The sequence below is a fragment of the Pseudoalteromonas sp. NCCP-2140 genome (assembly GCF_023708065.1).
In the GTDB taxonomy this organism is placed as follows: domain Bacteria; phylum Pseudomonadota; class Gammaproteobacteria; order Enterobacterales; family Alteromonadaceae; genus Pseudoalteromonas.
In genome coordinates this window covers 57,672-115,057 of sequence record NZ_BRCZ01000001.1, presented here as the reverse complement: position 1 = coordinate 115,057, position 57,386 = coordinate 57,672, and the positions used below count along the sequence as shown (strand labels likewise).

At 41.1% G+C, this 57,386-nt stretch carries 59 protein-coding genes (2 of these 59 cut by a window edge); 26 read left to right on the top strand and 33 right to left on the bottom strand.

All coding sequences use genetic code 11. The features are described from left to right. From NFU46_RS00575 to NFU46_RS00555, 5 genes are all read right to left on the bottom strand, one after another. A protein-coding gene (locus tag NFU46_RS00575; protein WP_251598747.1) for a hypothetical protein crosses the window boundary here: on the bottom strand, positions 1–64 show its start. 605 nt of this gene lie to the left of the window's left edge; the window shows 64 of its 669 coding nt (coding positions 1–64); it begins with the start codon at positions 62–64; its stop codon lies beyond the left edge, outside the window. A 342-nt stretch (positions 65–406) separates the two neighbouring features. Then, on the bottom strand, positions 407–1,114 hold the full coding sequence (locus NFU46_RS00570; protein ID WP_251598744.1) for a hypothetical protein: 708 nt from the start codon (positions 1,112–1,114) through the stop codon (positions 407–409). 158 nt (positions 1,115–1,272) lie between these two features. Beyond that, complete coding sequence (locus tag NFU46_RS00565) at positions 1,273–1,746, bottom strand: hypothetical protein (RefSeq protein ID WP_251598741.1); 474 nt, start codon at positions 1,744–1,746, stop codon at positions 1,273–1,275. An 89-nt stretch (positions 1,747–1,835) separates the two neighbouring features. Further along, positions 1,836–2,072, bottom strand: a complete 237-nt coding sequence (locus NFU46_RS00560; protein ID WP_063704702.1) for a helix-turn-helix domain-containing protein — start codon at positions 2,070–2,072, stop codon at positions 1,836–1,838. Between the two features lie 264 nt (positions 2,073–2,336). Then, positions 2,337–2,561, bottom strand: coding sequence for a hypothetical protein (locus tag NFU46_RS00555; RefSeq protein ID WP_063704699.1), 225 nt, complete (start codon positions 2,559–2,561; stop codon positions 2,337–2,339). A gap of 629 nt (positions 2,562–3,190) precedes the next feature. Here NFU46_RS00555 and NFU46_RS00550 point away from each other — a divergent pair. From NFU46_RS00550 to NFU46_RS00530, 5 genes are all read left to right on the top strand, one after another. Beyond that, positions 3,191–3,412 (top strand): hypothetical protein, encoded by a 222-nt coding sequence (locus NFU46_RS00550; RefSeq protein ID WP_063704697.1) that lies wholly within the window; start codon positions 3,191–3,193, stop codon positions 3,410–3,412. Further along, the gene (locus tag NFU46_RS00545) at positions 3,405–4,286 is read left to right on the top strand and encodes a site-specific integrase (protein ID WP_063704696.1); all 882 of its coding nucleotides are present in this window, start codon (positions 3,405–3,407) and stop codon (positions 4,284–4,286) included. Before NFU46_RS00550 ends, NFU46_RS00545 begins: the two co-directional genes overlap by 8 nt. Positions 4,287–4,396: 110 nt before the next feature. Further along, positions 4,397–4,873, top strand: a complete 477-nt coding sequence (locus NFU46_RS00540) for a hypothetical protein (protein WP_251598738.1) — start codon at positions 4,397–4,399, stop codon at positions 4,871–4,873. A gap of 95 nt (positions 4,874–4,968) precedes the next feature. Continuing rightward, entirely contained in the window at positions 4,969–5,280 is a 312-nt protein-coding gene (locus NFU46_RS00535) for a hypothetical protein (RefSeq protein WP_063704692.1), read from the top strand. A gap of 2 nt (positions 5,281–5,282) precedes the next feature. After that, complete coding sequence (locus NFU46_RS00530) at positions 5,283–5,684, top strand: protein-export chaperone SecB (RefSeq protein WP_063704691.1); 402 nt, start codon at positions 5,283–5,285, stop codon at positions 5,682–5,684. A 330-nt stretch (positions 5,685–6,014) separates the two neighbouring features. Here the strand turns inward: NFU46_RS00530 and NFU46_RS00525 are convergent, their stop codons facing one another. The 10 genes from NFU46_RS00525 to lrp form a co-directional block, all read right to left on the bottom strand. Then, on the bottom strand, positions 6,015–6,743 hold the full coding sequence (locus NFU46_RS00525; RefSeq protein ID WP_251598736.1) for a retron Ec48 family effector membrane protein: 729 nt from the start codon (positions 6,741–6,743) through the stop codon (positions 6,015–6,017). Further along, positions 6,743–7,948, bottom strand: coding sequence for a reverse transcriptase family protein (locus NFU46_RS00520; RefSeq protein ID WP_063704687.1), 1,206 nt, complete (start codon positions 7,946–7,948; stop codon positions 6,743–6,745). The genes NFU46_RS00525 and NFU46_RS00520 overlap by 1 nt, the downstream gene beginning before the upstream one ends. Positions 7,949–8,775: 827 nt before the next feature. Further along, on the bottom strand, positions 8,776–10,098 hold the full coding sequence (locus tag NFU46_RS00515; protein WP_251598733.1) for an AarF/ABC1/UbiB kinase family protein: 1,323 nt from the start codon (positions 10,096–10,098) through the stop codon (positions 8,776–8,778). A gap of 169 nt (positions 10,099–10,267) precedes the next feature. Further along, complete coding sequence (locus NFU46_RS00510) at positions 10,268–11,812, bottom strand: arylsulfatase (protein WP_251598731.1); 1,545 nt, start codon at positions 11,810–11,812, stop codon at positions 10,268–10,270. 174 nt (positions 11,813–11,986) lie between these two features. Then, a complete protein-coding gene (gene serS, locus NFU46_RS00505; RefSeq protein ID WP_054552975.1) occupies positions 11,987–13,291 on the bottom strand; it encodes a serine--tRNA ligase in 1,305 nt (434 codons plus the stop codon). 9 nt (positions 13,292–13,300) lie between these two features. Further along, on the bottom strand, positions 13,301–13,687 hold the full coding sequence (crcB, locus tag NFU46_RS00500; protein WP_082389253.1) for a fluoride efflux transporter CrcB: 387 nt from the start codon (positions 13,685–13,687) through the stop codon (positions 13,301–13,303). Beyond that, on the bottom strand, positions 13,680–15,017 hold the full coding sequence (locus tag NFU46_RS00495) for a replication-associated recombination protein A (protein ID WP_199529927.1): 1,338 nt from the start codon (positions 15,015–15,017) through the stop codon (positions 13,680–13,682). The genes crcB and NFU46_RS00495 overlap by 8 nt, the downstream gene beginning before the upstream one ends. Positions 15,018–15,020: 3 nt before the next feature. Next, positions 15,021–15,647, bottom strand: a complete 627-nt coding sequence (gene lolA, locus NFU46_RS00490; RefSeq protein WP_130051719.1) for an outer membrane lipoprotein chaperone LolA — start codon at positions 15,645–15,647, stop codon at positions 15,021–15,023. After that, a complete protein-coding gene (locus NFU46_RS00485; protein WP_251598727.1) occupies positions 15,647–18,139 on the bottom strand; it encodes a DNA translocase FtsK in 2,493 nt (830 codons plus the stop codon). Before NFU46_RS00485 ends, lolA begins: the two co-directional genes overlap by 1 nt. A 141-nt stretch (positions 18,140–18,280) precedes the next feature. After that, positions 18,281–18,760 (bottom strand): leucine-responsive transcriptional regulator Lrp, encoded by a 480-nt coding sequence (gene lrp / locus NFU46_RS00480; RefSeq protein WP_130051721.1) that lies wholly within the window; start codon positions 18,758–18,760, stop codon positions 18,281–18,283. 142 nt (positions 18,761–18,902) lie between these two features. On the opposite strand from lrp, the gene ald reads away from it, so the two are divergent. After that, positions 18,903–20,024, top strand: coding sequence for an alanine dehydrogenase (ald, locus tag NFU46_RS00475; protein ID WP_054561274.1), 1,122 nt, complete (start codon positions 18,903–18,905; stop codon positions 20,022–20,024). A gap of 95 nt (positions 20,025–20,119) precedes the next feature. Here the strand turns inward: ald and rluB are convergent, their stop codons facing one another. The 4 genes from rluB to NFU46_RS00455 all read right to left on the bottom strand — a co-directional run bounded on the left by rluB (position 20,120) and on the right by NFU46_RS00455 (position 22,870). Then, on the bottom strand, positions 20,120–20,992 hold the full coding sequence (gene rluB, locus NFU46_RS00470) for a 23S rRNA pseudouridine(2605) synthase RluB (protein ID WP_055198703.1): 873 nt from the start codon (positions 20,990–20,992) through the stop codon (positions 20,120–20,122). After that, positions 20,989–21,579, bottom strand: a complete 591-nt coding sequence (gene scpB, locus NFU46_RS00465; protein WP_251598724.1) for an SMC-Scp complex subunit ScpB — start codon at positions 21,577–21,579, stop codon at positions 20,989–20,991. Before scpB ends, rluB begins: the two co-directional genes overlap by 4 nt. Positions 21,580–21,709: 130 nt before the next feature. Further along, positions 21,710–22,231 (bottom strand): EF-hand domain-containing protein, encoded by a 522-nt coding sequence (locus NFU46_RS00460; RefSeq protein ID WP_175081778.1) that lies wholly within the window; start codon positions 22,229–22,231, stop codon positions 21,710–21,712. 207 nt (positions 22,232–22,438) lie between these two features. Beyond that, positions 22,439–22,870 carry a hypothetical protein gene (locus tag NFU46_RS00455; RefSeq protein WP_054561271.1) on the bottom strand — a complete coding sequence of 144 codons (432 nt, stop codon included), beginning with the start codon at positions 22,868–22,870 and terminating at the stop codon, positions 22,439–22,441. Positions 22,871–23,113: 243 nt separating this feature from the next. On the opposite strand from NFU46_RS00455, the gene xthA reads away from it, so the two are divergent. Genes xthA through NFU46_RS00440 form a run of 3 tightly spaced genes read left to right on the top strand, consistent with a single transcriptional unit; the run spans position 23,114 to position 25,364 of the window. Further along, positions 23,114–23,923, top strand: a complete 810-nt coding sequence (xthA, locus tag NFU46_RS00450) for an exodeoxyribonuclease III (protein ID WP_054552965.1) — start codon at positions 23,114–23,116, stop codon at positions 23,921–23,923. Continuing rightward, positions 23,920–24,570 (top strand): energy-coupling factor ABC transporter permease, encoded by a 651-nt coding sequence (locus NFU46_RS00445; RefSeq protein ID WP_251598722.1) that lies wholly within the window; start codon positions 23,920–23,922, stop codon positions 24,568–24,570. The genes xthA and NFU46_RS00445 overlap by 4 nt, the downstream gene beginning before the upstream one ends. Continuing rightward, a complete protein-coding gene (locus tag NFU46_RS00440; RefSeq protein WP_138600088.1) occupies positions 24,567–25,364 on the top strand; it encodes a putative RNA methyltransferase in 798 nt (265 codons plus the stop codon). The genes NFU46_RS00445 and NFU46_RS00440 overlap by 4 nt, the downstream gene beginning before the upstream one ends. Here the strand turns inward: NFU46_RS00440 and yfbV are convergent. Beyond that, on the bottom strand, positions 25,361–25,807 hold the full coding sequence (gene yfbV / locus NFU46_RS00435) for a terminus macrodomain insulation protein YfbV (protein ID WP_130166284.1): 447 nt from the start codon (positions 25,805–25,807) through the stop codon (positions 25,361–25,363). The two genes, NFU46_RS00440 and yfbV, sit on opposite strands and share 4 nt — an antisense overlap. Before the next feature lie 290 nt (positions 25,808–26,097). Between yfbV and NFU46_RS00430 the strand changes: the two genes are divergently transcribed. The 7 genes from NFU46_RS00430 to NFU46_RS00400 all read left to right on the top strand — a co-directional run bounded on the left by NFU46_RS00430 (position 26,098) and on the right by NFU46_RS00400 (position 32,733). After that, entirely contained in the window at positions 26,098–27,312 is a 1,215-nt protein-coding gene (locus NFU46_RS00430) for an acetate kinase (protein WP_251598719.1), read from the top strand. 4 nt (positions 27,313–27,316) lie between these two features. Beyond that, on the top strand, positions 27,317–29,473 hold the full coding sequence (pta, locus tag NFU46_RS00425; RefSeq protein ID WP_251598716.1) for a phosphate acetyltransferase: 2,157 nt from the start codon (positions 27,317–27,319) through the stop codon (positions 29,471–29,473). Positions 29,474–29,682: 209 nt separating this feature from the next. After that, positions 29,683–30,075, top strand: a complete 393-nt coding sequence (locus NFU46_RS00420) for an ACT domain-containing protein (RefSeq protein ID WP_054552960.1) — start codon at positions 29,683–29,685, stop codon at positions 30,073–30,075. A gap of 3 nt (positions 30,076–30,078) precedes the next feature. Beyond that, entirely contained in the window at positions 30,079–30,576 is a 498-nt protein-coding gene (locus NFU46_RS00415; protein ID WP_062565157.1) for a PTS glucose transporter subunit IIA, read from the top strand. Positions 30,577–30,581: 5 nt separating this feature from the next. Further along, positions 30,582–30,926, top strand: coding sequence for an ArsC family reductase (locus NFU46_RS00410; RefSeq protein WP_054561266.1), 345 nt, complete (start codon positions 30,582–30,584; stop codon positions 30,924–30,926). Next, positions 30,926–32,056, top strand: coding sequence for a succinyl-diaminopimelate desuccinylase (gene dapE / locus NFU46_RS00405; RefSeq protein ID WP_251598713.1), 1,131 nt, complete (start codon positions 30,926–30,928; stop codon positions 32,054–32,056). Before NFU46_RS00410 ends, dapE begins: the two co-directional genes overlap by 1 nt. Then, complete coding sequence (locus NFU46_RS00400) at positions 32,053–32,733, top strand: M15 family metallopeptidase (protein ID WP_251598711.1); 681 nt, start codon at positions 32,053–32,055, stop codon at positions 32,731–32,733. Before dapE ends, NFU46_RS00400 begins: the two co-directional genes overlap by 4 nt. Here the strand turns inward: NFU46_RS00400 and NFU46_RS00395 are convergent. Continuing rightward, positions 32,720–33,589, bottom strand: coding sequence for a DMT family transporter (locus NFU46_RS00395; RefSeq protein ID WP_175081770.1), 870 nt, complete (start codon positions 33,587–33,589; stop codon positions 32,720–32,722). The two genes, NFU46_RS00400 and NFU46_RS00395, sit on opposite strands and share 14 nt — an antisense overlap. 137 nt (positions 33,590–33,726) lie before the next feature. On the opposite strand from NFU46_RS00395, the gene NFU46_RS00390 reads away from it, so the two are divergent. The 4 genes from NFU46_RS00390 to NFU46_RS00375 are packed head-to-tail and all read left to right on the top strand — an operon-like array spanning position 33,727 to position 36,627. Further along, on the top strand, positions 33,727–35,091 hold the full coding sequence (locus tag NFU46_RS00390; RefSeq protein WP_251598709.1) for a COG3014 family protein: 1,365 nt from the start codon (positions 33,727–33,729) through the stop codon (positions 35,089–35,091). Positions 35,092–35,099: 8 nt separating this feature from the next. Continuing rightward, positions 35,100–35,525, top strand: a complete 426-nt coding sequence (locus NFU46_RS00385) for a YcfL family protein (protein ID WP_251598707.1) — start codon at positions 35,100–35,102, stop codon at positions 35,523–35,525. A gap of 10 nt (positions 35,526–35,535) precedes the next feature. Next, complete coding sequence (gene lpoB / locus NFU46_RS00380) at positions 35,536–36,147, top strand: penicillin-binding protein activator LpoB (protein WP_054561262.1); 612 nt, start codon at positions 35,536–35,538, stop codon at positions 36,145–36,147. 12 nt (positions 36,148–36,159) lie between these two features. After that, positions 36,160–36,627: a glycine zipper 2TM domain-containing protein gene (locus tag NFU46_RS00375; RefSeq protein ID WP_251598705.1), complete on the top strand. Its 468-nt coding sequence runs from the start codon at positions 36,160–36,162 to the stop codon at positions 36,625–36,627. Between the two features lie 25 nt (positions 36,628–36,652). Here the strand turns inward: NFU46_RS00375 and NFU46_RS00370 are convergent, their stop codons facing one another. Further along, positions 36,653–37,870, bottom strand: a complete 1,218-nt coding sequence (locus tag NFU46_RS00370; protein ID WP_251598703.1) for a pyridoxal phosphate-dependent aminotransferase — start codon at positions 37,868–37,870, stop codon at positions 36,653–36,655. 93 nt (positions 37,871–37,963) lie between these two features. Continuing rightward, positions 37,964–38,308 carry an Hpt domain-containing protein gene (locus NFU46_RS00365; RefSeq protein WP_251598701.1) on the bottom strand — a complete coding sequence of 115 codons (345 nt, stop codon included), beginning with the start codon at positions 38,306–38,308 and terminating at the stop codon, positions 37,964–37,966. 129 nt (positions 38,309–38,437) lie between these two features. Here NFU46_RS00365 and NFU46_RS00360 point away from each other — a divergent pair, with 129 nt between their 5' ends. Beyond that, on the top strand, positions 38,438–39,037 hold the full coding sequence (locus NFU46_RS00360) for a tRNA-uridine aminocarboxypropyltransferase (protein WP_175078152.1): 600 nt from the start codon (positions 38,438–38,440) through the stop codon (positions 39,035–39,037). Then, positions 39,037–39,813: a CLCA_X family protein gene (locus tag NFU46_RS00355; RefSeq protein WP_251598699.1), complete on the top strand. Its 777-nt coding sequence runs from the start codon at positions 39,037–39,039 to the stop codon at positions 39,811–39,813. Before NFU46_RS00360 ends, NFU46_RS00355 begins: the two co-directional genes overlap by 1 nt. Here NFU46_RS00355 and NFU46_RS00350 read toward each other — a convergent pair. Both NFU46_RS00350 and dcd read right to left on the bottom strand, forming a co-directional pair. Beyond that, positions 39,779–42,274, bottom strand: a complete 2,496-nt coding sequence (locus NFU46_RS00350) for an EAL domain-containing protein (RefSeq protein ID WP_251598697.1) — start codon at positions 42,272–42,274, stop codon at positions 39,779–39,781. The two genes, NFU46_RS00355 and NFU46_RS00350, sit on opposite strands and share 35 nt — an antisense overlap. 130 nt (positions 42,275–42,404) lie before the next feature. Beyond that, complete coding sequence (dcd, locus tag NFU46_RS00345; RefSeq protein ID WP_055021131.1) at positions 42,405–42,992, bottom strand: dCTP deaminase; 588 nt, start codon at positions 42,990–42,992, stop codon at positions 42,405–42,407. Positions 42,993–43,273: 281 nt separating this feature from the next. Between dcd and NFU46_RS00340 the strand changes: the two genes are divergently transcribed. After that, the gene (locus tag NFU46_RS00340; RefSeq protein WP_251598695.1) at positions 43,274–43,600 is read left to right on the top strand and encodes a hypothetical protein; all 327 of its coding nucleotides are present in this window, start codon (positions 43,274–43,276) and stop codon (positions 43,598–43,600) included. A gap of 74 nt (positions 43,601–43,674) precedes the next feature. Here the strand turns inward: NFU46_RS00340 and NFU46_RS00335 are convergent, their stop codons facing one another. The 3 genes from NFU46_RS00335 to apbC form a co-directional block, all read right to left on the bottom strand. Next, positions 43,675–46,626 carry a TonB-dependent receptor gene (locus NFU46_RS00335; protein WP_251598693.1) on the bottom strand — a complete coding sequence of 984 codons (2,952 nt, stop codon included), beginning with the start codon at positions 46,624–46,626 and terminating at the stop codon, positions 43,675–43,677. A gap of 78 nt (positions 46,627–46,704) precedes the next feature. Further along, positions 46,705–49,356, bottom strand: a complete 2,652-nt coding sequence (locus NFU46_RS00330) for a glycoside hydrolase family 16 protein (protein WP_251598691.1) — start codon at positions 49,354–49,356, stop codon at positions 46,705–46,707. 315 nt (positions 49,357–49,671) lie between these two features. Then, on the bottom strand, positions 49,672–50,751 hold the full coding sequence (gene apbC / locus NFU46_RS00325) for an iron-sulfur cluster carrier protein ApbC (RefSeq protein ID WP_251598689.1): 1,080 nt from the start codon (positions 50,749–50,751) through the stop codon (positions 49,672–49,674). A gap of 178 nt (positions 50,752–50,929) precedes the next feature. On the opposite strand from apbC, the gene metG reads away from it, so the two are divergent. Continuing rightward, positions 50,930–52,954, top strand: coding sequence for a methionine--tRNA ligase (gene metG, locus NFU46_RS00320; RefSeq protein WP_251598687.1), 2,025 nt, complete (start codon positions 50,930–50,932; stop codon positions 52,952–52,954). Between the two features lie 63 nt (positions 52,955–53,017). Here metG and lepB read toward each other — a convergent pair whose 3' ends face one another. Further along, the gene (gene lepB, locus NFU46_RS00315) at positions 53,018–53,677 is read right to left on the bottom strand and encodes a signal peptidase I (RefSeq protein ID WP_251598676.1); all 660 of its coding nucleotides are present in this window, start codon (positions 53,675–53,677) and stop codon (positions 53,018–53,020) included. Positions 53,678–53,863: 186 nt separating this feature from the next. Here lepB and NFU46_RS00310 point away from each other — a divergent pair, with 186 nt between their 5' ends. After that, positions 53,864–54,322 (top strand): hypothetical protein, encoded by a 459-nt coding sequence (locus NFU46_RS00310; protein WP_251598674.1) that lies wholly within the window; start codon positions 53,864–53,866, stop codon positions 54,320–54,322. After that, positions 54,323–54,529 carry a helix-turn-helix transcriptional regulator gene (locus NFU46_RS00305; RefSeq protein WP_054552938.1) on the top strand — a complete coding sequence of 69 codons (207 nt, stop codon included), beginning with the start codon at positions 54,323–54,325 and terminating at the stop codon, positions 54,527–54,529. Between the two features lie 56 nt (positions 54,530–54,585). Here NFU46_RS00305 and NFU46_RS00300 read toward each other — a convergent pair whose 3' ends face one another. The 4 genes in view from NFU46_RS00300 to aceK are tightly spaced (at most 53 nt apart) and all read right to left on the bottom strand, a layout consistent with a single transcriptional unit that may run on beyond the window. Continuing rightward, entirely contained in the window at positions 54,586–54,846 is a 261-nt protein-coding gene (locus NFU46_RS00300; RefSeq protein WP_054561248.1) for a DUF2999 family protein, read from the bottom strand. A 53-nt stretch (positions 54,847–54,899) separates the two neighbouring features. Further along, on the bottom strand, positions 54,900–55,862 hold the full coding sequence (locus tag NFU46_RS00295; protein ID WP_251598672.1) for a zinc-binding dehydrogenase: 963 nt from the start codon (positions 55,860–55,862) through the stop codon (positions 54,900–54,902). A gap of 8 nt (positions 55,863–55,870) precedes the next feature. Further along, on the bottom strand, positions 55,871–56,263 hold the full coding sequence (locus NFU46_RS00290) for a hypothetical protein (protein ID WP_058584827.1): 393 nt from the start codon (positions 56,261–56,263) through the stop codon (positions 55,871–55,873). A 51-nt stretch (positions 56,264–56,314) separates the two neighbouring features. Next, positions 56,315–57,386: the 3' portion of a bifunctional isocitrate dehydrogenase kinase/phosphatase gene (aceK, locus tag NFU46_RS00285; RefSeq protein ID WP_251598670.1), read on the bottom strand. It continues 758 nt past the right edge of the window; only the last 1,072 of its 1,830 coding nucleotides appear in the window; the start codon falls outside the window, past its right edge; its stop codon occupies positions 56,315–56,317.

Genomic DNA, 57,386 nt, shown 5'->3' with positions numbered 1-57,386 from the left:
TCATAAACAGGGTCAAAAAAAGTGAGAACAGTGCCAAAACGGCAGACGAGATTGCAATTATCAAATTTTTTCCTTCGAATAATAAATAAATTGTGCAGGTATCATCGGGTATTTTAGATTTCCATAATACTGGAAACAATAAAAATACGGTTAACTTACAGAAGTAACCTGTCTGGATGCAGAGTCGATTTCTTGTATGCGCGTTCAAGTTTAAGGTTGGTTAAGACCATAATGGTCGAGATTTTTTATCAGCTCATTTTGGGGCAAAGTGAGTTACGCCTTAAGTTCCGCTCATGAAATTTCGCGACTTTCAAATTTGATTAAGTTCTATTAATCTCTTCTGGCAAACCAAGTTAAAACTTCCTTAAATTAATTACATTTTTCGTTGAATTGAAAATGCCGGTACTCACACTTGGCAAAACCAATACCTCTTTACAGTTCGTAACCCTACCCCTGCTCTTTCCGCAACTTGTCTCTGAGTGGGCTTTCTGCCGGTTTCTTTTGTTAGCTGTTTAATGGCTTTCGCTACAATCTCCTGAGAGTTGTTTCGTTTTTTAGCAGCCGTACATTTAGCAGCTTCACTCTGCCTTTGTCTTATTTCATCGCTTGATAGCTTAATTTTAGGTTTCGTACATAAATACTCTGGACAGTAACCAAGCAACTCTTCTAAGTACTCAGCTAAAGTTTCTTTTCTGTAGTTATAAGTCGTTATTTTGGCGGTTTTTGTCAAACCTTCTAACTCTTCGAGTGAGAAGCCAATAAGTTCATCATTTATCTTTGTTAGCTTTTCAAAAGCAGTCTCTTTATTTAAATGCTGAAAAGCAACAAATAGGATGAAAGCTGTTTTGTCACGTTTGCCTTTAGGCACCTTACCTAACTTTCTAAAATGAATTTGAACTGTGTTAATACACTTGAACCACCAATCCTTGATGTTGTGACCATATCGCCTTTGAATTTTTTGACGAGGTTTACTGCTTGTGGGTTTATGTGGCAGCCTAACAACTGTCGATTCTTCTTTTATTTTTAATTTATCTCTTAGTGAGCCCAAGTTTAGATAATTTATTAACTCTTCGAATTCATATTTAGGGCCACCAGCTAAAAACCTTGCTTGCAAACCTGTCGTTCCATGCACAGAGCCTGGTATTCGAAGGTTTCCACTAAGTCTTTTTGATGCTGTAGAATCAACTTCCCATTGGGAACTTATACCATTTAAACTATCAATATAAATTTGGGCTATGCTCTTCCACAGCTCCTTATTCGTTAGTGAAGCATCTACTGGCTCGTAAACCCAGTATAAATGTAACCCTCCAGAACCAGAGAAAACGTAACCTGTAAATGGCGGTATTTTCTCTCTTTTAAAATTTGCACGACCTCACCAATTAAGACTTTCTCAACCTCTCTGACTTTTTTTCCATAGACAGCTTTTTTGATATCTATATCTATCCAATTGGCTCTTAAAAGGGCTAAATTTGATACTTTAGGCCATTCATAAAACTCATTCGGACTAAAGTAAATATTTACTGCTTCGCTTTTACAATTCAATACACCCTGAACATACCTACTTGTTTTTCGCTTGAAGGTTTTTAAGTCTGTGACGCTTTTCGAGTTTCGATTTCCTAGCAAAAAAGTCCTGTGGCCTGATTCGTGGTTTTTACTAAAAAGTGCTCTTACATATTTTGGTGAATGAAAATCTATTAAATCGTAAAAGTCCTTTGGCGAGGCAATAGCGTACTCTGGCCACGACAAAGGTGGCCTTTCTTTTAAGGCAAGCATATAATTTGAAGATGCAAAGTGCGGTTGGGGTATCGCCGGTCAAGCTGCCCCTTTCGCCTTCCTTACATCTTCACCCCTTCAAAACGAGCTAGCCATTGCTCAACCGTTTCCCTAATGAACAAACGAGATTTGCCTAACTTTATTGAAGGTGGCGCTAAACGCTGTATTTGATAGCTTTCTGGATTTTCACCAGCTTCTATTGCTTTAAATTGAGCACTAATTCGGTTGTGGATTGTGCGAGGTGATAATTGTAGTAGCTCAGCTAAGTCTTTAACTGAGATAGTTTGAGATGATGACATGACAGCCCTCCAATACGTTTAATGGAGCGAAGGGCATTGTTCATGCACGTATGCACGACGCTGCATATGCAGCCATGTCTTTCCTCTTTACGTATTGAAGGCAGCCATAAAGGCGCCTGTTTTCAGTCACCGAAGTGACTCCCTTCGCAGGAACGCAGCAAATGTGCGCATGTATGAATATAAGTGATGAAACGTGAACTATCAAGAGCTGTATTTAAAGAGTTGCTTTACCTCATAGGGCTCCCACACTTAAGCATTAACTTACTATTTCTCTCCAATCAATTTAACCCAATGCTCTAATGCAGCTAACTTAATATTTTTATCTTTATGCTCCCATATCAATTTTTCTAAGAACGCCAATGCAATGTATTTCTCTACAGGAGATTCTGTTAACTCTCTTGCAAGCTTTCTTAGTCTGCTATTTGAAACATGCCTAATTTTGCTAGCAACCGTTTCTGATTCACTACGCATAGAGCTATGATGATTCATTTATTTCCTCTTCCCTTTAACTAAGACTCGTCTGTTTTTATAAAATAAGACTGCGAAAAATATAACCAAGCTTATGATCATTATATTACTAGCGATCAATGCGCCCATATTAACCTCCAAAGCTTTCAAAATTAGCCGCACAGAGTATATGCCATAAGCCTATATTCATAAAACCAACCCCTTTTTATTGAGGCATCATGAGCAATATCCTCCTCTTTTAAAAGGGGCTACGCCCCCCGCTATGTCGAAGCGATAAATCGCTCGCTTCATAGCCGGGAGCTTGGTTTTTCGCGGCTTACACGCAGATTTTTATTTGCAGATTGCACATAGGCAACTTTAACGCTAACCTAATATTGAAATAGCCCAATGGGCATTTACAAAAAACGGCGCTGTTCAGCTGCCGACAACACGTAGTGAGGACCCTCACTCTTTTCAATTTAATAGTCATGTCTCACGCCACATTTAAGGCGTTATACCGGCGCTGTCTGCTGCCGCTTTCACGTAAAGAGGAAATAAATTAAGGCGAGATCGGTCCGAGCCTTTTGCATGTGCGAAAAACAGGGGCGAATAGGCTTCAGTGTCGCTGAGCAACCAAGTTGCCAGTTAATCTTACAACCTAGGAGAATGCCATGACTTTTAATGCAAATACTGAAGTCGCTTTGTTAAAAGCGCATACTAAACTACGTGCCCGTAAACGTCACAAATCATCCAAACTGGACAAATACCGCACTCACCTTTGCAAACTCTACGAAGCTGGTGCAAGCAAAGCTGAATTACAACGTTGGCTTGCAATGAGAGGTGTCAATGTAGAATGGACGACTGTTAAAAGGTGGGTCGATAAAAATGCCTAAATTCGCCAAAGCTGAAACTCAAGCAAAAAATGTTATTAAAGGACTAACCAAAGCACAGCGCATAAAGTCTTTGGGCACTGCCAGGAACTATATGCAGTCGATAAAAACGGTTGCCAACTGGTCTAAAGATATCGGCATTAATGGTATTCAGGCTATGACTATTCAGCAAGCACGTATGTATCTTGATTACAGAGCTGAGATCGTTGGTCAAAAAGCCCTGGATATGGAACGCCAAGCTATTCAAGCAATGATGCAATTAAACGGTAAATTACAACCGAAAGAAACACTCTACCGAGTAAAGTCATGTTTAGATGAGATAAAGCGCTCTCGTGCTTACACCACAGAACAAGCCAAAGCTATTTCACATAGACAAACGGAAAGAAATCAACTCGCAACACAAATCGCCTATGCGGCCGGACTTCGAGCTCATGAGCTACTAACACTTGCCAAAGCTAATGAACGAACTCCAGATAAGCGCCCTGCTCTAGACTCAAAATGGCAAGGCCGAAATGGTGAACTTTACACAGTAGTTGGTAAAGGAGGCTTGGTTCGACATGTACTTATTCCCAATATCCTAGCCTATCAGCTCGAGCAACAACGTTTAGCTCAACCAATCACAGTAGTAGACAGAGAAATTAACTATTCTCAGCGTTATAATATTGCTGGCGGTAAAAAGTGGTCGGACTCATTTTCAAAAGCCTCCAACCGCACTTTGCTGTTTTCCACAGGCGCACACGGCCTCAGGCACAGCTATGCCCAAGAAAGAATGGTTGAACTGAAATGCTTAGGGTTAAAATACGAAACGGCCTTGGAGACCGTTTCACAGGAAATGGGGCATTTTAGAAAAGAGATAACTAAGGTATACCTTCAGTGAATGTTCATAACTAATTGCTACTATTTAATTAAATGTTGCTAGAGTCTGAGCTGGTATGTACAATTGCCTTGTTTAAATTATATAAAACAATCAATATAAGAAATATGGAAATGACTGCTCACGTTGGCTACCACACTTGCAAATTAGAGAATGGATTCGATTACATTGTCGATAATATCCCCTTCAGAAGTGGCAATGGTGCTAACCAATGGCTAACTCAGGGCTACTACTTTTGGACTGACTCGGACTACTGGGCAAAAAAGTGGGGAATTTCTAATAGAAGAGTTATAGGTCAGTTCAATATAAATTTATGCTTTAAAAAAGAAGTACTAGATTTAGTAGGTAACGTTCAGCACCAATTAGAATTTATCCAACTAAAAGATATAATCCTTGCTAAACTTGATAAAGAAGAGACACGTAAAAGTGTTACTGTTAATCAAATATTAAGTAAGTTAAGGTGCTCGAAAGAAATATTTCCATATCTAGGCGTCAAAGCACAGGATGGAAGAACAGTAGAAAATATTGATTTTGTTGATCCAAAAATTAATAAATCAAAGTTAGGTTTAGTCACACCACAGCAACTTTGAGTTTTCGAGGAAGCAAAAGACCGTATTTTCTTAAATGGTTTCATTGAACCATCTGATTTCGCAGAAAAAATGCCTACAGCATGAAGGAGATTAATATGTTAAGTTTACAAGAACGTGTACTTTTACTTCAAGAAGAGTTATCTAAAGTTTCTGCTGAAGAGCTATACAACGAACTTCAAAGCTATGAGTCTGTTGGTCCATTAGCTCACGACTTTCTGTGTGATGTACAAAAACCTTATTCAAATGAATATTGGAAACAATCATTCAATAAATTCAATTTTGAAAAATTTTGTGATGATATTTATCGTGAGATTATGATTCTCGAAGTTACTTACTTAGAGGATAGTACAAGCAAAATTGTAACAGCTTGTAATGATGACGATTATGGTAACTCTTTAGCGGCTTAAAAATGAACATTCAACTATATACTAACAAGGCAAAAGAAATAAACCTACTTGATAAGGATCAAGTTGAAGGCTTTGATGAAATCGATGAATTCGGATTTCACTATGAGCCGAATTTTTCAGAACAAACATCTGATAAATTTAATATCTTTTTTGCCTTAAGGTTAAAAGTTAAAAATTCACACTTACTTTTGCTTGAGTATGAATCAACTTTTAAGCTAGATAGAGAACTTGACGATGAGTTTATACAATCTCACTTTCCACACGTAAATGCACCTGCAATAGCTTTTCCGTATATGAGAGCTTTTGTAAGTACGCTTTTACTCAATGCAGGGTATGACCCTATAATGCTTCCAAGCGTCAACTTTTCAGCTATGTACAAGGATATGCAAGAAAAAGTTAATTAAAGGAGTTGGTGTACATCTTAGATTTAGAACATGTACACCAAATCCTGTCTTTCTGAGCAATAAATTTTAATAACTAAATTTGACTATAAAATCTAAAGCTCAAGCAAACTACTATAGTCACAGATAGTAAAAAACTATTTTCAATTATAGAAAATTGGTGGTTGAAAAGTGCGATTGCTCTTTATTTAATGCTTTTACTCACCCTATCTCTTCTTTAACTGTCAATACTCCTTCATCAACTGTTCAAGTATAAATGGTGTTAGCTTTAAATATAAACGGCCTAGAGACGGTTTAGCAAGGGGTGGGACTTAGGGCTGAGATTACGACTCATTATCTGTAGTGAATATCAACTTTCTGCATCAGAAAACGCGCTCTCTGAACCTCTCGCTCATTTGTAAATGTTGTGGTTATCACGTCTAGCAATTTAAAGAAATCACTCTCAACGGAAAAAAAGTCCCCTTTGGGTAAATTAGCAACATCAATACCAAATTTTTTAGCGAGCTTTATTATTTTCTTTTTATGATTAAAAAAAGAAACTTCTGAGTTCGGCATCTTTTTAATCCCACCCTTATACCCATTTGAATAGCTAATTACATAGTCTCTCAGTTCTTTAACTCTTCTTTTGTACTCATCAAAGTTAGACATTTTACCTTCAGATGAATTTGGGTAAATCAACTGATATAAAATATTGAAATCAACGCTTGATTGAGAGAGGTAATCTAGTCGATCAATTTCAGATTTTATGAATGATACGAAAAACTCTAAATTGCGAAGGTGGTTGTTAAAAGCCCTATCCTTTGATTGCTCAATAAAAGCTACATAACCATAAGCTACGCCAAAAATAGCCGTAAGGCCCGCTAAAAATTTATTTATTACAATCACCAACTCGATAAAATATTGGTGCCTATCATATATGTATTTTAGGCAACGATCTTGAATGCAAAAATCAAGTGAAAACGTTCCTGCTCCATTCATTTGCACCAACAGCAGGACTAAGAAAATGAAGTTTATGAAAGCATAAATACATGCCAGCTTTGTTATTTTGCTCTTCACTAGCATTAATAGTCCTTGATCTTAAATTCTGGCTCATAACGTGATAATTTATCAAGCTTATCTTGTGCAAACTTTTTATAGTCAGAGCCACCCTCTCCTTTTATAAAAAATAAAAGATGCTTTAAATAATGATATCTTTTATAAAAGTTGTATTGAGATTTTTTTCTGCTGTAGTCAATCACTATTTTATCAAATCGCTTTTCCGCAGAAATTTTGTCTGATTGCGATGGTTTGGGTCTTAAACCATCACTTCTAAGTATTTTTATAAGCTTTGCATGCTTGTCATTTTTAACACGACTAAGCTTATTAACTCTTCCTAAAATCCTTTGGTAATCGTTCCTGTATGATTTCGATTTTTGATCTTCTTGTTTTTCAGCTCTATGTTTCAGTTGATGAACAGCCGCCCTAATATTCTTTACTTCATCTTTAGAATATATAGGGTTTGGGAATGACACTACTAAGCCATGGACTTTAAGAGGTTCACTAGAAAGACGGTATACTCTAGTTTTATCAATGTTTTGTGGTAAGCCTTTTTCATTTAGCATTTCTTCTATCAGCTTAGATGTCCCGTTAAAGTCAAAATTGTGACTAGTAGAAGAAACAGTAATATCATCAACTAACCGCGTATAAGTTAGATTCAAACGCTTCAACTTTCTCACTAAGTATAATTCAACATCCCACAAAATAAGTGAAGCTATATAACTAGAGGTTAATGCTCCTTGCACAACTCTGTCACCATAACAGCATATATTGGTTATAATCTCAGAAACTTCATCAGAATACCTGAAGAGATTTTTAAACATATTCTTCACATGAAATTCTTGTATATTGTCAAAGAAATTAGAAATATCGACTTTCAAAATACTCTTTGCCCCACAGTGTTTATGAGCGCATTCAACATAATCCCGATTACCATTTTCAATGCTTTTAGGGATAGAACCATAAATGTAGGAGGGCCATCTTATACACTGTTTATTAATTCTATTATTAATGCGTCGCTGCAAAAACCTTACTTTTCGATGAGGGTTAAATATTTTCCTAATTGTTCCATCAGATTTCAAAATGGGGTTCTTAGGAGGCCTATATCTCTTATCTAGTGGCATGTTTAAGACATCATCGATATCAGATATGTCAATATTTAACACTTTTGCTAAATGAGCTTTCGACTTTATTGGACCGGCTTTAAACAGAGGAATATCTGGAGTGGTCATTTGACTAATAATTCCCTTTACAATTTTTGGAACAACCGACCCAGCACAAAAGTGCTAACAGGCTTCCGCCACACTATGAGACTCAAACCGCCTCTGAAAAAGAAAAACCAGTACAAGTCTCATAGCCTGGGTCGGTATCCTAAAGTGCCGAAGGCACGCAGCGGATTCGCCCCAGAGGGGGTTGTGAAGCAACTCTACTCTGGTCAGGGTGAATCACGCGACTGCGTCGGGGGTCCAGCACTAGGCCTAAAGGCCACCTTATATATCAAGGCAAAAGGGTTTTCTTTTTATCAATCAGAACAAGTTTGCGGACGAAACATCCGTGAAGTTTTAACAATAACTCTAAATTCAGCTTATGTAAATATTGGCTACAATTTAAAACAAGGGGTTCTAGGACTATTTAAATCATATTAAACTTAAGAGACCAAGCCACAAGGGCTTTACTCCTTTTCTCCATGTACTCCTGCAAGTTATAAACCTTTTACATTCCTTGCAACCGATTACTTAACATTTTCTTAATAATAATTGAATCACCCCCTATGTCTTCGTCACCTAAGCATGTAGCCATAGCTCTTCGTAAGCCATAAAGTACAAACTTTGAAACACCCTGCTATTTTTGTTTGCGATTTACTGCTCTTAAATCAATTAGAACTACTATTGATGTATAGAACGTTCTCTATCATTGATTGGCTTACCAATTGTTCAGATTGAAAACTAAGAATTCAGTGTCGTTTATTTTAGTAATTTCTAGAGGAATATTATTTAGTTCTGACTCCGTAATTTTGCTCTGATTGAAGCCATTTTTCTACTCCCAAACTCCCGTTCAATTACTTATCCATCTGTGCTTCAAAATCCTTAAAAATACTGCTCACATTCACTTTTGCGCCTAGCTTTGCAGCGATTAAAAACAGGCCTGCTAGTTTTCTGTGAACGAACAAGGCATCTACGGGTGGTGCGTGCCAGTGCTCTGAGGCGGTGCTCATTTTAAAGCCGAGATCTTTAATGCGTTTTGGTAAGTCGCTATTTGCAAAATCATAGTCACCTTGGTGTCGCAGTGGCTCGCAGGCGAGTAGAAATATATCGACGACATTATCTATATATTCTTGAGCAAGCCCTTGTTGAAAATAGCCAATTTGCTGTGCTGCTGTTGCAACACCTGCTCTGTTGTTACTAATCGCTCCAGATATTAACTGTAAGTAACCATCACTAATATGCTGAGGTAGTTCGCGGGTGGCGCCAAAATCTAAAAGTACTAAGCGTTGATTGTCGATTTGATATTGATAATTAGCAAAGTTTGGATCTGTTTGAACTAGTTTAAAACTAAATAATTCACGTAAAAATAGGCTGTGTAACTGTTCAACCGCTTTATTACGTAGCGCTTGCTCTGTGTTTGCCAGTTCATCTAGCTCTTGTCCTTCAACAAAACTCATTACTAGAACTTGAGAAGAACTAAGCGAATCTACCACAGTTGGAATAAGGTAATTGTCGTCACCTTTTAAACACTCGCTGTAGCGTTTTAAATAATTAGCTTCTAATTCGTAGTCAGCTTCGTTTATAAGCTGTTGTTTGGCTTCGTCTATTAGAGGTTGTATTTCTACCTCTTTGGGTAATAAGCCACTGAGCTTCAGAAGGTAAGCTAAGTTATCAACATCACTGGCAATGCCTTTTGCAATACCTGGGTATTGCACTTTAACTGCTAACTTTTCGCCCGATTCTCGATAAGCAATATGCACTTGCCCTATTGATGCCGCAGCAAATGGTCTGAGTTCAAAATGCGATAATTGATCTAGCCACGTATCACCCCAATGCTCACGCATTACTTTAACTAGCTGCTTTTGCGGCATAGCTGTCGCTTCAGCACGCAGCCTTGCTAAAATTGCAGATAGCTCAGGAGTGAGTAATTCACCACTGTCCATGGATAACAGCTGCCCCAGTTTCATTGCAGCCCCGCGAAGATTTGCTAGCTGCTCTGCAAAGCGTTGAATATTTTTGGGCTGTAACAGTAACTCTTGTCGTGATGTTTGCTTGCCCGTCGCCCATGCTTTTGTGCCTTCAAACAGCATATTACCCGCGACTTTACCAGCTAAAGAGCCAAGCCGAGCAGCGCGTGAAAACCGTGATGTTGGCACTGACTTTTGTTTATTACTCATATTGCTTCACACTATTAACTTTATGCTTTGAATACGTTGGTTGCTCAGCTTTAGATCCACTTTAGCTTTTACTATCTATAACCTTTTCGGCCGAAAAGTAAAAAGCCGCATGGCTTCCCAATGCGGCTTTTGATTAAATTAACAACTTAATAAATCGTTTTATTGAGTGTTACTGCTTACCAGACATCAACTGTTCCATTAATTGGCTAAAGTCGAAGCTGGTCGCTTTTTGTAATGGTGGATATTTTGATAATGACTGAATATGCTCACCAAGCAAGTGTTGTACGGGCTCATTTAGCCATTGTTTAGCTTGCACTATGTCGGAACGGTCAGTTAGGCCATCAAAGCTTTCAAACGGGTCCATACGTAAGTTATAGATAATCGGAAACTTTTGCTTTTCGTACTGAGCGTAATAGTTTTCGCTCGTTTCGAAATGAAGTTTCCACTGCTTGTAACGCACGGCTTTGATGCTCGATTCGTAATAATACAGAAAGCTATCACGCGCACTTTCGTCTGTTTTACCTAACCAGTAATCTAAGTTGTTTACGCCATCAATCGGTTGCTTGTGTTCTTTAAGGGCTTTTTTCGCGATATTTGGTTCACCCGCAGCAGCTGCAAGGGTTGTATAAATATCCATGTGCGACTGAATGCCATTTAATACGGTATTTGCTGGAACTTTACCTGGCCAACGAACAATCATAGGAACGCGTACGCCGCCTTCGTAAGTTGTCATTTTTTCACCGCGGAACGGTGTTGTACCGCCATGTAATCGAGCGCTGTGCTCTGGGCCATTATCAGTAGAGTAAATCACAATGGTGTTATCTAGGGCACCCATATCTTCCAGAGTAGCCATTAACTCACCCACTTGTTGGTCATGCTCAATTAAACCACTGCCGTATAAATCATGCTCTGTAGTGTAATCTGCTGCTAAGTAACGGCTTTCATCACTTAAACGCGTGTACATGTGCATGCGGCTTGGGTTAAACCATACAAAGAAAGGTTTATCAGCTTTTTGCGCTCGTTTAATAAAGTCTATGCTTGCGTCCATAAACTCTTTATCAACCGTTTTCATTCGCTCACGAGAAAGCTGGCCAGTATCTTTAATTTTTTGCTTACCTACTTTACCAAAACGAGGATCAACAGTTTTGTCATCTACATTTGTAGCGTAAGTATGTAAAACACCTCGCGTACCATACTTTTTGAAAAATTCAGGATCTTTCGGGTAATCACGTTGCTCAAACTCTTCTTGAGTATTCAAATGGTATAAATTTCCGAAAAATTCATCAAAGCCATGAACTGTAGGTAGGTGCTCGTTGCGATCACCTAAGTGGTTTTTACCAAATTGCCCTGTTGCATAACCCTGCTCTTTTAAAACCTCAGCAAGCGTATAAGAGCCCGCTTTTAAACCAAGCTCTGCGCCTGGTCGTCCCACGGTAGTCATGCCACTACGAATTGGATATTGGCCTGTGATCAATGCAGTGCGCCCGGCTGTGCAAGATGGTTGCGCATAATGGTCGGTAAACATGGTACCTTCATGGGCGAGCTTATCGATGTTTGGCGTTTTATAACCCATGGTACCAAGCCCATAAGCACTAACATTTTGCCAGCCAACATCGTCGGGGAATATGATCAGAATATTAGGTTTGTCTTTAGCAAAAGTGACAGAGCTTGCTAAATATAAAGCAGCGGATGCTACGGCGAGTAGTTTTTTCATAACAGCAGTCCTTCGTGTATTGTAAAAAATACTATGTCGTTTAGTGATAAAACGAATAGTACTTTTTTTAGTCTACTAAAACTGCTATGTACCGCAATTAATTATTAACTTTAAACACAAAAAAACCGTATTTGCTTTCACAAATACGGTTTTTAAACGCTATGAGCTTAAATGTTATTTAATAACTTCTAAGCCACCCATGTAAGGGCGTAATACTTCTGGTACAACAATTGAGCCGTCTGCTTGTTGGTAGTTCTCTAGGATTGCTACCAGTGTACGACCAACCGCTAAACCTGAGCCATTTAATGTATGAAGTAGCTCTGGCTTTTTCTCGCCTTGACGACGGAAACGCGCTTGCATACGACGCGCTTGGAAATCAACCATATTTGAACATGATGAGATTTCACGATAAGTGTTTTGTGCAGGTAACCATACTTCTAAATCGTAAGTTTTTGCTGCGCCAAAGCCCATATCACCCGTACATAAAATCACTTTACGGTATGGAAGTTCTAATGCTTGTAAGATTTGCTCAGCATGACCTGTTAGCTCTTCTAGCGCTTGCATTGAATCTTCTGGTTTTACTAGTTGTACTAATTCAACTTTGTCGAATTGGTGCTGACGAATAAGACCACGTGTATCACGACCATAGCTACCTGCTTCACTACGGAAACAAGGTGTGTGCGCTGTTAAACGAATTGGTAAGTCGCTTTCGTCGTAAATTTCGTCACGAGCACTGTTCGTAAGTGGTACTTCAGCAGTAGGAATTAAGCTAAAACCTGGTTGTTGCTGACCGTCATCATCTACTAAACCTAATGTGTGGAATAAGTCACCAGCAAACTTAGGTAATTGGCTTGTGCCGTATAAGCTTGCGCTATTAACTAGGTAAGGCACATACATTTCTGTGTAGCCGTTTTGCTCTGTGTGCGTATCAAGCATGAACTGCGTAAGAGCACGGTGCATACGTGCAACTTGACCACGCATAACAGTAAAACGTGCACCACTGATTTTAACGCCCATTTCAAAGTCTAGACCGTTAACATCTTGACCAACATCAACGTGATCTTTTACTTCAAAGTCGTATGACTTAGGCGTACCCCAGGTTGAGATTTCAACGTTTTGATCTTCGTCTTCACCTACTGGAACAGACTCATCAGGTAGGTTTGGAATAGCAAGTGCAATTTGCTTAAGCTCTTCAAGTACTGCGTCTTGCTCTGCTTTAACGCTGTCTAGTTGATCGCCAAGATTACTGACTGAATCAAGCAGCTGTTGTGCTTTTTCGTGCTCGCCTTTCGCTTTTGCTTGGCCGATAGCTTTGGAACTTGCATTACGCTCGCTTTGAAGTTCTTGCGTTTTTACTTGTAATGTTTTGCGTTTTTCTTCAAGTGCAGTTACCGCTGCAGTATCAAGTTCGTAACCGCGTGATGCTAAACGTGCAGCCGCTTGTTCGATATCTTGACGTAAATATTTAGAATCTAACATGTTCGATTTTTAACCTTTTTGCATTACCAGCTGAAGGCCCAGCCAAGCCATAAATATACACACCACCACGTTTAAGGTGATATTGAGGGCCATTTTAAAAAAGTGACCTTGTTGCAAGAGCAACAACGAATCCATTGAGAATGTTGAAAAGGTGGTCAATGCACCTAAAAAGCCAATACCAATTAAGGTTTTAGCGGGGCTAACAGCGATTATTTCTTTTTCAATCAAGCCGTATAAAATACCCATTAACAATGAACCAAGAATATTAACTGTCAACGTGCCAAAAGGGAATCCCCTTCCGAGCAGTTTTAGCATGGTTTCGCTAAGAAAATAGCGTAAACATGCCCCTGAGGCGCCACCCATTGCAATCATCATGTAAAGTTTCAAACTATTCATAACGTTTAATATCACTTTGCTCGTTGCGCTGAGTTAAATAGTCCAGCTTTTGTTTTATTTTTTGTTCAAGCCCACGATCGGTTGGGAAGTAATACTGGCGATCATTAATTGCCTCAGGAAAATACTTTTCGCCTGCTGCAAACGCACCTTCCTCATTATGTGCATACCGATATTCAGCGCCATAACCTAAGTCTTTCATTAAGCTAGTTGGTGCATTGCGTAAATGCTCTGGCACCGGATGGCTCGGCTCATTTTTAGCATCTTGCATTGCTTGATTAAATGCCATATAAACCGCGTTACTTTTCGGGGCACTGGCTAAGTAAATGGTGGCTTGTGCGATAGCACGCTCACCTTCACTTGGGCCAACACGTTGAAAAATATCCCATGCATTGAGTGCCACTTCCATTGCTCGCGGATCAGCATTGCCAATATCTTCTGTAGCAATCGCTAATAAACGCCGAGCCACATAAAGTGGGTCGCCACCCCCTGCTAAAATACGGCAATACCAATATAAAGCGCCATCAGGTGAACTTCCTCGTACTGACTTATGAAACGCTGAAATCAAGTCGTAAAACTCATCACCGCCTTTGTCGTACTTGGCTAAGTGAGTTGGCAGCACTTGGCTTAAAACATGTTGGTCAACAAGGTATTTGCCCTGTTGCTCAGTGGTTAAGTCAACCGCTTGTTCTAACAGGTTAAGTACTTTACGTGCATCGCCATCACTTGCTTGGCAAAGCGCTTGCTTAGCGTTTTCGGCAATGTCTATGTGTTTTTGGCTAAGCTCCACGTCTTCACGTAAGGCGCGCTCAATTACGTTAAATAAATCGGCTTGCTCAAGTGCTTTTAAAACATACACACGAGCACGAGACAGTATTGCATTATTAAGTGCAAATGATGGGTTTTCGGTGGTCGCGCCAACAAAAATAAAAGTACCGTCTTCGATATGTGGTAAAAATGCATCTTGCTGGGATTTATTAAAACGATGTACTTCGTCAACAAATAATAAGGTGCGCTGCCCTCGACCTGCAAGGTTTGCTTTTGCTTCGCTTACGGCCTCACGAATGTCTTTTACACCTGCTGTGACTGCCGACATTTGAATGAGGCTGGCATCGGCATGGTTTGCAATAATCTGCGCTAACGTGGTTTTACCAACACCTGGCGGCCCCCACAAAATAAGGCTGTGGCATCGGCCTGCAAGAATCGCTTGGTAAAGAGGTTTATCGGGGCTTAAAAGGTGCTGCTGACCAATGTAGTCATTAAGTGTTTCAGGTCGCATGCGCGCCGCAAGTGGGCGCACATCAGGACCAAAATTAAATCCGAGATTACTCAAGCCTTAATCACCTTGGCTTTGGTCGTCAACTTCAACGCCCTCAGGAATAGTAAATTCAAAGGTTTGAGTTGCAAGTGCTTCGTTTACTTTAGCATCTTTAAAGGTAAATAAAGACTGCTGACCTGAGGTATCTAATACTGTCAGTGATGCTAGGCCTTGCTCTTGAGCGTTAAAGCTAATGTCTAACTTTTCAACTTGGCTCTCAACGCCTTTGTTTGGCGTGACACTAAAGCCTGCATCAGTTGCCACAACTTGGTATTTAGCCCACTGCTCTGGATCTTTTGAGGTCAACAATACAAACGGTGTTGAATCAATCAGGCTGTGAGTATTCATAATCGTTACTTGCTCAGCAAAGCTGTCGAAGTAATACGTTTTGTCGCCATTTGATACAAACAAGGTGTCGTCTGGGCTTTGTTGCTGCCAGCGGATCATCATAGGTTGCTGAAGAGCAATATTCCCTTCACCTTGCATGATAGCTTCGCCTTGCGAATCGGTAACCTGCTGTGAAAACTCTGCTTTAAAACTTTTAATCGCAGCCAGTTGCTGTTGTAACGCTTCGCTGTCGTCTGCAAAACTTTGACCGCTTAATAAACAACCCATAATTAGGGCTAGGTATTTAATTTTTTTCATTAATTTGCTCCACCATTTGGCACTAAGACTTCGCGGGCACCGTTATGTCCTGGTGCGCTAACAATGCCTGATGTTTCCATTTGTTCAACTAAGCGAGCTGCGCGGTTATAACCTACACGAAGCTTACGCTGTACACTCGATACCGACACTTTGCCGGTTTCAATTACAAATGATACTGCTTCATCGTAAAGCGGATCTGACTCTTCATCACCGTCTTCACTGGTTTCTCCTGGTAGTAAAATTTCTTCTGTGGCATCGCCACTTAAAATTTCATCAATATAATTTGGTTTGCCACGTTTTTTCCAATCGTCTACAACCGCATGTACTTCGTGGTCGTCAACAAACGCGCCATGCACACGCACTGGTACACTGGTACCCGGCGGTAAGTAAAGCATGTCACCCATACCAAGTAAGTTTTCAGCGCCTTGCTGATCTAAAATGGTACGCGAGTCAATTTTACTTGAAACTTGGAACGCCATACGGGTTGGAATATTCGCTTTAATTAAACCTGTAATTACGTCAACCGATGGGCGTTGTGTTGCTAGCACTAAGTGAATACCTGCAGCACGGGCTTTTTGCGCGATACGTGCAATCAACTCTTCCACTTTTTTACCCACGATCATCATCATGTCGGCAAATTCGTCAATGACCACCACAATACTTGGCAGTTTATCTAGCTCTTCAGGGCCATCGGCCATGCCGTCGGTGTCTTTAAACAGTGGATCTAGAATCGGTTGACCCGCTTCTTTGGCATCCAACACTTTTTGGTTGTAACCTTTTAAATTACGCACCCCAAGTGCCGACATAAGCTTATAACGACGTTCCATTTCGCCTACACACCAACGCAATGCATTGGCTGCTTCTTTCATGTCGGTAACAACTTCACATAATAAATGTGGGATGCCTTCGTACACAGAAAGTTCAAGCATTTTCGGGTCGATCATGATCATACGAACATCATCAGGGCCCGATTTGTACAGTAAGCTTAATATCATTACATTAACGCCCACTGACTTACCTGAACCTGTGGTACCCGCAACAAGTAAATGTGGCATTTTGCCAAGGTCAGCGCATACCGGCTCGCCAGCAATGTCTTTACCTAACACCATAGTCAGTGGTGATGGGTTTGATTCGAACTTAGGCGCGTTAATAACTTCACTTAAGCGCACTATTTCACGGTGTTTGTTTGGCAGCTCTAAACCTACATAGGTTTTACCCGGAATAACTTCTACCACACGAACGCTTACAGCAGACAGTGAGCGTGCTAAATCTTTCGCTAGGCCAGTGATTTTAGCTACTTTAATACCCGGCGCTAAATCAAGCTCAAAGCGCGTTACAACCGGACCTGGGTAAACACCCACAACCGCAGCTTGAATGTTAAAATCAAGTAATTTGGTTTCAACTAAACGCGAGATTCCATCAAGCTCTTCTTGAGATAATGGATTTTTCGCTTTATCTGGACGGTCTAATAAATCAAGTGATGGTAAGGGGTTTGCAGGCGGCTGCTCTTCAAGCAGTGCTTCAAACTTTTCTTTTGCCGTTGGTGGTGGCTCATATGCAGGCTTTGGTTTAGGCATAGGGCGCGCAGGCGAAACAACCGTTGTAACAGGTTTTTCTGGCTCAACGACTGGGCTCTGATCAAGCGCATTCAGTGCCGATACAGTATCGAATGATTCATCATCAAGGGCACTAAAACCAATTTCTTGGTCAAGAATATCGTCTAGTTCATCAAAGCCTTTAAGGTCATCATCGGCTTTTTCAGCAGGCTTTTGCTTAGCTTTAACAGGCTTTGGCTCTTCTTCATCTGCATCATTAAAGCTAATAGCTGGCTCGTTTTCTGGCTCTACAAAGTTAGCGTCTGGCTCTGAAGTGGCGATATCTTGAACAGCTTCTTTTTCACGATGTAACCAAGCAGAAAATTGCTCACGTAAAAAGTAAAATGCTTTCATCACCCACTTGCCGACAAAATCGACAAATTGCACCCACGAAATACCGGTTAATAGGGTTAAACCAGCAAAGAAAAAACACAGTAATAAAATTGAGGTGCCGGTAAAATTAAAGGTAGGCATCATTGCTGTAGCAATAACATCCCCCACTACCCCACCAGATGAAAAGTTATAAATATCATCAAAATTAATGCTGCTAATGGCGGTCGCTGAAGTAATAAACAGCGCAAAGCCAATAACACGTAAGGCAAGCGTGGTGTAATCAAGCTGGAAAATACGGTGTGGTTGTTTAAATAATAAATAACCGAACAATTGAATAGCAACAGGCACTAAATAAGCAAGCCAGCCAAAAGTGAGTAATAGGATATCTGCAACCCAAGCTCCCGCTGTGCCGGTAATATTCTTAACATTAACAAATTCACCGGTTTGCGACCATGAAGGGTCCGCAGGATCAAAACTGATTAATGCACATAAAATAAATACTGCAGCAAAGGTGCTGATGATTAGCCCCGTTTCTAACAGTCTTTGAACACCATTTAGGCGCATAGCTCCCTATTCCTTATTATTCTTTACTGATCGATTAGCAGTGAAATACCTTAGCAGGAAATGCCGTTTGATGCACTTTATCTTAGCCTTGATGGACTGATAATGAACAAGTTTTTGTTACTCAATATGTATTTTAACAGTTTAGGCAATATATGGGCGAATAATGACCCCTTCTTCACCTTTTACTTCTTCCATTACCACATAAGTTCGGCTTTCACTGACATTTGGCAGTTTTAGTAGAATATCACCCAGTACATTACGATATTCCGACATATCATTTACACGTGTTTTTAATAAAAAGTCGAAATTACCCGACACTAGATGGCACTCAATTATTTCGTCGTGCTTTTTAACTGCAGCGTTAAACTCTTCGAAAACATCTGGTGAGGTTTTAGTGATGGTTACTTCTACATAAACCGACAAACCTTGGCCAAGTTTAGCAGGATCCACTACTGCTTTATATCCGAGTATATAACCCTCTCTTTCTAGCTTTTTTACCCGCTCCAAACAAGGGGTGGCACTTAGCCCTACACGCCTTGCCAGCTCTACGTTAGAGATCCGACCATCGTGCTGTAATTCCATTAAAATTTTACGGTCTATTCTGTCGAGTAATTGATGCATAAGCCAAACCAGAGTTTTGCACTGTTTAAAATATATTTTTAGATTATATCACTAGAATACCACTTAAAAAAGGTGAGACACACTGGCTGGTCATGAATATAATAGTCAAAAATTTTATCCCGTTCTATTAAGGCGAAAAACTATGATTATTGGTGTACCTAAAGAAATCAAAAACCATGAATACCGTGTAGGTATGGTTCCTGCGAGTGTTCGTGAACTAGTAAACCATGGCCACCAAGTGTTTGTTGAAACTGATGCTGGTATGGGCATTGGCTTCACTAACGAAGATTATGTTGCAGCTGGTGCTGAAATTTTACCAACAGCAGCAGACGTTTTTGCTAAAGCTGAAATGATCGTTAAAGTAAAAGAGCCACAAGCTGTTGAGCGTGCAATGTTACGCGAAGACCAAATTCTATTTACTTACCTTCACTTAGCACCGGATCTTCCACAAACTGAAGACCTAGTTAAAAGTGGCGCAGTATGTATCGCTTACGAAACAGTAACTGATTCACGTGGCGGTTTACCTCTTCTTGCTCCTATGAGTGAAGTTGCTGGTCGTATGTCTATCCAAGCAGGTGCACAAGCGCTTGAAAAATCAAACCACGGCCGTGGTATGTTACTTGGTGGTGTACCAGGTGTTGAGCCAGCTAAAGTTGTTGTTATCGGCGGCGGCATGGTTGGTCGTAGCGCAGCGCAAATGGCTGTTGGCCTAGGTGCTGATGTTGTTGTTCTTGACCGTAACATCGACGTACTACGTGCATTAGACGCACAGTTCGGTAATAAAGTTAAAGCTATCTACTCTACTGCTGACGCACTAGAAAAACACGTACTAGAAGCTGACCTTGTGATCGGTGGCGTACTAATCCCAGGTGCAGCAGCGCCTAAACTAGTAACAGCTGAGCACATCAAAGCAATGAAGCCTGGTTCTGCAATCGTTGACGTTGCAATCGACCAAGGTGGTTGTATCGCAACTTCTAAAGCGACAACACACGCTGATCCTACTTACATTGTTGATGACGTTGTTCACTACTGTGTTGCTAACATGCCAGGTGCTGTTCCACGTACTTCTACGTTCGCACTTAACAATGCAACATTACCGTTCATCATCAACCTTGCTAACAAAGGCTATAAGAAAGCGCTTCTTGACGATGCAAACTTCTTAAAAGGCTTAAACGTGATCAAAGGTAAAGTTACTTATAAAGAAGTAGCTGAAGCTTTCAACATGGAATATGTTGACCCACGTACAGCAGTTGAAAATGCTTAATTAGCATTGTGAAACAAAAAAAGCAGCGATATCGCTGCTTTTTTTATGCCTGTTTGCAAATAAATTAGTTTATCTGCAAACAATTATATTTCTGATTAACGACGCTTAGTTTGTTTAGCGCGTTGATTGTGCTTTTTAACCGCCTTACGGATTTGGTTAATTTTGGCACGCTTGTCTTTACGCTTTTCAGGAATAACCGACAGCTTAGTTTGCGTTTCGCGGCCTAGTTGCACTGTTTTACGTAAATAGTTAACCGTGTCTAAATCAAGTTCAGCCCAACCACCTTGTGGCAAGCGCTTATCAAGCTCTAACTTACCGTAACGAATACGGATAAGACGCGATACTTCAACATCTTGTGATTGCCATAAACGACGTACTTCGCGGTTACGACCTTCTGTTAAAGTCACATTGAACCAACGGTTGATACCTTCACCACCCATAGGTTTGATGTTTAAGAATTTTGCAGGACCATCTTCAAGCTCAACACCTTTTGTTAAAGTGCGTAGCGTTTCGTTAGTTACTTCACCAAACACACGAGCTGAGTACTCACGCTCTACTTCGTAGCTTGGGTGCATTAAACGGTTAGCAAGTTCACCATCGTTAGTAAACAGCATTAAACCAGCGGTATTTATATCTAGTCGGCCAACTGCAATCCAACGTTCGCCATCAACACGTGGTAAACGGTCAAATACCGTACGACGGCCTTCCGGGTCTTTACGTGTACATAGCTCGCCTTCTGGTTTGTTATACATAAGTACACGACAAATACGGTCGGCTTTGTCTTCAATTTTTACTACGTGACCGTCAACTCGAATTACATCGGTTGCTTCAACACGGTCGCCTAAACGTGCCACTTTACCATTCACGCTCACACGGTTGGCATCGATGTACTTTTCCATTTCACGACGTGAACCCACGCCAGCACGGGCTAATACTTTTTGTAACTTTTCAGTTTCTACATTACTCATTCAGATAGTTCTCTCACAGAAGGATCGCTCAATAACTGGTTGATTTTACTCTCCTGAAGTTCAGGTAACGGCGGTAATTCATCTAAACCAGCTAATGAAAAATAATCTAAGAAAGCGGATGTTGTGGCATACAACGCTGGGCGCCCAGGCACCTCTTTATGGCCAACAACTCTAACCCACTCTCTTTCTAATAAGGTTTTAATAATTCCTGAGCCAACAGAAACCCCCCGTACTTGTTCAATTTCACCACGGGTAATAGGTTGTCTATAAGCAATTAAGGATAAAGTTTCTAGTAGTGCTCGTGAGTATTTAGGTGCGCGCTCTTGCCATAAGTTTGCCAGCCAAGGCGCTAAACTAGCGCAGGCTTGAAACCTGTAACCGCTGCCTACCGCAACAAGCTTAATGCCTCGGGTTTGATAATGCGTTTGAATTTGTTCAATTGCATTATTAATGCGCGGCATAGAAACGCTTAAATCAGCTAATACTGTCTCTTTTAAATGACGTTTAGACACAGGTTTTCCAGCAACAAAAATCGCGGCTTCTATGATTTCGACTAACTGTTCATCACTGATACGTTTTGTGGCCATCGCTACTAAAGGTCATTTTAAATCACTAACGCTCTATTATGACAGAAGTCGGCCAAGGTTGGAAAAATTATTGTAAAAAAGCCAGTGTAAAACACTGGCTTTGGGGGATATTTATGAATGAATATTGAAATTAGCTATTTTTAACCATTTCAAGGGCATCATCTTCGGCAACGTCGCTGCCATATTTGCTAATGTAATTAACAAACTCAGTGCGGCTTACACGCTTATCTTTGTTGATATCCATATAGCCAAAGTGATTTGCGATATCGTCGTCATCGGCTTCTTCAATAGAAACATAACCATTTTTGTCGTTATCTAACGATTTAAAGTCATTTTCGATTGGGTCAAATTTAGCGATTTCAGCTTTAAATGCTGATTCAGATACCTCACTATCAGTTGCCACTTTGCCTGTATTTAGCTGCATGTATGCATTAAATTCAGTACGGCTGATTTGCTCATCCATATTGGTATCGATATTTGAAAAATGATCCCAAATAGCATCATCGTCAGCTTCTACCTTAGAGATATAACCGTCATTGTCATTATCTAGGCTGCCAAAATCACTGTCGATTTTTGCTAAAGAGTTACTTGCAGAACATGCTGAAAGACTTAGTGCTGCTAAAATTGTTGATGCTAAAGTTAACTTGTTCATAAGACATTTCCTTGTAGTCGATTAGATTCACTTCGAATGTTACAAGTTGAATGCCAAAATGCCTTATTGGCTAAAATCAAGCACTTACAGCTCAGTTAAGTTACGATTAAGCCTATGATTTAGCAAGCTTTTCATGGGGTGCTGTAATTTTTTCATAAAAAAAAGCGCTCCGAAGAGCGCTTTTTACAAATAACAAAAATGCCGCTATTAGATAGCTGCGTTTTGGTAACGCTTAACGAAGTCTGTTACTGCTTCGCCGTTACATTTTAACGTATTTAAGTTACCAATTTTTTCACGCACAGGTGTTAAACCTTTTTTAAGTGCAGTGATGCAAAGTTGAGTTTCTTTTTGCTCATTTTTAGCAAACACTTCAACAGCTGCTTTAGCTGCTTCTTGTGATTGTGCTTTTTTAGCAATTTCACGGATGTCAGTACCGTTACATAAAATGCTTTTTGAAAAACGTGACATTGAAATGCCATGCTTTGCTGCTTCTTTACGTGCAGCGGTAAACCCTTCGTTCGCACTTAAGCTACATAACTTTGATTCAATACGGTTATCAGCTGAAAAGTAGTGCGGGTTGCTTGCTAATGAGCCAAATGAGATACATGCAAGAGAAAGCATCACTAATTGTTTTTTCATGGTTTACCTTTAAATAGTACATAATATGAACGGATGGTTTGCGCGCATTATATAAACAAAAATCAGTAGATCAACTGAATTATTTATTTAATTTAATAATTAATAGTGAGTTAACAATGTTTTTAAATTAAGCAGCAATTGATCAACATTTACCCAATTTGATTTTCGTAATTAGCTCATGAATAAGCCCTAGTTTGATGATAGAATTGCGCTAAACACTGAAACAAAAATAATAGGTGCACCATGAAGGTAATCTCATTTAACATTAACGGCCTGCGCGCTCGTTTACACCAATTGCAAGCCGTAATTGATAAACATCAACCAGATATTATTGGCTTACAAGAAATCAAAGTACATGATGAGGCCTTCCCTCTCGAAGATGTGCAAAAAATGGGTTATCACGTTTATTTTCATGGTCAAAAAGCGCATTACGGCGTGGCTATGTTATGTAAACAAGAGCCGAAATCAGTAGTTAAAGGCTTTGCAACCGATACCGACGAATCACAGCGTCGTATGATCAGTGTTACCGTGACACAAGAAAATGGTCGTGACCTAACGGTGATGAATGGCTACTTCCCGCAAGGGGATAATATTGCCCACGAAACCAAATTCCCGTATAAGCGTCAATTCTATAAAGATTTAATGACTCACTTAGAAGATAACCACACGCCAGAGCAAGATGTTATTGTGATGGGCGATATTAATATTTCACCAACCGATCTCGATATTGGTATTGGTGAACCAAACCGTAAGCGCTGGTTAAAAACAGGTAAGTGTTCTTTCCAACCTGAAGAGCGTGAATGGTTAAGCACGTTATTAAACTGGGGCTTTAAAGATACCTTCCGCGAACTTTACCCAGAAAAAACCGAGCAATATTCGTGGTTTGATTACCGCTCTAAAGGTTTTGATGACAACCGTGGTCTGCGTATTGATGTGATCTTAGCAACTCCAGCTCTTGCTGAGCGTTGTGTTGAGTCTGGTATCGATTACGAATTGCGTGGTATCGAAAAACCATCTGATCATGCGCCAATTTGGTCAACATTTAACGCATGATAGACACTATGCAATGGCAGCTCCCATTGTGTAGCTGTGTGGCTATAATACTTTGGCTCAGCTTTGATAAACAAAGCCTGTCACATTTGCTGGCAACACCGATAAGACAAGTGGGTGTGCTCGCATGTGCCCTTGTACTTGCGGTACTGTGGCGTATTAAAGCAGGCATATTACCTGGCCTCGAATTGCATATTTTGGGGGTCACCGCAGTGACCCTAATTTTAGGTTGGCGACTGGCTATTTTTGCAAGCCTTCTTGCAAGTTTACTCTTGGTATTAGTCGCTCAGTTGCCAATATCAATACTGCCAGTGCATTTATTGTTTACTGCTTTTTTACCAATTACATTGAGCTATTTGTGTTTTGTGCTTTGCTATAGCTACCTGCCGAGACACTTTTTTATTTATATCTTTTTATGCGCGTTTTTAACCGCTGCTGTTATCGCCTGTATTAAAATACTTACCAGCGGTGTGTTTTATTACTTGCTTGGTGATTACAGTTTTATTGAGATTTCAGAAAACTATCTGATCCTGTGTGCCATAATTTGGTTTCCTGAAGCAATGCTCAATGGCATGGCCATTACCTTGATGATCACCTACCGCCCTCATTGGGTTAAAACCTTTTATGATAAGGACTATTTAGACTCATGAGTCTTCACTATCACTGCCCGCTTTGCAAACTTGAACTTACTCTAAACGACAAAACTTACCGTTGTGACAACAACCACAGTTTTGATATCGCCAAAGAGGGTTATGTCAATTTACTTCCCGTGCAAAATAAAAAGTCTAAACAACCAGGCGATAATCTTGAAATGGTGCAAGCTCGCCGCGCTTTTTTAAGTGCCGGACACTATTTGTTTTTACAGCAAGCTTTAGCAGAGCTAGTGGCCTCTCTCGAACCAAGTTCAGTGATTGATTTAGGCTGTGGTGAAGGCTTTTACACGCAAGCAATTGCAGCGCAGTCGAGTGCCGATGTATATGGTGTCGATATTTCGAAGCCCGCGGTAAAGTACGCCGCTAAGCGTTACGAAAATGCGCATTTTAGTGTCGCGTCTATTAGCCAAGCCCCTTTTGCAGATGCGCAGGCTGATGTGCTTGTTAGTGTATTTGCCCCTTTATTTGCACAAGAACTTGCTCGCCTTGCCAAACCGCAAGCTAGTTTAATTGTTGCAAGCCCTGGCCCTTGGCACCTTAAAGAGTTAAAAGCGTTTATTTATGCTGATGTGAAACCACATACAGAGATAGAACCACCAGCAGGCTTTAGCAAAGAGTCGATAAACTTGTTAGAGCAACAAGTGCTGTTGTCTGTCGATGAGATAAAACATTTAATTATGATGACGCCGTTTGCGTGGAAGTTTCGCCCAGAGCATTGGCAGCAGATAGAGCAACAAGGCCCACAAAAAGTAACGTTATCGTTTTATGTGAGCCAGTTTGTTCGCGATTAGAAGTGTTCTTTAGTGAAGGCTTTATCCATTTTTTCGAACATATCTTTTAATAATTGAGCTAAGTCAGTGTAGCGTGGTTTTTCAGTCGTTAATTGTGACTGATAACCATGCGCCTTCATTTTACTGTGCAGCTCTGTGTACCAACTTAGCATTGCTGGTTCTAAACGGGTTTCTGCACGGCGGCCTAGCCACAACAAACCTTGAAGTGGTAGTGATAAAAAGAAAAGCGCGATAGTGATAGCTTGTGGAAAATAATCACTACCTAAGTAATTCACTTGCATAAAAACGGTCAGCATTGCCAATATTGGCATCACTGTAATTGCCAGTTCAGTGGCCTTGATCACTCTAAATTCGGCAAACAATGGAGCGAGCTCTTGTCGCATCGGCCATTTTTTAGCGTATTGACGACCTGTTTGCACTTGTGACATGACACCTTTTTGCATCATCACTCCTAGGGTTTTCAACTTGTTTCACAACCGAGTGTAACACACTCCCGGATACAATCCCTGCAAAACCTGTCCTAGTTTTAATACCAAATTAATGGTTAGGAGACTAACGTTTAAAGTCTAAATGAGATAAAATGTTATCGGCTTAAGTCAACCAGACTTTAGTATAATTACAGCCTAGCTTTGTTAAGTGTAGCAACAAAATACTTATTTACTATACTGGCAAAGAATTCTAATTATCAAGCCTTAATATACACTGACTGATATCGTACTTTTAGGACCTAGCTATGTCGACGCCCCTTTGCTCACCACAACATGTTTTAGTACTTAACTGTGGTAGTTCAAGTTTAAAATTTGCCATTTTAGATGCCGCCACTTCTGACGAAGTTATTTCTGGTTTAGCTGAGCGCCTTGGCTCAGATACGCCTTCAATCAAATATAAATATAATGGTGAAAAACAACTTATTGAGCTTGCAAAGGGCCAAGCCCACGATGCAGCAATTGCTGAGCTTGTGAAGCTAGTTAATGAGCTAGGCCTTGCAGATAATTTAATTGCTGTGGGTCATCGTGTTGTGCACGGTGGTGAGCATTTCACTGAATCTGTGCTTATTGACGATGATGTACTTGCAGCTATCGAAAAAACAGCGGCACTTGCACCACTTCATAACCCTGCCAACTTATTGGGCATTCGTACTGCACAGCAAGCGTTCTCAGCGCTGCCACAAATTGCTGTATTTGATACGGCATTTCACCAAAGCATGCCAAATCTTGCTTACTTATACGCCCTACCTTACTCGCTTTATAAAGAGCACGGCGTAAGACGTTATGGTTTCCATGGCACGAGCCATTATTATGTTGCAGGTGAAGCGGCAAAATTATTAGGTAAAGAGCGCGAACAAACCAATGTGATCAGTGCGCATTTAGGTAACGGTTGTTCGGTGTGTGCGATTAAAGATGGTAAGAGCGTTGATACCAGTATGGGTCTTACACCGCTTGAAGGCTTAGTGATGGGCACTCGCAGTGGTAGTATCGACCCGGGTTTATTCACGTTTTTAACTCAGCAACTAAATTATTCAGTGCAAGAAATTGATGATTTACTTAATAAGCAAAGTGGTTTGTTAGGTATTAGTGAATTATCAAATGACTGTCGCACTATTGAAGAAGCCGCCGTTGAGGGCCACCCACAAGCGAACCTTGCACTCGATATTTTCTGCTACCGCTTAGCAAAACAAATCGCCGCATTCTTGGTGCCAGTACAACGCCTTGATGCACTTATTTTCACCGGTGGTATTGGTGAAAACTCAGATATCATTCGTGACAAAGTAATCACTCAATTAGGCTTTTTAGGCCTTGAGTGTGACGAAGCTGCAAACTTAGCGGCACGTTTTGGTAAAGAAGGCTTAATTTCAAAAGGCCAAGCGCATGCTAAAGCGTTTGTGATCCCGACTAACGAAGAATGGGTTATTGCTAACGATGCAGCCCGCATTGCAAAGGAGGGTTAAGTAAATGGCACGTAGAATTATGTTGATCCCTATTTCGACTGGGGTTGGTTTAACATCTGTATCTGTTGGTTTAGTGCGTGCGCTTGAGCAAAAAGCGCTTAAAGTGAACTTTTTCAAGCCAATTGCACAGCCACGCTCTGGCGATACAGGTCCTGAAAAGTCGACGCAAATTGTCACCCATGGCTCGCCAATTAATCCGCCGACACCATTTGAGCTTAGCTATGCAGAGCAAATGATTGGTGATGGTAAAGGCGACGATTTACTAGAAGAAATCGTAGAGCGCTTTGAAAGCACCATTAAAGAAGACGAAATTGCTATTATCGAAGGTATGGTGCCAACACGCCGCCAGCCTTATGCAGGCCGTGTAAACCGTGAAATCGCGCAAACACTGGGTGCTGATATTGTTTTTGTTTTAACGCCTAGTAACGATAGCAACGACCAAATTGAAGACCGTTTAGAAATTGCCTCAGGCAACTATGGCGGTGTTAACCACCCTCGCGTGTTAGGCTGTATTTTCAACAAAGTTAATGCACCTTTAGATGACGAAGGTCGCGCACGTGCAGACCTTGTTGAAGCCCATGAGCCTGAGCAACTTGAAAACGAATTAAACCGTTTAGCATCACTGCCTATTTTCAGAAAACACCCATTTAAGTTATTAGGTTCAATCCCGTGGGATTTCGACCTAGTAGCGCCACGTGTGCGTGATTTATGTGAATACCTAAAGGCTGAAGTTATTAATGAAGGCGACATGGCTCACCGTCGTTTACGTCGCGTTACTTTCTGTGCTCGTACTGTATCGAATATTTTAAGCCACTTTACCCCAGGTGCATTACTAGTTACTCCGGGCGATCGCTCTGATGTACTCGTTGCCGCTTGTTTATCGGCTATGAATGGTACCAAGCTTGGGGCTATTTTATTAACCGGTGGCTTTAAGCCTGAAGATCGCATCATGAAATTGTGCGAACAAGCTATGAATACCGGCCTGCCGATTCTGGCAACACAAGAAGATACATGGCGCACGTCTTTATTACTGCACAACTTCAATATGGAAGTACCGTGTGATGATGACCAACGTATCGATAAAGTAAAAGATCACAACGCTAGTAACATTGACTCTGACTGGTTAGACAGCCTTGCAAAAAGTGTTGGTCGTACTCGTAAAATGTCTCCGCCAGCGTTTCGCTTCTTACTGACAGATAAAGCCCGTCAAGCGAAGAAAACGGTTGTTTTACCTGAAGGTAATGAGCCGCGCACGATTAAAGCCGCAGCAATTTGTGGTCAACGTGGCATTGCAAAAACAATCCTACTTGGTGACAAAGAAGAGATTTTACGAATTGCTGAGCAACAAGGTGTTGAGCTAAACGATAATGTAACCATTATTGAGCCAGGTGATGTGATCAACGACTACGTTGCGCCTATGGTCGAAATTCGTAAAAACAAAGGCTTAACAGAAGTGGTTGCCCAAGAGCAATTACTGGATAACGTGGTGCTTGGTACCATGATGCTTGAACAAGGCAAAGTAGATGGCCTAGTGTCGGGTGCGGTAAATACCACAGCCAACACAATTCGCCCACCGCTACAGTTAATTAAAACTGCGCCAGGTTCATCGTTGGTATCATCAGTGTTCTTTATGCTGTTACCTGATCAAGTTCTGGTATACGGTGACTGTGCTATCAACCCAGACCCAACAGCAGAGCAACTGGCCGATATCGCGATTCAATCAGCGGATTCAGCGGCTGCGTTTGGTATTGAGCCTCGTGTTGCAATGATCAGCTACAGTACGGGTACCTCGGGTTCAGGTGCTGACGTAGAAAAAGTGCGTGAAGCCACTAAGCTTGCCCAGCAAAAGCGCCCTGATTTAGTAATTGATGGCCCGCTTCAGTATGATGCTGCAATTATGGAAAACGTAGCACTTAAAAAAGCACCTGACAGCCCGGTTGCAGGTAAAGCAACAGTGTTTGTATTCCCAGATTTAAATACGGGTAATACAACTTATAAAGCCGTACAACGTAGTGCTGATTTAATTAGTATTGGCCCTATGCTGCAAGGTATGCGTAAGCCGGTAAATGACTTGAGCCGTGGTGCATTAGTAGACGATATTGTTTACACCATTGCCCTTACAGCGATTCAAGCTAAGCAAGTTGAAAGCTTAGAAAATTAACCCTTCAAAATTTAGGCTAATTTATAAAACCTTTATAAATTAGCCTATTAGCTTCTTTATACTGACCTATTCCCATATTTATCCACAGATTCTGTGGACAACCTCAACAGCGATATTGAGTAAAACCTCAGCAATCAAAATTATTGCGCTTTATCTTAACTTTGTTTACCTATACTATAAATTCAAAGGCTTCAAAGATAGGATCGCAGATGTCAAAACAAACGTTACAACTTCATAGTGAAGAACTTACCATTCATAGTTTAGATGTCGATGCGACGATTGATCCTGCCTTACTCCAACAAGCTATTTTCTTTATTGCAAAAACGGCTGATGAGCTGTCTATTGTCTGCCCAAGTAGTTTCCAGCTCGACAGTCTGGACCAAGAAACCGACTGGCAAGCACTGGAAGTCATTGGCCCACTTGGTTTTTCGCTAACTGGTATTATGGCGAATATTTCTGGCGTGCTAGCAAAAGCGTCGATTTCAATTTTTGCTTTATCAACCTACGATACAGATTATGTATTGGTGAAAAAGCAAAGTATGGCAAAAGCTATTACAGCCCTGAAAAAAGACGGTTACCATGTGCTAGGTGATGTTAAATAAGTCATGACTAACGAAGTTCAATACTTACCCGAACGCAGCCTCAGAAAAGCGCGCTGCATGGCCATTAAAAGCCCATTTACCGGGCGTGTAAAAAGCATTAACGAGCATCCTGAGCCATTTTTTCGTTTTGCTACCCTTGGCCCAGGAATTAGTGTTGAACTAACTAGCCACAACATCATCGCGCCATTCGATGGCACCCTATTACAAGTTAAAAATGCCGGTAAAGAATACATTTTACAGGCAAAAAACGGTTTAAAAGTTTTATTAAACTTATCGTTTTCATCGGTTGAAGAACATATCAATCACACCAATATTGCTAAATTAAATGGCAGTAAAATTAGCAAAGGTGAACGATTAGCCTATTTTGATTTACGCGAGCTGAGCAGCCCTATGCTTGGCACACTATGCGTTCTCAATAGCCAACACCTTGGACCCCTATATTATTCACTATCTCAGGTCACTGCTGGGGTAGACACATTACTCACTGTAACTAAAAAGTAGAATTTATGACTATCATGTACGGTATCAGCAACTGCGATACAATCAAAAAAGCCAAGAAATATTTAACTGATAACAATCAAGAATTTACTTTCCATGATTACCGTAAAGACGGCATTAGTGCTGAGCTAGTTAACGAATTTGCAGCGCATATTGATTGGCAAGATTTAGTTAATAAACGCGGCACAACTTATCGCCAATTATCTGATGAACAAAAGCAAAACCTAGATAAAGAATCTGCATTAGCATTACTGGTTGAGCAACCAGCGATGATCAAGCGCCCGGTACTTGTGCATAACGGCCAATACCACTTAGGTTTTAAAGCAGCTCAATACGATGAGATTTTTGCCTAATGACTCACCCTGTTATTGAACTTGCTCAAGCGCTTATTCAGCGTGAATCAGTAACGCCTGAAGATGCTGGTTGCCAAGCGTTAATGAACGAACGCCTTGAAAAGCTAGGCTTTAATATTGAATCACTGTTTTTCACTGATACCTTGAATACTTGGGCTCGTAAGGGCGATGCGTCACCGCATTTTTGTTTTGCTGGCCACACAGATGTTGTACCAACAGGTCCTGCAAAAAATTGGCAGCACCCGCCTTTTTCTGCACTGGTAAAAGACGGTATGTTACATGGCCGCGGTGCAGCCGATATGAAAGGCTCTTTAGCTGCTATGGTGGTTGCCACAGAGCGTTTTGTGAATAAACACCCAGATCATAAAGGGTCAATTTCGTTTTTAATTACTTCTGATGAAGAAGGCCCGTTTATCAACGGCACAACCCGTGTTATCGACACTCTTGAAGCACGTGGTGAGAAGATTGATTTATGCCTAGTTGGCGAACCATCTTCACGTGATGTGCTTGGTGATGTAGTAAAAAATGGTCGTCGCGGTTCTTTAACTGGCTTTTTAACTGTTAAAGGTGTGCAAGGCCATGTTGCTTACCCGCATTTAGCGCAAAACCCAATTCATTTAGCTGCTCCTGCGTTAACTGAGCTGAGTCAAACCGAGTGGGATCAAGGTAACGAATTTTTCCCTGCAACGAGCTTTCAGGTTTCGAATATTAACGGTGGCACTGGTGCCGGTAATGTGATCCCAGGTGAACTTGAAATTCAATTTAACTTTCGCTTTAGCACCGAAGTAACTCACCAACAGCTACAGCAGCGAGTGGTTGATATTGTTGAGAAACACAACCTGAATTACGAGCTAAATTGGATTGTCAATGGACTACCGTTTTTAACCGACCATGGCCCGTTAGTTGATGCCACCGTGCACGCTATTAAGCAGGTGACTGGACGCGACACCGCACTTGAAACCACTGGCGGTACATCTGATGGCCGCTTTATCGCGCAAACGGGCGCCAAAGTCATTGAGCTTGGTCCGCGTAATGAAACCATTCATAAAGTAGATGAATGTGTTAGCACGGATGATTTAATTCAACTAGCTGATATTTACGAAGTCATTTTAGAGCAACTGCTTACATGAACCCAACCGAGCTTAAACAATGCGCCACGGGGTTAAGTAGCTCACATTTAGTTGAGCTACAAAACCATCGCTTGCATCGTGATATTGTCGATGATTTTTTAGCTCTGCAGCAAGGAGCAAAAGAAGCAGGTATTGATCTAACAATTGCCTCAAGCTTTCGCGACTTTCATCGTCAAAGTGCTATTTGGAATGCTAAATTTCAGGGCCTTCGGCCGGTTTACACCCTTGAGCAACAAACGGTAGATTTAGAAAGCCTAAATGATACTGAAAAGTGCCACGCTATTATGCTTTACTCAGCACTTCCGGGGGCAAGTAGACACCACTTTGGTACCGACCTAGACATCTACGATACCCGTCCTATTGACGATGATTACCAGCTGCAATTAACGCCTGATGAGTATTCGCCCACAGGACCCTTTGCCAAGCTTGCTGCATGGCTTGACGATAACCTAGAAAAGTATGGTTTTTATCGCCCTTATAAAGAGTACAAAGGTGGGGTTGCCCCTGAGCCTTGGCATATCAGCCATATTGGTGTATCTGCAAAGATGATGCAGTATTTGTCAGTTGCAACATTACAGCAATCTATTGAACAAAGTGAGCTCAGCGGCAAGCAAGCGATACTAGCTGAACTTAACACTCTGTATGAACGCTACGTATTAAATATTAATACGCCCTAATTTTAGCCATTAAAAACACCAGTACAGCGCCAAGAATTAAGGCGCTGGCTAAAACTAAACGCGCTGTTAATTGCTCATCTAAAACCACCACCCCAGCTAATGTGGCAAGCACAGGCACGGTTAGCTGCACTACACCTGCTTGGCTACTTTTAAGCCTAGGTAGTGCAATGTACCAAATGCTATAGCCAAGCCCAGATGCAAGCGCTCCAGAGGCTATCGCTAAATAAACCCCACTCGCAGTAATACCTTGCCAATCAACCACGGCTAGAAACACTAAAATTGGCACGAGTATTAAACTTCTTAGAAAGTTAAAGCTGGTTGCTTGCAACGGTGAGCTGCATGATTTTCCGCGAATACTGTAAATACCCCATGCCACGCCACTTAACGCCATAAGCATTGCTGGTATGAAAGAAGGCACTGTGGCTGAGGGCAGCATTAAGTAAATAAAACCCGCAAAAGCAACAAACAAAGCCCCCCACTGCACTTTACTGAGTGGTTCTTTATTTAAAACACTATGGCCTATCATGGTTAACTGTACTGCTGAAAATAAGATAAGTGCGCCTGTGCCTGTGTTTAAATCAACATAGGCAACTGAAAAGCACAGCGCGTAAACAAATAAACTAAGGGCACTGATATTGTTACCTTTATCGGTTAAAGGTTGTGCTGATTGTGATTTTGATCTCAATAAAGTTGTTTGCCATAAAAGTAAGCCAAGCAACATAAACGCCCCACTGGCTAAGCGAATAGCAGTAAAACTTAACGGATCAATATCACCACTTTGTAATGCCATCCGGCACAGCAAAGAGTTAGCTGCAAACGCACAAAGTGCAATCAAGGTATACAGTATGGTGCTCAACAAATGAGTTATCCTTTTGGTTTTAAAAAAGATAAGACCTAAAATTAGACAATTAACTTACGATTTTTTACATAATTTATCATAGAAGGTTAAGCCTCGTATGCTAATCTCAGTACATTGTTTAAAAGGAGTGTTCAGTGCATCGACGTTTATTTATTGGAGCTGCTTTACTGTTATCTGGTTGCAGTACCATAGGTATTACTGATCTATTCCAAGATTATACGACGCAGCTAAGACCTGTGCGCCAAGCTGTTTCTCAAAATAACATAGCAAGTGCGCAGCAACTTTTGCCGAGGAATAGCCGCGGCCATAGTAACTATTTATTGAATCAGCTTGAAACGGCCCGTCTTGAGTTTTTGGCTAAACAAAATTCTCAGGCCAATGAGACCTTTGAAGCTGTTTATCAAAATATGGAAAAAAAGCGTCAAGCAGCCAAAGTACAACTAAGTGCAGGCCTTGAACAAACAAATTCATTATTAACCAATGACTCAGTGATTGGTTATGAGCCAGCAGCCTATGAAATGACCATGCTGCATAGCTACAAAGCACTGAGTTATGTATTTGATAAACAACTTGAATCTGCATTAGTTGAAGTTAGACGTGCAAATAAAGTGCAAGAAGATGCACTTAAAGACAATCAAGCCGCACTTGATGAACAAGCAGAAAAGGCAGCCGAAGGCTACCCTGATATGGCTGAGCTTATTGGTAATGTCAAAAATGGCTTTCAAAATGCCTTTACGTTTTATTTGTCTGGCCTACTTTATGAGGCAGATAAACAGTTTGATGATGCCTATATCGATTATAAGAAAGCACTCGAAATAAATAGCGAAAATAGCTACTTACAGCAAACAGTGTTACGCCTTGCCAAAAAACAAGGGTTTGATCAGGACTTTGAAGAATTTAGCAAACGCTTTGGCAAGATAAAACAGACTCAAGCAAACACGGGCCAAGTAATTGTAATTGCAGAGCAAGGTTTGATACCAGCAAGGCAAGAGTTTCATTTACGATTACCCATTTATACCTCCCGTGGTGATGCACGCTTTTACAGTATTGCCATGCCAGTTTATCGCGATGCGCCCTATGCGGGCAGTGATAAAACCGTGAGTCTCGGTGGCGAAAATTTGCCACTGACGCCCATTGTTAGGCTTGAAGCCTTGGCAGCAAAGACGTTAAAAGATCAAAGTGCTGGCAGAATAACCCGCCAAGTTATGCGTTTGGTTGCAAAAGAAAAGATGCGCGCAGAATTGGCAAGAAGCGGCGGCGATGTCGGAAATATTTTAGCGAATATTTATAACATTGCATCAGAGCAGGCTGATACGCGAAGCTGGTCGACTTTACCTAGTCAACTGAGTATTGCGCAGCACGCGATGCCAGCAGGTCAGCACGCTTTAACCGTGCCAGGGCGTGGCGAAATAGACTTTACGGTTAGTAAGCAAGGGTTAACCTTGATTTTTCTAACCTCTATAAATAACTACTACGACACACATGTCGTACAACTCTAGGAGCAATGATGAAATACTTAGTGCCACTATTAACCATTTTACTTGTTGCGGCTTGCTCCTCACGCCCTACCACTTCTGGCATTGGTGTTGAGCATGCATCACAACAGTATAACCAACAACTGATTGTTAATAACCCTGAACTTGGCAAGAAATTAGCCATTACAGATGTAAAAACACGCCAAACAAATGGCTTAACAGATGTTGTTGTGACACTGGCAAGCCAGTATAAAAAGTCTCAATACTTACAGTATCAATTTACTTGGTATGACGCTGATGGCTTTGTTATTAGCGGCAACCACTCACCTTGGCAACCTATTAGATTATTTGGATTTGCTAAGACCCAATTACCGGGCCTAGCCCCGACAGCAAATGCTGTCACCTTCTCGCTTGCAGTGCGTGAAGTGTCAACAGAAGCACAAGAATTTGAAGATTAAGGATACTACAATGAAATTACTTTCTGTTAAGTCGGCTGCGGCCGTTGCAATGACAAGCGCTTTATTGCTGTCTGGTTGTGCTAATAAAGCCGTTGTTAGCTATGGTGATGCGCAAGCTGTTGAAACCACAGATATCAACTTTGGCTCAACGGATCTACAAAAAGTAGCAAGCCAAATGACAGACTCGTTACTTGCTTCACCTGTGGTTGGTACCATGACAGCAAATACCCGCCCTATCGTGTTTGTTGAGCGTATTAAAAACAAAACGAGCGAGCATATTGATACTGAATCTATTACTGATTCAATCTCAACACAGTTATTACGCAGTGGTAAGTTTCGCTTTGTTGATATGACCCGCGTTGAAGCTGTGCGCGAGCAACTTAATTTCCAAAACGTTGACCCACTTGTAAACCCAAATACCGCTATTGCTTTTGGCCAGCAAGTTGGTGCGCAATATATGTTATACGGCAACTTATCGAGCATTGTTAAATCAAATGCTGACAAGGCTGATGTGTATTATAAATTCACTATGCGTTTAATGGATTTAAAAAGCGGCCTAGTTGAATGGGCTGATGAAACTGAAATCCGCAAAACACGTGAGAAATCAACTTTTGGCTGGTAGTCAGGAGGGTTTATGAAATACCTAGTAGCAATCCTTGCAAGCTGTTTATTACTGAGCTCGCCTAGTTATGCTGACTATCAACGTAACAAAGCAGTACCAGTACAACAGGTGTTGTTTGGCTCAGTACAATCAGTGCGAACCATTACTGAACAAGAACTGGTCAGAGATAAAACGAACGGCTGGGAAACGTTTGGTGGTGCGCTAATTGGCGGTGTTATCGGTAATCAGTTTGGTGGCGGCAGTGGCCGCACTGTAGCAACCATTTTAGGTTCGATGATTGGTGGCTCTGTTGCTCACAACCGTCAACAAAACAGTCGCGTTGTACAGTATCAGCTCGTTGAATTGATGATCAAAGTAGAAAGCGGCGAACAGTTTATGGTTGTACAAGATAAAGACAACCAAATGCTGTTTAACCAAGGTGATAAAGTACGTTTGGTGTACCTCACCGATAACACGGTGCGTGTTGATAAAGCTTATTAAAAAAGCGAGCCTCGGCTCGCTTTTTTTAGCTTTGTCGATAATCAGCGAAGAATCGCTGCATCTTACTCATGGCTTCAGTTAAATCATCTTTGTTTGGTAAAAATACTAATCTGAAATGATCAGGATCAGGCCAGTTAAATGCGCGACCATGCACTAATAAGATTTTCTCTGCTTTGAGTAAATCTAAAATCATGCGCTCATCGTTTTTGATATTAAAGTGCGCCGTATCCACTTTCGCAAATGCGTAAAGCGCCCCTTTAGGCTTTTTACAGCTAATTCCATCAATGGCATTTAAACCACGCCATGCAATATCACGCTGAACGTACAGTCGACCACCAGGGTTTATCAAGTTATCGATTGACTGCACACCGCCTAAAGCTTGTTGAATAGCATACTGAGCAGGCACATTGGCACATAAGCGCATTGATGCCAGCATATCTAGGCCACGGCTTAAGTCGTCCATCATGCTAGTACGACCGCTTAAGACCATCCAGCCCATACGCAATCCCGCAGCGCGGTACGTTTTTGCTAGGCCATTAAAGGTGATAATTGGCACATCATCACACAGCGCACCAATCGAGCTGTGGCTGACACCGTCATACAAGATTTTCTCGTAAATTTCATCGCTCAGTAACAATAACTTGTGCTCGCGAGCAATATTGATAAGTTCCATCAACAGATCATCACTATACACCGCCCCTGTTGGGTTATTCGGGTTTATAAGCACCAACGCTTTGGTCTTTGAGGTGATCTTCGATTTAATATCAGCAATATCAGGGAACCAATCTTGTTCTTCATCACATAGATAATGCACAGGGTTACCCCCTGCTAATTTAACCGATGCAGTCCATAGCGGATAATCCGGTGCAGGAATAAGCACTTCATCGTCATTATCAAGTAATGCTTGTGTGGTCATTTGAATTAATTCGCTGACCCCATTGCCGATATAAATATTATCGACATCAAGATTAAATAATCCGCGTTGCTGATAGTGTTGATAGACAGCCACACGGGCTGAGTAGAGGCCTTTAGAGTCACAGTAGCCTTGGGCTGAATATAAGTTACGGATGATATCTTTGTGCATATCTTCAGGCATATCAAAGCCAAAGGCAGCTGGGTTGCCAATGTTTAGCTTTAATACTTTTTGCCCTTCGTCTTCCATTTTTCGAGCTTGTGCAAGCACAGGCCCACGTATGTCATAACAGACACCGTCTAGTTTGTGACTCTTTTTGATTTGTGACATGGTTACCTCTACTAATTAGCCTTAAGACTACCCCAGTAAAGGGGTACCATGCCAGAGGATTTTTGCGGTTATAACTGAAATAAATTCAAGTTTTTAGCGAGTAGCGAACCAAGCTTGTAATTTTTCTACAGAACCTGAAACTTGTTCATCAAGGGTTTGTGATTTTTCTTGTGCAGTAGATACATCGCCTTGGTTTAGGGTCAGTTCAATTTCTTGAGCAAGCGATGATAAACTTGCAGCACCAAATTGAGCCGCATTTGATTTTAAGCTGTGTGCATGCCTTGCAGCTGCTTCGTTATCTGAACCAAGGTTTGCAAGTACTTCAGAACCTAAACGCTGAAATTCACTACAACAAAAGGTCAAGGTGTCGGCAAATTGGTCACCTAAAAGTGATTCCATCCCTTCAAGTGCACTCTCATCAATTGTGATTGTCGTCATCTTTATCCCTTAATCAAAAACGTAATTATATAAATCGCAACTTTAGCCGTTCATAGCTAAAAAGCAAACCTGCTTTGCGAGTTAAGCTCATGTATACTCGGCATAGTTTTGATTTACACCTGAGTTCGTATGGCTAGAGAATTGTGCTCACATTGTGGCTTTTCAGTTAAAACCTGTTTATGTGATTCAATAAGCATAATCAATAATAAACTAAAAATCATTATATTACGCCACCCTAGTGAGGAAAAAGTTACTAAGAACACCGCTAATTTACTGAATTTAGGCTTAGATAATTGCCAGATCCTTGCGGGTGAGTCAGAACAAGACTTTTTACAGCTTGCAACATTGCCAAAAGCAACAACTGCGGTACTCTATCCTGCTGATAATGCATTATGTTTAGATGAACACACGGCCACTACAGATGCTTTAAAACAGTCTTTAACTCATTTAATTGTGATTGATGGTACGTGGAAAAAAGCCTACAAAATGCTGCAATTAACTCCAAGCCTTCAGGGGTTTCAGGCTGTGAGTTTTAAGCAAATACCACAAAACAAATACGTCATTCGTAAAGCACCACGCGCAGATAGTTTATCAACTTTAGAAGCAGTGGCTCATAGCCTTAAACTGATTGAAGGCCTTGATGTAACACCGCTATACAAATTATTAGCAGCACTGGTCGATAAGCAAACCCAACATATGCCAGATGATGTTAAGGCACGCTATTTATAATGCGTGTATCAAAACGACTTAGCGCGGGTTTTCACCGTCAGGGACCAGATTATCGCTTTGATGATCAGGTTGATTTTGACGATATTCGCGATACCTTTGGTTTTCGTACTATGGTGGTTGGCAATTGGGTTAATAAGCAAGAGCGGCTATTAGCGGCGAATTTAATTTACGATGCCTTAGCTGATCTTGCGCAAATACTGGCTTTACCCCCAACGGCAATTGGCCTTAGGGGTAAGCTTAATTTTGCCTTTGGTCATGGTGGGCAAAAAGGTGTGCAGGCTCATTACAATGCTCACAGCCAAACCCTTGCGCTTGCAAAAAATGCCGGCGGAGGCGCTCTCGCCCATGAATGGTTTCATGCGTTTGATCACCATATTTGTCAGCATTTATTCAAAGGCAGAAAGAGTATGCAATTTTGCTCAGCACTGTGGCTCGAACAATCACCGGATTTAAGCCATCCACTTAATCAGCGCTTAAATGAGTTTTATCATCAGGTATTTTTAGACTCCTCAGGTGAAAACCCAAATGCGTTTGTGAAGCAATCTATCGCTTTTGATAGGCAAGTAAAGCAACTTTATATGAGTATGCCTGAAGAACTAGCGGCTCGCTGTTTTGAAAAATGCATTGCCATGTACCCTGATATAAAAAATAGCTTTTTAGTGAGTGGGTTATCGACAAGTGGCTTAATTTACCCAGATGAGCAGCATACAATGCGCTGCTTTTCAGCACTGCTGAATTACTTTAATCAGTTAGGTTCGCTGTTGCATCAAGGCTAATTTCAACTTTCTGCACCTCGCTTATCCAAGTTAAGTAATCATCTGCACAAAGCGGTTTTGAAAAATAATACCCTTGTCCAAATTGGCAGCCATAACTTTGCAGCATTGCTAGGCTTTGCCCATCTTCAATCCCCTCAGCAACAACATGTGCACCCAAAGTAGTGGCGATATCACAGGTAGCCCGGCAGATACTCTGATCGTTCACAGAAAATGGCAGGTTTAACACAAATTGTTTATCTATTTTAACTTCATCAAAGCCTAGCTGGCTCAGATAGGCAAGCGATGAGTAGCCAGTACCAAAATCATCAATTGCAAGCTTTAAGCCGATTAAACGGTAGTCATCAAGTGTCGCTTTAATTTTTTTACTTTCTTCTAAAGTGGCTGATTCTGTAAGCTCCAACATCACAGATTCAGCCGCTACTTTTTGCTCATTTAAAATAGTGATTAACAGCACGGGTAAGTCTTTATTTAATAAATCTTTTGCTGAAATATTTATAGAAATAACGTGATCGGGTATCAGTTTACAAAACTTCGCTTGCCATTCGACGCCCCTTTCAACGACCCACTCTGTAAGCTGATTGATCACCCCTGCTGACTCTGCAATTGGAATAAACACATCTGGGCTTACTGCACCAAATACGGGATGCTGCCAACGCAGCAATGCTTCACAGCCAACAACTTTGCCTGTTTTTAAGCAAATCTGTGGCTGAAAGTGTAAGCTGAGTTGGTCTTCATCAATCGCTATTTTAAGCGCTGCAGCAATCGATAACCTTTGCTCAGACAGGCGTGCAGTTTCTGAATCAAACATGCGCCAACGCTCACCTTGTAAACGCTTTTCAGACATTGCTTGTATCGCACATTGGAAAATTTGTTTCGCGGTATTACCGTGCATTGGGTAATAAGCAACGCCGATATCAACACTGTCGACTAAATTAATTTCTTCATGGGTGAGCCCTTCTTCAAACACACCATGGATCAAACATGCAAACTGCTCAATGTGACTTAGTTCAAGTTCTCCCATTATTAGACAACCAAATGTGTTGTCATCAACATGTGCAAGCCAAGCACTTCTACTGGTTTGGATTTCAAGTTTTAGTGCATTCATACTCTGCAACTGAGTATTTAAGATACTTAATCTTTCATTGATACAAATATTGGCCTGTTCAAAGCCAAAGGTAGAACGGGCATTTGAAAGTACATGAGCCTTAAATAATAAAACTGAGAAGTGTTGTTTCTGCGAAACTTTTTTCACTATCTGCGCGAGCAAAAATTGCTTATTTGGCAGTTTAGTATCTGCATCATGCAGCATAGAATAATTAAATGCTGATATTTGCTGGCGATCTTTTAACAACAGTACGGAACATATCGCCAACGAAGTGAGCAGCAATATGGTGTTATGGACACCATGATAACCAATGCCAAATCCATTCCAAATAACTAGACTCAGCACTTGAATAACAATAGTTAAAAGCATAAAAACACGTAGGTGGGTTCGGCTATTTTTACGCCCCATTAAACTAAAAAATAGAGCACCAGCAAAACTCAAGAATCCAACGCAAGAAACGATAAATAACCACTGGCGATTGAACTGTGGTTGAATTGATGACAGTAAAGCTGCAATAAGCAAACATACAATCATTGCTTGCCATGCTTTTTTAAAAAGAGGTTTGTATGTATGAATGGCTAAAAAATGATATAAAAAGTAGCTAACAAAACACAGTGCAAATTCATTAACCGGCCATTTTGCTTCCCAATCTAAGCCATCAACTAGATAGTTGATTAAACCGTTATCTATGAGAAATCCGACCGTAACAAGCAAAAAGTAGGCACTTAACACCATATACTTTAGTTGCTGAGAGACAAAGAAATATACTGCGCACACGAACATGCATAAAATTAGCACGCCTAAAATTGCGCCATAGCTTAAAATTATTTGATGTAAATTGGTTTCAAAAGTTTTAGCAGAGACCACCCCAACTTCTATCGTCAGTGCCCTATCATGCACAAAGTTAACTAAAGCCCAGCGATGTCCTTGGCTATGCTCTATTAACCAATGCGGCCTCACATTTGATAAGCTTTCTAGTGAAGCGAGTCGCTGATTATTGGTAGCCTGATAGTTTTCATCTAAAAGATAAAACTTAGCCCAGCTTAAATTGGGTTCGCCAAGAAAAACAACATAGTTTTTATTTTCGGGTAGTTGGTATAAATCGATGACTAGCCAATGGGATGTTTTAGCTGTAAGGCGGACCGAGCTTGTTTCAAGCGCATTTAGTTTTTCTGCGCTTTGTAACGATACTTCAAGAGATTGGCTAAGTTTGGCAAGTGGTTGTTCTGAATCAAGCAACCAAACAGACAAATCATCACTGGCAGCAAAAACACTGGTGCAGTGTATCAATACACAACTCAATATTATGAGCAGCTTTGTGATAATCCAATTAACTTGCTTGCCAACAATGTGCATTTTAGCTCCGTGCTTTTAACACCAGCTAAAAGTATGGGACCGATAAGCTTAAATTGCCAATTATAGTGAACTAAATTAGGTAAAAAGTTCGAAAATATATTATGTGGCACTAAGGCCACATAAACTGGAGTTATTTATTGTCATCACTAATACGGCTCGCTACTGCCGAATTTTGATCTTTATATTTTGCGTCTTTACGAACGTTGTATGGGTTTTCAGCAGGACTTGTCATGGTTTCAAAGCTCATAGCACCAATTTTCATCATTGGGCGTAAAGCCAATGGCAATTTGCCTGAATTATAAAACTCTAACACGATATTACCAGACCAGCCTGGATCAATACGATGTGCTGTTACATGAACCATCAAACCAAGACGTGCTAACGATGAGCGACCATCTAACCAACCAACAATATCTGCTGGTAATGTAACTTTTTCGTGGGTGATAGCCAGTGCCAATTCACCTGGGTGAAGGAAAAATGCTTCTTCTTCAGCAAGCACAATTTCATCACTCATAATTGATTCCATCGCCTTGTTAAGCTGATCTTTTGGACCACTTAAGTCAACATAGGCTGCGGTATGATCTTGGAAAACTCGAAACTTGTTGCCCAAACGCAAGTCTACCGTCACACCTGAAATCATTTCTTTACTCGGTGTTGGCTCAATAACAATGCGGCCTTCGTCAATATACTGCTGAATATGGGTATCTGATAATCTCATTTATTATTCTACCTAAAACAACTTAAACATATGATTTTAAGCTGAAAAAACACGCTAAGCTCTAGTTGAAACACAACAAAAGTCGAGTGTGAATCAGTAAAGCCAAATGGAGTGGATATAGTGTGGCATATATTACACAAATCATCAGCGTGTTGCGCGAATTATTCTCAACAAAATAAGGTAAGTCATCTCAGGTTATAAGATCAGTGATTTCTGATTTAACTGAGATGCTAAGGTTTGTTTTAATTACGCGATTACAGGGAGAATGAGGATAAGTTGTTATGGATTACATTATTTTATCCGTAATAACATTGCCAGCATGTGTTGTCGCAATTTTAATAGCCAAACACTATGCTAAAAAGCACGATTTATGGCATGGCTTTCTCGTTTTTGTCGGTTCACTACTATTAACTAGCTGGTCGGTGGTGGGCTTAGTTGCTAACGAAACGTTCTTTTTCCCGCTACCTTCATTACTCACTATTGCCTTTTACTTCTACTGTTTTGGTGAAACCGATATTGTGTTCATGCCTAATTTATTAATTAATCCTGGCATTGCTATTTTCTGCTATTTTTTTGGCTACTTACTTTATCGCAAGAAGCCTCTTTAAAAACGTCTTAATTATCAGATTTAAAATAAAAAAAGCCGCTCATTGAGCGGCTTTTGTTCCATCGGGATCACATATTAAAAGCTATAACGGGCACCAATTGTGTAACGAGGTCCGTATTGACGAGCAAATAAGAACTGCTCTTCGTAACGACCGTAGCCACGCTCAGTTTCGTTATTAAGGTTTATACCTTCAAAGAAAACAGTCATGTTTTCGTTGATGTCGTAGTTAACACTTAAGTCCCATTGACCGAAAGTATCGCCAAACTGTGGCGGAGCATCAGTCGAACCTTGCGCTTGACCAACACCAATTAAGTAAGAGTCACGCCATGCATAAGTTACTTTTACTGATAAGCCGTCTTTATCATAGAAGGCTTGGAAGTTAGCTGAATCACTTAAACCTTCTAATGGAAATTGAGGTTCAAGGTCATTTGAATCAAATTCAACATCACCATCTACAAATGTTGCGTTAACCCCTAAACCAAAACCACTTTCACCAAACAAGTGCTGTACAGCAACCTCAATACCGTCAACTGATTTACTATCAGTATTTTGCGGTTGGGTAATTTTCCATACCATCAATGGATCTGAACTCGTTGGCTCAATGGCACCATCCGCATTACCATAACCTAATGCCAGCATTTCATTGAAAATTGCATTTGTAGTAGCTTGCTCGCCACGCGCTTCTACAGATGCCACAGCTTCAAGGTAACGAGGACCATTTAAGATATCGTATAAGCCATCAATCGTAATCTCTTGTGTTGCGTTTGAAATAAAATTATCTACATCTTTTTTGAAGTAACCAACCGATGCGTAGCTACCTTCGCCGTAGTAGTACTCAAGTGATAAATCGAGGTTTGTCGACTCAAACGGCAACAGGTTAGTATTACCTTGCCCGCCAGTACGTGCATCCGGTTTCGGGCTACCCGTTAAGCTTCGGCCACCAGCCAAATTACCCAGCGGCGCACGTGCCATGGTTTTACCCCATGAAACACGACCAACTAGCTCGTCTGTTATTTCAACTTTTACGTCGATATTTGGTAACCAGATATCATAATTACCTTCTTCTTGGTAAAAATTATCTGTACCGCCAGTTTCGTACTGCATGATCCACTCAGATGCACTCACCCAGTTCACCTGGCTTTCTACACGTTGACGAACCGTACTGGTCACATCGGTTTCTTCATAACGAAAACCTGCGTTGATTTGAACAAAGTAATCAGATAATTCAAATTCCCATAAGCTATTCACATAGAAGCTTTGTGTCTTCTCTTCTACGTAGCTTTCACTGTCGATACCATCAAAGAATGGGTCAATTGAATATTGATTATCGCCTAATAAATCTTCGTTTAAATAAGCAAGCTGACGAGCTAACGCTTCTTCAAAGCTATAGGTGTAATAATAATTTGGCTCTAGGGCACTACCACCACCGGCAAACTGATCTAGCATGTCGCCAGTATCATTATAAGTGAACATGCCATCAGGGAATATTTCGGTGAAAGATGGATTAAAACCAGGGCCGCCACGTAAGCCACTCCACGCAGTAAAACCACCCATAGTTTGCTTAGTATTGGCTGCACCGAATTTCACTTTAACTAGTGGGATTTCAAAGCTTTCATTGAACCAGGTTGCATGAAGCTGAGCTTGCTCAACATTAGACTCACCTGGTGAGTAAATAAACTGACTGAAGTTTGAATCTATCTCACTTGGATCAAGTACCGTCGTACCATTGTTCCAATTAACGTAAGCGTGCGGAATTTCACCAGTGCGGTAATCATACACTTTGCTCTGCAACTGATCTGAGCCAAGAATGATTTGGCCATCAGAACCTAAACCATCATCTGCGCCGTTATCTGTTTCGTTTTTCGAATCATGATAATCGAACTCAACTTCCCACTGGTCATTGATTTGCCATTCTAGGTTTAAACCAATTGAACGTGCTTTAACTTCTGTAGTGGCACGGCTTGCGGTGAATGAACCATCATTACCACTGATATCGGCATAAAGCGCTGTACCATTTTCATCAAGCTCATAACTATTAATGTTACTGCCAAACTCATTCCAAATACCCCAACCTGCAGTTTCAACACCGGTGATTGCACGACTTGCTGTATAATCAACCGTTGCAGTAAAGCTTTCAATTGGCGAGTACTGTAACGTTACTTGGCCATTAGTACGCTCACGTTCAACATCAGCAATACTGTAGTTCATGTCTTTCGGGAAGAAATGATTACCGACACGATTGCCTTCGCTATCTACTGCACGTGGGTCAATGTAGTCACCTTCATCAAGGGTTGGTAAGTTAACATTGGCCTGCCAACCTTGAATATTGGCACTTTGCTGTTGAAAATCACGTTCTTGATGAGAGAATGATGCCGCAAAACCAAATGTATCATCAGCATAGGTATTGCTGTACATCGCTGAAAACTCTGGCGTTACATCATCACCTTTTTCATTTGACGAGTCATGAATAGCTTTAATCGACGAGCTAAACTTTTCGCCTGGGCTATTTAATGGACGAGTTGTAATAATATTTACAGTAGCACCTAGACCACCACTTGGTACATCAGCTTGACCTGATTTTGCTACTTCAAGTGCACTTACACCATCAGCGGCAATATTCTCAAGGGCGTATGAACGCGTATAACCTGTGCCTGGCATTTGACGGCCATTAAGCATTACTAGGTTAAACTCAGGGCCAAAACCACGTACCGTAATTTCGCTACCTTCGCCGTTTGAACGGCTCACTGATACACCGGTAATACGCTGTAATGATTCAGCCAAGTTAGTATCTGGGAACTTACCCATTTCTTCAGCTGAAATCGCATCAACAACACCTGTTGCATCACGTTTCATATCCATGGCGCGGATCATACTGCCACGAATACCTTTAATTTCGATAACTTCAATATCGTTATCAGCTTTCTCTTGCTCATCCTGTGCATAAGCAGACATAGTGCCTAGCCCTGCGGTTAAAATCATCGCAACTGACGCTGCAAGAGGTGTTTTAATAAATTTTGTGCTTTTCATGATATACCTGCTTTTGCAATATGTTGTCATGGATACTGGGTGCTGTAATCAGCACCCATCACTTGTTGCCAATGTTAATTACGGGTTTGCAATAACTGCATTATCAATACGGTAAACCGCACCTTCACCCATCCCCCATGACGGGAACACCATAACAACGTCGATTGCACTAATATCAAGACCTGCACTTAGTAAATCGGCAAGTGTATAAGTATAGGTTTGCCACTCACCAACCACAGGCTCGACACCTTCTTGGCTTGCACTTAACGCAAGCTCCACAGCTTGACCTGCATCGTTTGATTCAATTTTGAATAACCACTGAGCATCTTGGTTGCTGGCGTTTGAAACAATCTTCATTTCAAAACGAACCACACCTTCAGATAATAAGTGCGATGCATCAAAGCTCACGCCATCATCAGCTAAAAAGCCCATTACCGTAGCGGTAGAACCAATTTGAAATTCTGCCACAGAGCCATGAGTTTCATCGTCAGTTTCGACTGTTGGCGTGCTACCAGCACAACAATCCCAAATGCTCCACTGATCTGCCACGTTTTCGGCAAACAGCGTCAGCTCTGATGCTGCCGATTCTTGCTCTGGTGCATAAATGCGAGCATTGTCGACACGGTAAACGGCACCTTCACCTTGACCCCAAGCAGGGAAAATCATGATTACATCAATAGCACTTACATCTAAACCTGCGTTTAATAAAGTACTGATTGGGAACGTGTATGTTTGCCATTCACCAGCAACAGGGTCAACACCTTCTGAGCTTGTGTTAAGGTTAACTTCTACTGCTGTTGCACCTTCATTAGACTCAACTTTTAATAGCCAAGGCGCATCTGGTGTTGATGATAAAGAGGTGATCTTCATCTCAAACTGCAGCATGCCATCATCAACCAATGCTGATGCATCAAACTGCGTACCACTACCACCTGATGAAGTACGGTTAATAAAGCCCATTACCGTAGGAGTTGCACCAATAGAGAACTCTGCAGTAACACCATGTTCTTCGTCGTCGACTACTTCAACAGGTGTTGAACCACCACAACAATCCCATAGCGGCCAATCAAGATTAGTTTCATCAGTGAATAAAGTTAATGAAGGTAATGTTGTTGTGCCGCCATTGGTAATTTCAACATTATCAACACGGTAAACAGCCCCCTCACCTTGACCCCATGCAGGGAAAATCATGATTACATCAATTAGCGATACATTTAAACCTGCGTCAGCTAATGTTTGCAGTGGGAAGGTATATGTTTGCCATTCACCAGCAACTGGGCTAACACCTTCAGTGCTAGAACTTAGGTTGAGCTCAACGGCTGTCGCGCCTTCGTCACTTTCGATTTTAAATAACCAAGGTGCATCTGGTGTAGCGGGCAGCGAAGTCACTTGCATATCAAACGTTACATAGCCGTCTTCTAGCATTGCACTAGCATCATAAGGAGAGGCTTCACCATTTTCATCGGTAATAAAGGCATCACGGCTAATAAAGCCATTTACTGTAGGCTCTGCACCCACACTAAATTCAACTACATTACCACGGTCTGCATCTTCAACTAACCCTGGCGTTGTGCCACCACAACAGTCCCACGCAGGCCAGTTAGGGTTAAAGCTGCTATCAAAGATAGTAAGTGGTGTGACTGTGCCATCACTTGGTGGGGTTGGCGCCGGGGCTGCACCTTGCACAAGTGCATCTTCTAAATTGTCGTAACCTGGGCGAACTGTTTCACAGCCTTTACCTGTGTCAGGGTCTTGCGCACATTCATAAACACGTACATAGTCAACTTCAAAAGTTTGACCATTTTCGAATGCACTTGCATCAATACCGATTGCATTAACGTTTTCAGGCCAATCACCGCCAACTGCGAAGTTAAGAATTAAATAAAACTCTTGGTCATAAGGAGATTCATCCCAAAACGTTTTTAACTCACCAGTTGTTTGGTCAAAGTACTCTGTGTACCAACCTTTATGTTTTAGAGCCAGCGCTTCACCATTTGCATTATAAAGTAGCTCTGACTTGCGCTGTGTCGCGTATAAGTAGTCATCAACATACCAGCGAATTTCACCCTCTTGCCACTCAATAGCATAAGTATGAAAGTCATCAGCAGGGTTTGACCCTTGATCAAATACATAAGCCTTACCACTGCTATCATTATTTGGCCACTCTTTACCATAGTGAAGCGTGCCGTAAATATTTGACTCGACACCATCTTCGGTTGGAACTTTTAAGTTAACCGACTCAACAATGTCAATTTCACCAGAACGAGGCCAGCCACCGTAAACTTCATCGGTTGGCATCATCCAGAACGCAGGCCAAGAACCTTGCCCACTAGGTAGCTTTGCACGTACTTCAAAGCGACCATATTTAAAATCAGCTTTGTAGCGAGTATTGATACGTGCAGACGTATAAGGTTTTGCTGCACCCTCTTCTGCAGGTAATGCAACAATATTTAGAATACCGTCTGCAACAAAAGCGTTTTCTTCACTGTCGGTATAACATTGTTTTTCGTTATTACCGCCACCCGCACAGTCTATTTCGAAATTCCATTTGTTGTCATCAATGGCATCGCCGTCAAAGTTATCTTCCCAAACCATCACCCAATCTGAAACTGGTTCAGTTGGATCAACAGTATCTATTTTTGTATCTGTGGCAGAGCCACCGCAGCCAGCTAAAGTCGCTACAGAAAGCGCCATTGCTAGTTGTGTTAAGTGTGTTTTGAATTTGTTCATTGCATTGAACCCTAACATTATGTGTTTGTTAGTACTCAACTGATATATAGAGTATAGTTTTAATCAGTCAATTGTAAGCGCTTACATTAGAGGTCAAATAAAAAGCCCTTTCAATGTAAGCGCTTTCATTAGAGTATGACACGGTTACTAAAACGTCAATAAAATATTAACATTTACTGCGAAATTGTTTTTAGTCTAGGTGGTTAACAAGACAAGACGTGAACAAAAAAGTGAGGAAGTATCCTTACAGCAAGACAAATCACTAATAACAACTTTATTAATTAAAAAGTCTCGCTGTAAAAATATTTGGTGCGATCAGTCTTCGGTAATGATGATTTCAACGGAACTTGACTGCGATTGCTGATAATACAAGCTACTAGCAAGCACACGTGCTGCAGTTTTGTATGTTTCGCTTATTTGAGCCGCGTTGTCTTTGGCTATTAAATTGCCCTGCTCTGAGCTTTCGCGAATTTCAATAGCCAGCGGAATATTAGCAAGCACCGGTACACCATGACGATGAGCTAACGTCACAGCACCATCTTTACCAAATACATGATTGGGCTCACCACAATGTCCACACAAGAAATAACTCATGTTTTCAATTAAACCAAGCACAGGGACGTTCACTTTATTGAACATAGCAATGCCCTTTTGCGCATCTGCTAAGGCCAAATCTTGAGGCGTGGTAATGATCACCGCACCACTGGCTGGCACTTTTTGGCTCATGGTTAATTGAATGTCACCGGTGCCGGGAGGCATATCAACAATTAGGTAATCAAGCTCACCCCAGGCGGTTTCGTTCATTAATTGATTAAGTGCACCTGATGCCATTGGTCCGCGCCAAACGGTTGCATCATCGCTAGGTACTAAAAAGCCGATCGATTGCGCTTTGAGGTTGTGCGCTTCAAAAGGAAGTAAGTTTTTATCATCGGCTGCTTTCGGCTCAGCACCTTGTAGGCCAAGAAGCAGCGGAATAGACGGACCATAAATATCGGCATCGAGAATACCCACTTGGGCACCCTCTTGCTCTAAAGCTGAGGCAAGATTCACCGCGGTGGTTGACTTTCCAACACCACCTTTGCCTGACGCAACGAGCACAATATGTTTAATTTGCTTAAAACTATATGTACTAGGTAATTTAACTTTTGCGCTAATTGACACAGGCACTGATAGCTTATCAGCGACAAATTTTTCAATCTCGTTGATTTCGCCACAGCCAGCGAAAGGTAGGCTAAGTTTTACCTGCCAGCTTTTATCGCTGTTTTGATTAAGCTCTTCGAGCCAGTCTTGCTCAATGCCAATGGCAAATGCGCTACTACGGTAGGCGGCTAAGGCAGCAATGATAGGTGCTTTTTCAGCCGATTTACTTGAGAATAGTTTTGACAGTCCAAACATAGCAATAAATTAGCGTTTCTTTGATGAAAAGTGCTGCGGAATTATGTAACATTCATGGCATTAAAACCAGACAATTAGATAATATCATTGCTTTAGGTTGTATATAAGCAACTCACAATGAATTAAATAATGATATTCGAGCATGTTTGCATCGAACTAATCTCAATTCGGAATGATTATGGCACAGCGAAAGATCCTGATTACTAGCGCATTACCTTATGCCAATGGCCCGACTCACTTAGGTCATTTACTAGAATATATCCAAACTGATATTTGGGCGCGTTTCCAAAAACAACAAGGTCATGAAACCTACTACGTTTGCGCGGATGATGCTCACGGCACACCAATTATGCTTAATGCGCAAAAGCAAGGGATCACGCCAGAAGAGATGGTTAAAAACGTGAGTGTTGAACGTCAACGTGACTTTGCTGATTTCAATATTGAGTTTGATAACTATCACAGCACGCACAGTGAAGAGAACCGCCATTTCAGCGAGCTAATCTACAACCGTTTAAATGAAGCGGGTCACATTAAAAAGCACACTATTTCTCAACTTTTCGACCCAGAGAAAGGTATCTTCTTACCAGATCGCTTTGTAACAGGTACTTGCCCAACGTGTAAGTCTGAAAATCAAAACGGTGACAGCTGTGATTCTTGTGGTGCAACTTACAGCCCAACTGAGCTTATCAACCCACGCTCTGTTATGTCAGGTGCTGAGCCAATCTTAAAAGATTCGGAGCATTACTTCTTCGACCTACCTGCTTTTGAAGACATGCTTAAAGAGTGGTTACACTCAGGTACGATTCAACAAGAAATGGCGAACAAGCTTGATGAATGGTTTGCAGATGGCCTACAGCAGTGGGATATCAGCCGTGACGCACCTTACTTTGGTTTTGAAATCCCAGGTGCACCGGGTAAATACTTCTACGTGTGGTTAGACGCACCTATTGGCTACATGGCGAGCTTTAAAAACCTGTGTGATAAGAAAGGGATTGATTTTGATGCATTCTGGAGCGAAGACTCAGATGCAGAGCTTTACCACTTCATTGGTAAAGATATCATCTATTTCCACAGCTTATTCTGGCCTGCAATGTTAGATGGCGCAAAATTCAGAAAGCCAACAAATGTATTTGCCCACGGTTTTGTAACTGTGAATGGCGCGAAGATGTCTAAATCAAAAGGCACTTTTGTTAAGGCGCGTACTTACCTTGATAACCTAGATCCTGAATATCTTCGTTATTACTACGCAGCAAAACTAAACAACGGCATCACTGACCTTGATTTAAACCTTGAAGACTTTGCACTACGTGTAAACTCAGACTTAGTAGGTAAAGTGGTTAATATCGCAAGTCGTTGTGCAAGCTTCATCACCAAGAAGTTTGACGGCAAGCTTAGCGACACCGTAATGGACGAAGCGCTATTAGGTGAGTTCCAAGCAGCTGCTGCAAGCATCGCAAACCACTATGAAAACCGTGATTACAGCCGTGCAATTCGTGAAATCATGGCCCTTGCTGATAAAGCAAACCAATTCATCGACGCTAAGGCACCATGGGTGTTAATTAAAGACGAAACAAAACAACAAGAAACACACGATGTATGTTCACTTGGCTTAAATATGTTCCGTGTACTTATCACCTACTTAAAACCTGTTCTTCCAGGTATGGCTGCAAACGTTGAAGCCTTCTTAAACGATGATTTAACATGGCAAGGCGCGCAAACTGCGCTTGTTGGTCACGCAATTAATAAGTTCAAACCGCTAATGCAGCGTGTTGAAATGGATAAAGTAAATAAAATGATTGAAGAATCAAAAGAAAGCCTAGTTGCTGAAAAAGACAAGATTGATCCAAACAGCCCACTAGCAAAAGAGCCAATCAGCCCAGAAATCGAATTTGATGATTTTGCGAAAGTTGATTTACGTGTAGCAAAAATTGCTAAAGCAGAACACGTTGAAGGCGCAGATAAGTTATTAAAACTAACTTTAGATTTAGGTGGCGAAACGCGCCAAGTATTCGCAGGCATTAAATCTGCGTATGCACCAGAAGACATTGAAGGCAAGCTAACGGTAATGGTAGCGAACCTTAAGCCTCGTAAGATGCGTTTCGGTATGTCTGAAGGCATGGTATTAGCTGCAGGCCCTGGCGGTAAAGAAATTTATATTCTTAATCCAGATGAAGGCTCAGAGCCTGGCATGCGTGTAATGTAATTACACAATTACTAGCGATGATAAAAAACCGTTGTGTCTAGGCACAACGGTTTTTTTGTTTATCTAGGGTGCTAAGTACAAATCATGTAAAACTCGCTCTTTTCGAGGTAAGTAATAATCATCATAATCAAGTGACACTATGACTCTTTTAGCTTTGCCTAATAACTCACTGCGAGGCACTAAACCAATCACTCGTGAGTCTGCACTATTATCACGGTTATCGCCCATCGCTAGATACATATCTTTGGGAATAACGACAGGGGCAAAATGCTGCATCACCGAGGGCGTTTTTGATACCTGAATAGCGTGCTGAACACCTGCAAGGTTTTCAATGAGTATCTGCTGCTCTTGCTCATCATCAGTTAATGTGTAATCAAGTGCTTTACCGTTAACGATCAATTTATTATCGACTAAAGTCACTGTATCGCCCGGCACGCCAATAACACGCTTTATTAAGCGATTATTTACAGCCTTAGAGTCAAATACAATAATATCACCGGCTTTTGGCTCATCTGTGCGCATTAGCGAAATATGAGTAAATGGCACACGCAGATCATAAGCCATTTTATCCGTTAAAATACGGTCCCCTACCACAATAGTCGGGTTCATTGAACCTGTTGGCACTTCATACCAATCAGCCACTGCACTTCTAAAAACACTCATCAAGCAAATAAATAAAATCAAAGAGCGGTTATTTTTCCATACCTTCAAAAGCCAGTTCATATTCGTTCCTTATTTGTTGTTAGTTTTCATAAGAGCCTGTGCGGTACAAATTAGTTCTTAACTAAATGTAACGAAATACGTCAATGATAAAAATACCATACATGATGTTAAAAATATTTGACACAGTAAGCAATGAGTAGTTTACTTAACACCAAGTCAAATATTTTTTACATAGGGTGGAAGAAAATGAGCTACAAAGAAATGACAATTTGGAGCACCTTGGTGGTAACCATAGGCCTTTTAAGCTATTACCTGTTAGGCATTAATTCACTACAAGCTGCGGGTGATCTTAGCCAAGAGACCATGGTGTCTTATTTGTATAAGGTTGTCGTGATTGCGGTGATCTTAGAGATCATTATGCAATCTGTGCTTGCTAGTATTAAACATAAAGAAGCAGACTTAGGGGATGATGAGCGTGATAAGCTCATTGAGCTAAAAAGCACCAAACTTGGTCACTGGTTCTGCTCTGCAATTATCTTAATGTGTGTATTTTTAGCGACGCAAATTGAACGTGTATCTGGACGCATGCTGTTACCTGAGGTCTCTGATCTATATAATATTATGCACTTTCTTATTATTGGTTTTTTAGTCAGTGAAATTATTACTATTGTCAGCAAAGCATATTTATATCGAAGAGACAGCTAGATGACAAAACAGCTCAGTAATACTATTCGGGAACTTCGATTTCATCACAACGAAATGACTCAGCAAGCATTGGCAGAGGCAGTTGGCGTTTCAAGGCAAACTATAGTAGCAATTGAAAAAGGTAAATATTCACCCTCGCTCGAGGTGGCTTTTAAGATTGCTCAACTGTTTGATAAGAAACTAGACGACGTGTTTTCGTATCAGTAATTAACAAAAAAGGTTAGCCAAAGAGCTAACCTTTTTTAAATTCGTATCATTTAATTTTATGACTGCTGATTTTTGAACTGCGCTTTGGCTTGCTCAACTTCATCATCACTGATACCAACTGATTCAGCCGCTTCTTTAATAAGGTGTGGCTGCGTCATCACTAATGCCATCAATTGTTGAAGCTTTTCTGGTGGGATACCTAACTGTTGGACCAGACCCATTGCCATCATTGGGTTTTCCATAAACGCTTGAAACAGCTCACGCACTTTCTCGTCACTTACATTGTGCTCTTTGAGCATTGCAATAATAGGGTTCATATTAACCTTTACTTTTAACTACTAATAAAACCAATAATATGGGCAAATTGATGTTATTCAACTAACATCACCACTTTTCCCGAGTTTTCGTTGTTATCTAAAATACGGTGAGCCTCATTCGCTTCTTGCCAATTTAAGGTTTTATAGATATTGCAATCGAACAGCCCGTTGGCCAAGTCATCATAAAAACGCGAAATAAACTGCTCTTTTAAGTCACGTTTAAACTCAATTGAACGGTTACGCAAGGTTGATGCATGAAAGGAAATACGTTTGCTAAGCAGCCTTGCAAAGTCAACCTCAGCAAAGCGCGTATCTAAAAAGGCTAACATCACAATTTGGCAATCCATTGCTGCAACGGCAGCATTTTTATTTAAATAGCTTCCTGAGACAGGATCAACAATGGTGTTAGCCTGTAAATTATTGGCTTTGAAGTATTCTACAAAATCAGCGGTTTTATAATTAATGGTGTGGTCTGCGCCAAGCTGCTTGGCATGTTCGCACTTTTCATCGCTGCCTGCAGTGATCACCACTTGGGCACCCGCGCGTTTTGCCATTTGAATTGCCGCCCCACCGACACCACTGGCTCCCGCATGAATAAGTGCCGTCTGCCCTGCTTTGAGCTGACCAAATTGAAATAAGGCAGAGAAAGCCGTTAAGTATACTTCACTGATAGCAGCGCCCTCTGCCATTGTCATTTCATCTGGTAACGGCATCACTTGCGCAGCATCAACGGCAACATACTCGCTGTAAGCACCGCCCGCACACAAGGTAAAAACACGTTTATTAAGCCAGTCACCGGATACTGCACCACCTTTCTCAACAATGGTGCCGGCGCATTCTAAACCTAATATTTCACTGTCACCTTTGGGTGCTGGATATTTGCCCTGTCGCTGTAAACAATCTGCCCGATTAACGCCGATTGCTGCAACAGCAATAAGAACTTCGTTATCTTTTAGGGCTGGTTTATCTGTTTGCGCAAAGTGTAACTGTGAGTCTTCGTGCTTAATATAACGCATATCACCTTCTATTTAATTCGTTGCCAGATCTCAGCTTCGACTAATTTGCCATTTTCATACAAGGTGTGGTGCCATAAATCACCTTCAATTTTGTAATCAAATGCCATGGTCTTACCAAGTAGTGAAGGTACATTACCATAGGAAAAAGTTTCGATAAATTGCTGGTCTTGCAAAACATATTTGCCGCCACCAGCATAATGAAAGTTGCCTTGCTTTTGAGTGATATAGCTAAAATGACTGGGTGTAATCAGTTTAACAGAGGTTATTTCTGGCGCTTTTGCCGTCACATAGCCGTCATTGGTTGCATATTTGCCTTCAACAAATTGCCAGCTACCTAATAACGGATTGGCGCTTACCATAGACGAAATAAATAAACTCGATAATAACAGTGTGTTTTTCATAGTGCGTTCCTTAGCAATTTTTAAATAGCATACGCTAACACTATGTTCCTATTAAACAGTTATAGGTTGAGATTTTTTCATTTGAGCTCTCATCGAAGAAAAGCGCCAAGACTGCTTATAAGGATAAACATCAAGCAATTGCCCATCGTTTATGGCTGTCTGTAATTGCTGCCACATTGTGGCGGTGAAAATATCTTGATGTGCAGCATTGAAGTAATCAAACGCTCGCTTATTAGCGCTAAAAAATACTTTAAACTGGCTCGGAAATACGTCGTTTTCGGCAATATCAAAGTAGCTTTCGCTGCTTAGCTCATCTAATGAGTCATCGGTTTTTGGCAGTTCTCTAAATTGACACTCTGTCATCGGGCAAATTTCATCATAGTCGTAGAACACTACTCTTCCCCAACGGGTTACACCAAAGTTTTTCATCAGCATATCACCGGGGAAAATATTAGCCCCCGCAAGCTCTTTTATCGCTTTACCGTAATCAACCATTACTTGCTGCAGTTTTCGCTCATCACAGTCGTTGATATACAAATTAAGCGGCGTCATTTTGCGCTCTACATAAACATGGCGCAAAATAAGTGCATTACCCGAGATCACTAAGCTATCGCCAATTTGCTGCTGCATTGTTTGTATAAGCTCATCACTAAATCGGCTTAAATCAAACGCTAAATAACGAAATTCGTGTGTATCAACTAGGCGGCCTACTCGGTCAGCTTGTTTAACAAAGTCGTACTTGGCCATTACTTGTTGTTTGGTGGCTGTTTTTGGTGCACTAAATTTATCTTTTATTACCTTATACACATAATCTGAGCCTGGGGTGGTAAATACCAGCATCACCATGCCCGGCGTACCCGGCGCAAGTGTGTATTTATCGTCAACGGGGCTATTACGGGTGGTATCAACTTTGTAACGATAAAACTCGGTTTTCGCGTGTTTGATAAAGCCTATGGCATTAAACAGCTCAAAACGTTGCTTATGAGGCATTAAAACACTGAGGTAATCAACGTATCGGGCGGGTTGGTCAGTGTCGACCATAAAATAAGTACGCGCAAAGCCAAACAACAAGCTGAGTTGATCAGCTCCCATCATCACGGCATCAATGTGAAGACCTTTTTCA

What these genes read in the sequence shown, in the direction of transcription:
- NFU46_RS00560 (WP_063704702.1), bottom strand. Translation starts at nt 2,072, where the DNA reads ATGTCATCATCTCAAACTATCTCAGTTAAAGACTTAGCTGAGCTACTA.
- NFU46_RS00555 (WP_063704699.1), bottom strand. Translation starts at nt 2,561, where the DNA reads ATGAATCATCATAGCTCTATGCGTAGTGAATCAGAAACGGTTGCTAGC.
- NFU46_RS00550 (WP_063704697.1), top strand. Translation starts at nt 3,191, where the DNA reads ATGACTTTTAATGCAAATACTGAAGTCGCTTTGTTAAAAGCGCATACT.
- NFU46_RS00545 (WP_063704696.1), top strand. Translation starts at nt 3,405, where the DNA reads ATGCCTAAATTCGCCAAAGCTGAAACTCAAGCAAAAAATGTTATTAAA.
- NFU46_RS00540 (WP_251598738.1), top strand. Translation starts at nt 4,397, where the DNA reads ATGACTGCTCACGTTGGCTACCACACTTGCAAATTAGAGAATGGATTC.
- NFU46_RS00535 (WP_063704692.1), top strand. Translation starts at nt 4,969, where the DNA reads ATGTTAAGTTTACAAGAACGTGTACTTTTACTTCAAGAAGAGTTATCT.
- NFU46_RS00530 (WP_063704691.1), top strand. Translation starts at nt 5,283, where the DNA reads ATGAACATTCAACTATATACTAACAAGGCAAAAGAAATAAACCTACTT.
- NFU46_RS00525 (WP_251598736.1), bottom strand. Translation starts at nt 6,743, where the DNA reads ATGCTAGTGAAGAGCAAAATAACAAAGCTGGCATGTATTTATGCTTTC.
- NFU46_RS00520 (WP_063704687.1), bottom strand. Translation starts at nt 7,948, where the DNA reads ATGACCACTCCAGATATTCCTCTGTTTAAAGCCGGTCCAATAAAGTCG.
- NFU46_RS00515 (WP_251598733.1), bottom strand. Translation starts at nt 10,098, where the DNA reads ATGAGTAATAAACAAAAGTCAGTGCCAACATCACGGTTTTCACGCGCT.
- NFU46_RS00510 (WP_251598731.1), bottom strand. Translation starts at nt 11,812, where the DNA reads ATGAAAAAACTACTCGCCGTAGCATCCGCTGCTTTATATTTAGCAAGC.
- serS (WP_054552975.1), bottom strand. Translation starts at nt 13,291, where the DNA reads ATGTTAGATTCTAAATATTTACGTCAAGATATCGAACAAGCGGCTGCA.
- crcB (WP_082389253.1), bottom strand. Translation starts at nt 13,687, where the DNA reads ATGAATAGTTTGAAACTTTACATGATGATTGCAATGGGTGGCGCCTCA.
- lolA (WP_130051719.1), bottom strand. Translation starts at nt 15,647, where the DNA reads ATGAAAAAAATTAAATACCTAGCCCTAATTATGGGTTGTTTATTAAGC.
- NFU46_RS00485 (WP_251598727.1), bottom strand. Translation starts at nt 18,139, where the DNA reads ATGCGCCTAAATGGTGTTCAAAGACTGTTAGAAACGGGGCTAATCATC.
- lrp (WP_130051721.1), bottom strand. Translation starts at nt 18,760, where the DNA reads ATGCATCAATTACTCGACAGAATAGACCGTAAAATTTTAATGGAATTA.
- ald (WP_054561274.1), top strand. Translation starts at nt 18,903, where the DNA reads ATGATTATTGGTGTACCTAAAGAAATCAAAAACCATGAATACCGTGTA.
- rluB (WP_055198703.1), bottom strand. Translation starts at nt 20,992, where the DNA reads ATGAGTAATGTAGAAACTGAAAAGTTACAAAAAGTATTAGCCCGTGCT.
- scpB (WP_251598724.1), bottom strand. Translation starts at nt 21,579, where the DNA reads ATGGCCACAAAACGTATCAGTGATGAACAGTTAGTCGAAATCATAGAA.
- NFU46_RS00460 (WP_175081778.1), bottom strand. Translation starts at nt 22,231, where the DNA reads ATGAACAAGTTAACTTTAGCATCAACAATTTTAGCAGCACTAAGTCTT.
- NFU46_RS00455 (WP_054561271.1), bottom strand. Translation starts at nt 22,870, where the DNA reads ATGAAAAAACAATTAGTGATGCTTTCTCTTGCATGTATCTCATTTGGC.
- xthA (WP_054552965.1), top strand. Translation starts at nt 23,114, where the DNA reads ATGAAGGTAATCTCATTTAACATTAACGGCCTGCGCGCTCGTTTACAC.
- NFU46_RS00445 (WP_251598722.1), top strand. Translation starts at nt 23,920, where the DNA reads ATGATAGACACTATGCAATGGCAGCTCCCATTGTGTAGCTGTGTGGCT.
- NFU46_RS00440 (WP_138600088.1), top strand. Translation starts at nt 24,567, where the DNA reads ATGAGTCTTCACTATCACTGCCCGCTTTGCAAACTTGAACTTACTCTA.
- yfbV (WP_130166284.1), bottom strand. Translation starts at nt 25,807, where the DNA reads ATGCAAAAAGGTGTCATGTCACAAGTGCAAACAGGTCGTCAATACGCT.
- NFU46_RS00430 (WP_251598719.1), top strand. Translation starts at nt 26,098, where the DNA reads ATGTCGACGCCCCTTTGCTCACCACAACATGTTTTAGTACTTAACTGT.
- pta (WP_251598716.1), top strand. Translation starts at nt 27,317, where the DNA reads ATGGCACGTAGAATTATGTTGATCCCTATTTCGACTGGGGTTGGTTTA.
- NFU46_RS00420 (WP_054552960.1), top strand. Translation starts at nt 29,683, where the DNA reads ATGTCAAAACAAACGTTACAACTTCATAGTGAAGAACTTACCATTCAT.
- NFU46_RS00415 (WP_062565157.1), top strand. Translation starts at nt 30,079, where the DNA reads ATGACTAACGAAGTTCAATACTTACCCGAACGCAGCCTCAGAAAAGCG.
- NFU46_RS00410 (WP_054561266.1), top strand. Translation starts at nt 30,582, where the DNA reads ATGACTATCATGTACGGTATCAGCAACTGCGATACAATCAAAAAAGCC.
- dapE (WP_251598713.1), top strand. Translation starts at nt 30,926, where the DNA reads ATGACTCACCCTGTTATTGAACTTGCTCAAGCGCTTATTCAGCGTGAA.
- NFU46_RS00400 (WP_251598711.1), top strand. Translation starts at nt 32,053, where the DNA reads ATGAACCCAACCGAGCTTAAACAATGCGCCACGGGGTTAAGTAGCTCA.
- NFU46_RS00385 (WP_251598707.1), top strand. Translation starts at nt 35,100, where the DNA reads ATGAAATACTTAGTGCCACTATTAACCATTTTACTTGTTGCGGCTTGC.
- lpoB (WP_054561262.1), top strand. Translation starts at nt 35,536, where the DNA reads ATGAAATTACTTTCTGTTAAGTCGGCTGCGGCCGTTGCAATGACAAGC.
- NFU46_RS00375 (WP_251598705.1), top strand. Translation starts at nt 36,160, where the DNA reads ATGAAATACCTAGTAGCAATCCTTGCAAGCTGTTTATTACTGAGCTCG.
- NFU46_RS00370 (WP_251598703.1), bottom strand. Translation starts at nt 37,870, where the DNA reads ATGTCACAAATCAAAAAGAGTCACAAACTAGACGGTGTCTGTTATGAC.
- NFU46_RS00365 (WP_251598701.1), bottom strand. Translation starts at nt 38,308, where the DNA reads ATGACGACAATCACAATTGATGAGAGTGCACTTGAAGGGATGGAATCA.
- NFU46_RS00360 (WP_175078152.1), top strand. Translation starts at nt 38,438, where the DNA reads ATGGCTAGAGAATTGTGCTCACATTGTGGCTTTTCAGTTAAAACCTGT.
- NFU46_RS00355 (WP_251598699.1), top strand. Translation starts at nt 39,037, where the DNA reads ATGCGTGTATCAAAACGACTTAGCGCGGGTTTTCACCGTCAGGGACCA.
- NFU46_RS00350 (WP_251598697.1), bottom strand. Translation starts at nt 42,274, where the DNA reads ATGCACATTGTTGGCAAGCAAGTTAATTGGATTATCACAAAGCTGCTC.
- dcd (WP_055021131.1), bottom strand. Translation starts at nt 42,992, where the DNA reads ATGAGATTATCAGATACCCATATTCAGCAGTATATTGACGAAGGCCGC.
- NFU46_RS00340 (WP_251598695.1), top strand. Translation starts at nt 43,274, where the DNA reads ATGGATTACATTATTTTATCCGTAATAACATTGCCAGCATGTGTTGTC.
- NFU46_RS00335 (WP_251598693.1), bottom strand. Translation starts at nt 46,626, where the DNA reads ATGAAAAGCACAAAATTTATTAAAACACCTCTTGCAGCGTCAGTTGCG.
- NFU46_RS00330 (WP_251598691.1), bottom strand. Translation starts at nt 49,356, where the DNA reads ATGAACAAATTCAAAACACACTTAACACAACTAGCAATGGCGCTTTCT.
- apbC (WP_251598689.1), bottom strand. Translation starts at nt 50,751, where the DNA reads ATGTTTGGACTGTCAAAACTATTCTCAAGTAAATCGGCTGAAAAAGCA.
- metG (WP_251598687.1), top strand. Translation starts at nt 50,930, where the DNA reads ATGGCACAGCGAAAGATCCTGATTACTAGCGCATTACCTTATGCCAAT.
- lepB (WP_251598676.1), bottom strand. Translation starts at nt 53,677, where the DNA reads ATGAACTGGCTTTTGAAGGTATGGAAAAATAACCGCTCTTTGATTTTA.
- NFU46_RS00310 (WP_251598674.1), top strand. Translation starts at nt 53,864, where the DNA reads ATGAGCTACAAAGAAATGACAATTTGGAGCACCTTGGTGGTAACCATA.
- NFU46_RS00305 (WP_054552938.1), top strand. Translation starts at nt 54,323, where the DNA reads ATGACAAAACAGCTCAGTAATACTATTCGGGAACTTCGATTTCATCAC.
- NFU46_RS00300 (WP_054561248.1), bottom strand. Translation starts at nt 54,846, where the DNA reads ATGAACCCTATTATTGCAATGCTCAAAGAGCACAATGTAAGTGACGAG.
- NFU46_RS00295 (WP_251598672.1), bottom strand. Translation starts at nt 55,862, where the DNA reads ATGCGTTATATTAAGCACGAAGACTCACAGTTACACTTTGCGCAAACA.
- NFU46_RS00290 (WP_058584827.1), bottom strand. Translation starts at nt 56,263, where the DNA reads ATGAAAAACACACTGTTATTATCGAGTTTATTTATTTCGTCTATGGTA.